45 protein-coding genes, 1 tRNA gene and 1 riboswitch (2 of these 47 only partly in view) are annotated in these 45,187 nt (G+C 62.6%); of the genes, 23 read left to right on the forward strand and 23 right to left on the reverse strand.

The window, feature by feature from the left end:
• The 4 genes from hcp to FEV16_RS04055 all read right to left on the reverse strand — a co-directional run.
• Positions 1 to 126, reverse strand: partial view of a hydroxylamine reductase gene (hcp, locus tag FEV16_RS04040; protein WP_138166275.1) — the beginning only. It extends 1,539 nt beyond the left edge of the window; 126 of the gene's 1,665 nt are visible here — the first part of the coding sequence; its start codon is at positions 124 to 126; the stop codon falls past the left edge of the window.
• A gap of 91 nt (positions 127 to 217) precedes the next feature.
• Positions 218 to 649, reverse strand: coding sequence for an Rrf2 family transcriptional regulator (locus FEV16_RS04045; protein WP_138166276.1), 432 nt, complete (start codon positions 647 to 649; stop codon positions 218 to 220).
• A gap of 443 nt (positions 650 to 1,092) precedes the next feature.
• Positions 1,093 to 2,223, reverse strand: coding sequence for a glutamate 5-kinase (gene proB, locus FEV16_RS04050; protein ID WP_138166277.1), 1,131 nt, complete (start codon positions 2,221 to 2,223; stop codon positions 1,093 to 1,095).
• 85 nt (positions 2,224 to 2,308) lie between these two features.
• Entirely contained in the window at positions 2,309 to 2,584 is a 276-nt protein-coding gene (locus FEV16_RS04055) for a phasin family protein (RefSeq protein WP_138166278.1), read from the reverse strand.
• 307 nt (positions 2,585 to 2,891) lie between these two features.
• Between FEV16_RS04055 and FEV16_RS04060 the strand changes: the two genes are divergently transcribed.
• The 3 genes from FEV16_RS04060 to FEV16_RS04070 all read left to right on the forward strand — a co-directional run bounded on the left by FEV16_RS04060 (position 2,892) and on the right by FEV16_RS04070 (position 4,385).
• Complete coding sequence (locus FEV16_RS04060) at positions 2,892 to 3,296, forward strand: BLUF domain-containing protein (protein ID WP_138166279.1); 405 nt, start codon at positions 2,892 to 2,894, stop codon at positions 3,294 to 3,296.
• Positions 3,297 to 3,373: 77 nt separating this feature from the next.
• The gene (locus FEV16_RS04065) at positions 3,374 to 3,607 is read left to right on the forward strand and encodes a hypothetical protein (protein ID WP_246657158.1); all 234 of its coding nucleotides are present in this window, start codon (positions 3,374 to 3,376) and stop codon (positions 3,605 to 3,607) included.
• A 172-nt stretch (positions 3,608 to 3,779) separates the two neighbouring features.
• Entirely contained in the window at positions 3,780 to 4,385 is a 606-nt protein-coding gene (locus FEV16_RS04070; protein ID WP_138166281.1) for a hypothetical protein, read from the forward strand.
• Between the two features lie 16 nt (positions 4,386 to 4,401).
• Here FEV16_RS04070 and FEV16_RS04075 read toward each other — a convergent pair whose 3' ends face one another.
• From FEV16_RS04075 to FEV16_RS04100, 6 genes are all read right to left on the reverse strand, one after another.
• Positions 4,402 to 5,727 (reverse strand): nicotinate phosphoribosyltransferase, encoded by a 1,326-nt coding sequence (locus FEV16_RS04075; protein WP_138166283.1) that lies wholly within the window; start codon positions 5,725 to 5,727, stop codon positions 4,402 to 4,404.
• Positions 5,728 to 5,836: 109 nt separating this feature from the next.
• Positions 5,837 to 6,412, reverse strand: coding sequence for an isochorismatase family protein (locus FEV16_RS04080; RefSeq protein WP_246657159.1), 576 nt, complete (start codon positions 6,410 to 6,412; stop codon positions 5,837 to 5,839).
• Between the two features lie 304 nt (positions 6,413 to 6,716).
• Entirely contained in the window at positions 6,717 to 9,170 is a 2,454-nt protein-coding gene (gene gyrB, locus FEV16_RS04085) for a DNA topoisomerase (ATP-hydrolyzing) subunit B (protein WP_138166284.1), read from the reverse strand.
• Positions 9,171 to 9,325: 155 nt separating this feature from the next.
• On the reverse strand, positions 9,326 to 9,931 hold the full coding sequence (locus FEV16_RS04090; protein ID WP_138166285.1) for a glutathione S-transferase N-terminal domain-containing protein: 606 nt from the start codon (positions 9,929 to 9,931) through the stop codon (positions 9,326 to 9,328).
• Positions 9,932 to 10,009: 78 nt separating this feature from the next.
• Complete coding sequence (recF, locus tag FEV16_RS04095; protein WP_246657160.1) at positions 10,010 to 11,146, reverse strand: DNA replication/repair protein RecF; 1,137 nt, start codon at positions 11,144 to 11,146, stop codon at positions 10,010 to 10,012.
• A 46-nt stretch (positions 11,147 to 11,192) separates the two neighbouring features.
• Positions 11,193 to 11,741: a DUF3124 domain-containing protein gene (locus FEV16_RS04100; RefSeq protein WP_210234860.1), complete on the reverse strand. Its 549-nt coding sequence runs from the start codon at positions 11,739 to 11,741 to the stop codon at positions 11,193 to 11,195.
• Positions 11,742 to 11,997: 256 nt separating this feature from the next.
• Here FEV16_RS04100 and coaBC point away from each other — a divergent pair, with 256 nt between their 5' ends.
• From coaBC to dnaA, 6 genes are all read left to right on the forward strand, one after another.
• Positions 11,998 to 13,266: a bifunctional phosphopantothenoylcysteine decarboxylase/phosphopantothenate--cysteine ligase CoaBC gene (coaBC, locus tag FEV16_RS04105; RefSeq protein ID WP_138166287.1), complete on the forward strand. Its 1,269-nt coding sequence runs from the start codon at positions 11,998 to 12,000 to the stop codon at positions 13,264 to 13,266.
• The gene (gene dut / locus FEV16_RS04110; RefSeq protein ID WP_138166289.1) at positions 13,263 to 13,727 is read left to right on the forward strand and encodes a dUTP diphosphatase; all 465 of its coding nucleotides are present in this window, start codon (positions 13,263 to 13,265) and stop codon (positions 13,725 to 13,727) included. The genes coaBC and dut overlap by 4 nt, the downstream gene beginning before the upstream one ends.
• Positions 13,724 to 14,167, forward strand: a complete 444-nt coding sequence (locus tag FEV16_RS04115) for an Rrf2 family transcriptional regulator (RefSeq protein ID WP_138166290.1) — start codon at positions 13,724 to 13,726, stop codon at positions 14,165 to 14,167. Before dut ends, FEV16_RS04115 begins: the two co-directional genes overlap by 4 nt.
• Before the next feature lie 38 nt (positions 14,168 to 14,205).
• Positions 14,206 to 14,979 carry an enoyl-CoA hydratase gene (locus FEV16_RS04120; RefSeq protein WP_138166291.1) on the forward strand — a complete coding sequence of 258 codons (774 nt, stop codon included), beginning with the start codon at positions 14,206 to 14,208 and terminating at the stop codon, positions 14,977 to 14,979.
• Positions 14,980 to 15,095: 116 nt separating this feature from the next.
• Positions 15,096 to 15,368 carry a 30S ribosomal protein S20 gene (rpsT, locus tag FEV16_RS04125; protein WP_138166293.1) on the forward strand — a complete coding sequence of 91 codons (273 nt, stop codon included), beginning with the start codon at positions 15,096 to 15,098 and terminating at the stop codon, positions 15,366 to 15,368.
• A 936-nt stretch (positions 15,369 to 16,304) separates the two neighbouring features.
• On the forward strand, positions 16,305 to 17,807 hold the full coding sequence (gene dnaA, locus FEV16_RS04130) for a chromosomal replication initiator protein DnaA (protein ID WP_138166294.1): 1,503 nt from the start codon (positions 16,305 to 16,307) through the stop codon (positions 17,805 to 17,807).
• A 40-nt stretch (positions 17,808 to 17,847) separates the two neighbouring features.
• Here dnaA and FEV16_RS04135 read toward each other — a convergent pair whose 3' ends face one another.
• Positions 17,848 to 18,933, reverse strand: a complete 1,086-nt coding sequence (locus FEV16_RS04135) for a polyamine ABC transporter substrate-binding protein (protein ID WP_138166295.1) — start codon at positions 18,931 to 18,933, stop codon at positions 17,848 to 17,850.
• Positions 18,934 to 19,034: 101 nt separating this feature from the next.
• On the opposite strand from FEV16_RS04135, the gene FEV16_RS04140 reads away from it, so the two are divergent.
• Entirely contained in the window at positions 19,035 to 19,508 is a 474-nt protein-coding gene (locus FEV16_RS04140; protein ID WP_138166296.1) for an MmcB family DNA repair protein, read from the forward strand.
• An 8-nt stretch (positions 19,509 to 19,516) separates the two neighbouring features.
• On the opposite strand, the gene FEV16_RS04145 is transcribed toward FEV16_RS04140, so the two are convergent.
• The 9 genes from FEV16_RS04145 to apaG form a co-directional block, all read right to left on the reverse strand.
• Entirely contained in the window at positions 19,517 to 20,110 is a 594-nt protein-coding gene (locus FEV16_RS04145) for an ActR/PrrA/RegA family redox response regulator transcription factor (protein WP_138166297.1), read from the reverse strand.
• A 58-nt stretch (positions 20,111 to 20,168) separates the two neighbouring features.
• The gene (locus FEV16_RS04150; RefSeq protein WP_138166298.1) at positions 20,169 to 21,503 is read right to left on the reverse strand and encodes an ActS/PrrB/RegB family redox-sensitive histidine kinase; all 1,335 of its coding nucleotides are present in this window, start codon (positions 21,501 to 21,503) and stop codon (positions 20,169 to 20,171) included.
• A 36-nt stretch (positions 21,504 to 21,539) separates the two neighbouring features.
• Complete coding sequence (locus tag FEV16_RS04155) at positions 21,540 to 22,379, reverse strand: phytoene/squalene synthase family protein (protein WP_138166299.1); 840 nt, start codon at positions 22,377 to 22,379, stop codon at positions 21,540 to 21,542.
• 1 nt (position 22,380) lies between these two features.
• The gene (locus tag FEV16_RS04160; protein ID WP_138166300.1) at positions 22,381 to 22,758 is read right to left on the reverse strand and encodes an Mth938-like domain-containing protein; all 378 of its coding nucleotides are present in this window, start codon (positions 22,756 to 22,758) and stop codon (positions 22,381 to 22,383) included.
• Positions 22,755 to 23,822: a protein translocase subunit SecF gene (gene secF, locus FEV16_RS04165; RefSeq protein WP_138166301.1), complete on the reverse strand. Its 1,068-nt coding sequence runs from the start codon at positions 23,820 to 23,822 to the stop codon at positions 22,755 to 22,757. The genes FEV16_RS04160 and secF overlap by 4 nt, the downstream gene beginning before the upstream one ends.
• Positions 23,823 to 23,835: 13 nt before the next feature.
• Positions 23,836 to 25,428, reverse strand: coding sequence for a protein translocase subunit SecD (gene secD, locus FEV16_RS04170; RefSeq protein WP_138166302.1), 1,593 nt, complete (start codon positions 25,426 to 25,428; stop codon positions 23,836 to 23,838).
• A 36-nt stretch (positions 25,429 to 25,464) separates the two neighbouring features.
• Positions 25,465 to 26,097, reverse strand: a complete 633-nt coding sequence (gene yajC / locus FEV16_RS04175) for a preprotein translocase subunit YajC (RefSeq protein ID WP_246657161.1) — start codon at positions 26,095 to 26,097, stop codon at positions 25,465 to 25,467.
• A 205-nt stretch (positions 26,098 to 26,302) separates the two neighbouring features.
• Positions 26,303 to 27,460 carry an acetylornithine deacetylase gene (argE, locus tag FEV16_RS04180; RefSeq protein WP_138166303.1) on the reverse strand — a complete coding sequence of 386 codons (1,158 nt, stop codon included), beginning with the start codon at positions 27,458 to 27,460 and terminating at the stop codon, positions 26,303 to 26,305.
• An 8-nt stretch (positions 27,461 to 27,468) separates the two neighbouring features.
• The gene (apaG, locus tag FEV16_RS04185) at positions 27,469 to 27,861 is read right to left on the reverse strand and encodes a Co2+/Mg2+ efflux protein ApaG (RefSeq protein WP_138166304.1); all 393 of its coding nucleotides are present in this window, start codon (positions 27,859 to 27,861) and stop codon (positions 27,469 to 27,471) included.
• 719 nt (positions 27,862 to 28,580) lie between these two features.
• On the opposite strand from apaG, the gene FEV16_RS04190 reads away from it, so the two are divergent.
• From FEV16_RS04190 to FEV16_RS17410, 5 genes are all read left to right on the forward strand, one after another.
• Positions 28,581 to 31,160 (forward strand): TonB-dependent receptor, encoded by a 2,580-nt coding sequence (locus FEV16_RS04190; RefSeq protein ID WP_138166305.1) that lies wholly within the window; start codon positions 28,581 to 28,583, stop codon positions 31,158 to 31,160.
• A gap of 172 nt (positions 31,161 to 31,332) precedes the next feature.
• On the forward strand, positions 31,333 to 31,698 hold the full coding sequence (locus FEV16_RS04195; protein ID WP_138166306.1) for a DUF2946 family protein: 366 nt from the start codon (positions 31,333 to 31,335) through the stop codon (positions 31,696 to 31,698).
• 116 nt (positions 31,699 to 31,814) lie between these two features.
• Complete coding sequence (locus FEV16_RS04200) at positions 31,815 to 32,045, forward strand: hypothetical protein (protein WP_138166307.1); 231 nt, start codon at positions 31,815 to 31,817, stop codon at positions 32,043 to 32,045.
• Between the two features lie 25 nt (positions 32,046 to 32,070).
• Positions 32,071 to 32,457 (forward strand): hypothetical protein, encoded by a 387-nt coding sequence (locus tag FEV16_RS04205; RefSeq protein WP_246657162.1) that lies wholly within the window; start codon positions 32,071 to 32,073, stop codon positions 32,455 to 32,457.
• A 114-nt stretch (positions 32,458 to 32,571) separates the two neighbouring features.
• Positions 32,572 to 32,706: a hypothetical protein gene (locus FEV16_RS17410; RefSeq protein ID WP_281404838.1), complete on the forward strand. Its 135-nt coding sequence runs from the start codon at positions 32,572 to 32,574 to the stop codon at positions 32,704 to 32,706.
• Positions 32,707 to 32,708: 2 nt separating this feature from the next.
• On the opposite strand, the gene FEV16_RS04210 is transcribed toward FEV16_RS17410, so the two are convergent.
• Positions 32,709 to 33,914, reverse strand: a complete 1,206-nt coding sequence (locus tag FEV16_RS04210; RefSeq protein WP_138166309.1) for an O-succinylhomoserine sulfhydrylase — start codon at positions 33,912 to 33,914, stop codon at positions 32,709 to 32,711.
• Positions 33,915 to 33,989: 75 nt separating this feature from the next.
• Positions 33,990 to 34,068: riboswitch (SAM riboswitch) on the reverse strand.
• A gap of 99 nt (positions 34,069 to 34,167) precedes the next feature.
• Here FEV16_RS04210 and FEV16_RS04215 point away from each other — a divergent pair.
• From FEV16_RS04215 to cmk, 6 genes are all read left to right on the forward strand, one after another.
• Positions 34,168 to 35,268, forward strand: a complete 1,101-nt coding sequence (locus tag FEV16_RS04215) for a 2'-deoxycytidine 5'-triphosphate deaminase (protein ID WP_138166310.1) — start codon at positions 34,168 to 34,170, stop codon at positions 35,266 to 35,268.
• Between the two features lie 4 nt (positions 35,269 to 35,272).
• Complete coding sequence (locus FEV16_RS04220; protein WP_138166311.1) at positions 35,273 to 36,271, forward strand: c-type cytochrome; 999 nt, start codon at positions 35,273 to 35,275, stop codon at positions 36,269 to 36,271.
• A 139-nt stretch (positions 36,272 to 36,410) separates the two neighbouring features.
• Complete coding sequence (locus tag FEV16_RS04225) at positions 36,411 to 38,891, forward strand: TonB-dependent receptor (protein ID WP_138166312.1); 2,481 nt, start codon at positions 36,411 to 36,413, stop codon at positions 38,889 to 38,891.
• A 279-nt stretch (positions 38,892 to 39,170) separates the two neighbouring features.
• A tRNA-Gly gene (locus FEV16_RS04230) sits at positions 39,171 to 39,245 on the forward strand.
• A gap of 115 nt (positions 39,246 to 39,360) precedes the next feature.
• Positions 39,361 to 40,707 carry a 3-phosphoshikimate 1-carboxyvinyltransferase gene (aroA, locus tag FEV16_RS04235; RefSeq protein ID WP_138166313.1) on the forward strand — a complete coding sequence of 449 codons (1,347 nt, stop codon included), beginning with the start codon at positions 39,361 to 39,363 and terminating at the stop codon, positions 40,705 to 40,707.
• A complete protein-coding gene (gene cmk / locus FEV16_RS04240; RefSeq protein ID WP_138166314.1) occupies positions 40,704 to 41,330 on the forward strand; it encodes a (d)CMP kinase in 627 nt (208 codons plus the stop codon). Before aroA ends, cmk begins: the two co-directional genes overlap by 4 nt.
• Positions 41,331 to 41,364: 34 nt before the next feature.
• Here the strand turns inward: cmk and FEV16_RS04245 are convergent, their stop codons facing one another.
• Positions 41,365 to 42,489: a helix-turn-helix transcriptional regulator gene (locus FEV16_RS04245; RefSeq protein ID WP_138166315.1), complete on the reverse strand. Its 1,125-nt coding sequence runs from the start codon at positions 42,487 to 42,489 to the stop codon at positions 41,365 to 41,367.
• A 126-nt stretch (positions 42,490 to 42,615) separates the two neighbouring features.
• Here FEV16_RS04245 and gluQRS point away from each other — a divergent pair, with 126 nt between their 5' ends.
• Together gluQRS and FEV16_RS04255 are read left to right on the forward strand one after the other, a co-directional pair.
• A complete protein-coding gene (gluQRS, locus tag FEV16_RS04250; RefSeq protein ID WP_138166316.1) occupies positions 42,616 to 43,566 on the forward strand; it encodes a tRNA glutamyl-Q(34) synthetase GluQRS in 951 nt (316 codons plus the stop codon).
• A gap of 98 nt (positions 43,567 to 43,664) precedes the next feature.
• Positions 43,665 to 43,931, forward strand: coding sequence for a phosphopantetheine-binding protein (locus FEV16_RS04255; RefSeq protein WP_138166317.1), 267 nt, complete (start codon positions 43,665 to 43,667; stop codon positions 43,929 to 43,931).
• A gap of 43 nt (positions 43,932 to 43,974) precedes the next feature.
• On the opposite strand, the gene FEV16_RS04260 is transcribed toward FEV16_RS04255, so the two are convergent.
• On the reverse strand, positions 43,975 to 45,187 hold the 3' portion of the coding sequence (locus tag FEV16_RS04260; RefSeq protein ID WP_138166318.1) for a M23 family metallopeptidase. 806 nt of this gene lie beyond the right edge of the window; the window shows 1,213 of its 2,019 coding nt (coding positions 807–2,019); its start codon lies beyond the right edge, outside the window — the gene reads right to left on this strand; it ends in the stop codon at positions 43,975 to 43,977.

A 45,187-nucleotide genomic window follows, 5' to 3' on the forward strand; every position in this document is an offset into this window, starting at 1 on the left:
GCAGACATAGAGCAGAGTGTCTTGCAGATCGGCGGTCGCGGCGTCCTTGCCGCACATGCCTTTCGCGCCCGCGCAGCCCGCGCCCTCGTCCGACCGGTAAGTCTGCTCGCATTGATAACAGAACATGTCGCTCCCTCCTGGCTTAATTCGGTATTTAGAATGTTTATTAAAAAGGATGGAAGTCAAGCCGTGAGGCGCGGCATTTCGCGGCGATTGTTCAGGCGGAGAGATCGGCGAGCGGGAAGGCGGCAGTTTTTTCGAGACAATCATTCAGGGTGTAACGATCGAGCTCGCGCAAAAATCCCTGTTCGGCGCGCGCCAGCATGCCCTTCAGTCGGCAGCGCGGCAAAAACGCGCAGTTGCTGCCTTGCGGGCTGAAACATTCGACCAGCGGCTGATCGTCAAGCGTGCGGACGACCTCGCCGATTCGGATGTCGCGCGGATCGCGCGCCAGCCGAACGCCGCCTTGCGCGCCGCGGATGCCCTCGACATATCCGGCGGCGGCGAGTTCCTGGAGCACTTTCGCCATATGGTGGCGGGAAACGCCGAAATGATCGGCGATCGCCGCCGCGCTCATCACTTCCGGGTTACGATCAGCGAGGAGGATGAGCGCGCGCAGGCCAAAGTCGGTGAAGGTCGTTAGCCGCATGGAGTCAATTTAACACGGTATTTGAAATTCTGAAATACATTCAGTCGTCATGCCTGGCCTTCACGCAGATCAACGCCGCCTCTCTCGGCGTCATGCCCGCGCTTGTCGCGGGCATCCACGTGGCTCCGTCGCGCGCATCTGGCAAGCATTTATGCATCGTCTCGGCGCGGATGGCCGGGACATAGGCGAGCGAAGCGACGCCGTCTTTGACGGCTTTGCCCGGCCATGACGGCTGTGGGATTCGTAGGCGCTAATGAAAGCGGTCCCTCGTCCTTCGAGACGCCCGCTGCGCAGGCTCCTCAGGATGAGGGGCCTTGGATTGATGCGCGATTGCGCGCGACTGCATTCTTTGCAGCAGCCAAAAGCAGTCCTCATCCTGAGGGGCGGCCGAAGGACGCGTCTCGAAGGACGAGGACTGCTATGCGGACGCCTCTATATCCTTCTCACTCCCCGCTGAGCGCCATGTCGTCGCGGTGGATGATTTCGTCGGGGCCCTTGAAGCCGAGCAGCGACTCTATTTCCTTCGTCGAGCGGCCGATGATTTTCACCGCGTCCGACGCGTCATAGGTCACGAGCCCACGGCCGATCTCGCCGCCCTTGGCGTTGCGGATCACGATGCAGTCGCCGCGCGCGAAGCCGCCTTCGATCCGCGCCACGCCCGCCGGCAGCAAGCTCCTTCCTGAGCGCAGCGCCTTCGCCGCGCCGTCGTCGATATGCACGGCTCCCTTCGGCTCCAGCGAGCCGGCGATCCATTTCTTGCGCGCCGTCACCGGATTGGACGGCGTCAGAAACCAAGTGCAGCGCCCGCCCGCGGCAATACGCGCGATCGGCGCCTCTTCGCGACCGTCGGCGATCACCAAATGCGCGCCGCCGGTGGTGGCGATCTTCGCCGCCTCGATCTTGGTGCGCATGCCGCCGCGCGAATATTGCGAGGCGGCGCCGCCGGCCATGGCTTCGATCTCGGCGGTGACGCGCGGCACGACGGCGATGTGTTTGGCGTCGGGGTTTGAATCGGGCGGGGCGCTGTAGAGCCCGTCGACGTCGGACAGCAAGATCAAAAGATCGGCGCTCGCCATGGTTGCGACGCGCGCGGCGAGACGGTCATTGTCGCCATAGCGGATTTCCGCCGTCGCCACCGTGTCGTTTTCATTGATCACCGGCACGGCGCGCAGCGACAAGAGCCGCGTCAAACATTCGCGCGCATAGAGGTAGCGGCGGCGCTCCTCAGTGTCGCCGAGCGTGACGAGCACTTGCCCGGCGACGAGGCCGCGGTCATGCAGCGTTTCGGCCCACAGCCTAGCGAGCGCAATCTGGCCGACGGCGGCGGCCGCCTGACTGTCTTCGAGTTTCAGCGCGCCGCGCGAAAAGCCCAGCACGCTTCGCCCCAGCGCAACGGCGCCGGAGGATACAACCAGCACGTCGGCGCCGGCACGATGCAGATCGGCGACGTCGTCGGCGAGGCGCTTCAGCCAGGCGCGCTTCGCCGACGCCCTGTTCGGGTCGACGATGAGCGAGGAGCCGACCTTGACGACGATGCGTTTGAAGGCGGCGAGGTCAGGGGCGCGCTTGGTCATGCGGCGGGGAGAGTTAGCCCGCAGCCGCTGGAACTGCAAATTGATGTGTTGGAGCCGTCGCTCGTTAGCGATGCGCCTAGGCGCATCAATCGCCGAGTCCGGCGACCTCGGCGTCTTTATCCTCCTCTATGCCGGCGGCAGACGAGAACTCTTCCAGCTCTTCGCTCCAGCACTCAAATTGCCGGCGGCCATAGTCGACCATGGCTTCCGCGAGATCGCTCGGCGACCTCGCCGTCCAAATATCTTGCGCGAATTGCAACGCCGACCGCATGTTGATCAGCCCGAAATCCAACAGTCTCGCTGCGTAATCCTGATAGTTCTTCATTGAAACCGAAAGGAGGGAGGCGTCGGTCGCGATCATCGTAACCCCCTGAAGTTGCCGGATATGTATCTTGCCGTGACTAAAAATATAGAGGGAGACGCGGCTGCGCCAGCGCCTCCCTCGGGACTGAAAAGGGCTGCAATATGCTGCGAAGATTGCCTTGGCTCTACTACGAACACGTGACAGAACGCAGCCTCGGCGCTGCGCCTTGAGTTAGGTCAACTATATGAAAGAATTGCATAATTTTCGTTTTTGTAATATCAGTTTTTTTTGCCTGTCGCGATTGAGGGGGCCAACATCGAGTGAAATTGTGGAACTCCCGTAGCGGCGGGTTTGGGAGGCCGTGATGCATCGAGTTGTGTATTTCAGTAACGCGAGTCTTGAACTGACCTTCCCGGCGATCGAAGCGATTGTCGAGAAGGCCGCAGAGCGAAATCGGCCGCTGCAAATCAGCGGGGCGCTCCATTACAATGGTCTCAACTTTTTGCAAATTCTCGAAGGCCCGCAACAGGCGCTGATGCCTCTTTATTTGCAGATCCGCAAGGATCCGCGCCATTCCGGCGTGGTAAAGCTGGTCCATGAGCGCATCTTGACGCGCAGCTATCCCGACTGGGGCATGAGACTCTTTTGCGGCGCGCCGAAGTGCGTTGGCGCACCCACCGGAATGTCGCCGGGCGATACAGACCTTCCCGCGATGATCAACGCCTTTTTCGGATTGGGCCACACGATGGCGTTCGCCGAGCTTCGGTGAGCGCAATTCTTGCTTAGGTCGATTTGCCGGATTTGGCCGCGTCGCGCCCGTCGGAGCTGCTAATGTTAGGAAATGCTATGAAAATCGGCTCGCCCAAGGGCGGAGGAAAGACGGAGGCCGGGGCGCGTCATGGCCGGCTCCTGTCCGGCTATTTAGTCAATCTGCATCGCGGGGCGGCGCCGGTGAGGGAACTGATGCTCGCCGATATCGAGAGGTTTCAGTCGCTCGGAGCGACGGGTTATGCCGACGATCTAAAGCTCGCGCTCAAACGGTTCACGTCTGAATTTATCGAGAGAAAGGATCGGCGCTAAACTTTCGCGCGAAAGCGACTTGCCGCGCATCGCGCGGTCTATATAGAGCCGGATGATGGGTTTGCGCCGAGCTCTTGCTTGTACGTCTCTGCTTGCCGCCGCTGTGCTCTCAGCGCCCGCGTATGCGGCTTCTGACTGTGGTTCTTTCGACTCAAGCAAGAAGCTTACGCTTATGCGTATCGAGTCGAAGGCCCCGAAGGTCAACTTCGTCTCCGGCCCGAGCAAAAAGGCGCTGAACTGTCCTTCGAGCGAGCCCGCCTGCAGGCTGAAAGCTTTCCTCACGCCAGGCGACGAGGCGCTGATTGAGGCGTCCGATGCGCCTTTCGTCTGCGCTACCTATGTCTCGGCGCGCGGGACGGAAACCACCGGGCTTTTGCCGCGCGAGGCTATTCAGCCCGTGGCGCCGGAAGCTGTCGCGCGCGCGAAATGGGAGGGCGAGTGGCGGCGCGCCGAGGCGAAGATCGTTCTCAAATCGCGCGGCGATGTCGTGAAGGTTTCCGGCAGCGCGACCTACGGCGCCGAAGACCCCGAGCGGGTCAAACGCGGCGCTGTGAATCTCGGAGAACTCGACGGCGAGGCCAAGCCGCGCGGAAATACGCTTGCGATTGGCTATGATCCTGATCGATCGGCGGATCTGCCGACCCCGGAAGCGGCGAAGGACAGCTGCGCCGCGCGGCTTTCTCTTTTTGGCCGCTATCTCGTCGTCGAAGACAATTTGGGCTGCGGCGGCATGAATGTGAGCTTTTCCGGCGTCTATGTGCGTGGCGCGGGGAAATAACGCGCGTCGGACGCCGTCAGTCGATCAACCGCGCGCGAGTCTCTCGCTCAAATTTCGCGAGTTCATCGCTGATCGCGACTTCATAGCGCTGATGTGAGCTGAGTGAGAGCAATTTCGGCGGAAGCACGGCGATCTGCTCTTTTGCGTAAGCGCGAATTTTCTGAAGGTCGGGTGATGCCGCGACGCGGCGACCGGAAAGCATGACGGGCTGCAGCAAGGGAACGCCCGCTAGTGTTTCACTATGCCGGGCGATGACGTCCCCGACCGCGACGCCGTCTCGAAACTCTCGGAAAACCTGCTTGCGGCCCGGCAGCGATCGCTTGCCGGCCGAGAGTTTCATCCGTCCTTCGCCGGCGTATTCGGTGAGCTTATAGGCGATGTCGAGGGCAGGGGCGTCGCTCGAGACCGCCATATCCGTGCCGACGCCGAAAATATCGATCGGCGCGGCGCGCGACGTCAGCTCGTGGATCTTTGTTTCATCGAGACCGCCGCTTGCGACGATCTGCACGTGGCTCAAGCCGGCGTCATCAAGAATGCGGCGCGCCTCTCGCGAAAGCGCGTCGAGATCGCCGGAGTCGAGACGCACAGCGCGAATTTTGAAGTTTGCGCCGCGCTCTCTCGCGAGCGCGACGACCTTCTTGACGCCTTCGATCGTATCGTAAGTGTCGACGAGCAGCGTCGTATCGGGAAAGACATCGCTGAAGGAGCGAAATGCTTCCATCTCCGACGCGCAGGCCTGGACAAAACTATGCGCCATCGTTCCGGCGACAGGCAGTCCATAGGCCTGTCCGGCGGCGACATTAGAGGTCGATTCAACGCCGCCGATGTAGAACGCGCGCGCGCCTTTATTGGCCGCATCGATTCCTTGCGCCCGTCTTGCGCCGAAATCGACGACGCTGCGGCCGCGCGCAGCAGCGACAATGCGCGCCGCTTTGGAGGCGAGGATCGTTTGCAGCCCAATCTGATTGAGAACGAGCGTTTCAATGAGTTGCGCTTCGGCGATCGGCGCGACCACCTCCATGATCGGTTCGTTTTCAAAGAACGGCGCACCCTCGCGCATCGCATAAATGTCACCTGAGAAGCGAAAATTGGCGAGCCAATCGAGGAAAGGCTTTGAGGAAAATTCGAGCGAAGCGAGATAGTCGATCTGCGGCGCCTCAAAACGCAAATTCTCGATCTCGTCGAGAAGATCGTTCAAGCCGGCGGCGATCAGGAAATTGCGTTGCGGCGGCAACTTGCGCACGAAGAGGCTGAAGGTCGCCTGCGCGTCCATGCCTAATTCGAAATAGGCGCGCAGCATCGTGAATTCATAGAGATCCGCGAAGAGCGCGCTGCTGGACACGGATGCTCCTTCTTAGGCCGAGATTGCCCTCGCGCCGGTCGGGACCATAGCCATGGCGTCGAGGCCGGGCAAATCTTCGCCGGCTTGTGCTGCAATCGGCCTCTGGATTTCAGCGCTCTTCGATGATAACGCCGGCCTTGCACATCTTTTCGACGGCGTCTCTTCCGCCTTCCGCTGTGATGGGGCGGGAGCCGGACAGACGCACATGCGTCTCAAACCCTTCCGCAATGGCGTCGAGCGCGGAGTCGCGCACGCAAACGTCGAGCGCCAATCCGACGATCAGCAGACGACGCACGTTGAGATCGCGCAGACGATCCGCCAGTCCCGTCGCGTTGAATGCGGAAAGCTGGTCGCGCTCTGGCGCTGCTCCTTTGGCGATGATGATCGCGCGCTCGGGCAGGCGCAGATCGGAATGGAACTCAGCGCCCGCGCTGCCCTGAACGCAGTGCGCTGGCCATGGTCCGCCAGACTCTCGAAAGCTCGCATGGCCTGGGGGATGCCAGTCGCGCGAGGCAAACACAGGAACGCCGGCAACGACCGCCTCCTCGATCAGCCCGTTCACTACAGGGACAATCTTGTCGGCGTCGACGACTTCCAGCGCGCCGCCAGCGCAGAAATCGCGCTGCACGTCCAAGACGATGAGCGCGTCGCCGGCCTTCAGCCGCATCGCTTCGCTGGGCATCATGCTGCTCCGGATAACGGGCTTGGGTCAGACCGATCTCCAGATTTATGTCTTTAGCTCATGGGAACAAGACAAGTTTTCTTTTTCGTATGACGATGAGAGCGCCTGTAGGCCAGAGAAATTCCTGCAGGACAGGGGGCTTCAACAAGCAGTCCTCATGCTGAGGAGGCGCCTGAAAGGCACCGTCTCGAAGCACGAGGGCTGCGATGCTGACAGGGCGCTTCGTGGAGATGGGCCCTCGTCCTTCGAGACGCGCGCTTTGCGCGCTCCTCAGGATGAGGGCCTTAGTACGAGAGCCCGGCGCCGCTCACACATCCAAATTGGCGACGCTCAGCGCATTCTCCTGAATGAATTCGCGCCGAGGCTCCACGACGTCGCCCATCAGCTTGACGAAAATATCATCGGCTTCGGCGGCTTCCTTCACCTTCACCTGCAACAGCGAACGCGCGTCGCGATCGAGAGTCGTCTCCCAGAGCTGCTCGGCGTTCATTTCGCCGAGCCCTTTGTAGCGCTGGATCGTCAGGCCCTTGCGGCCGACGGCGTTCATCGCGTCGTAAAGCGCGAGCGGTCCTGAGAGCGAGGCCTCGTCGCCCCGCCGGATCAGAGTCGCCGGCCCGGCGAAAATTTCACGCAGGCTTTCGGCGCGCTCATGGAGCTTGCGCGCCTCGCTCGAATTCAAAAGCGAAGCGTCGAGCGTCACGGCGTGCGTCACGCCGCGCAACGTTCGCTTGAAGACATATTCGAGACTTTGGCCGCCATCGCGAACCTCGCCCGACCAGCCGCGCTCGGTCTCCTCTGAAATGGCGTCGAGACGGCGCGCGACTTCGTCGGCGAAGCGCTTCGCCGTCGCTTCGTCGGTCTGCGGCGTCAGATCGCCGGCCATCGCCGCCTGTTCGACGACGGCGCGGTCATAGCGCGAATGCAGGCTCAGCATCACATTGCGGAAACCGCGCGCGTCTTCGAGAACCTTGCGCAGATCGGCGCCGGCGCGATCTTCCGAACCCGCGCGCAGCACGGCGCCGTCGAGCAGGCTTTCGATCAGGTAATCCTCAAGCGCGCGTTCGTCTTTGAGATATTGCGTCGACTTGCCGCGCGTCACCTTGTAGAGCGGCGCCTGTGCGATGAAGACATGTCCGCGTTCGATGAGCTCCGGCATCTGCCGGTAGAAGAAGGTCAAGATCAGCGTGCGAATATGGGCGCCGTCGACGTCGGCGTCGGTCATGATGATGATCTTGTGATAGCGCAGCTTGTCGGCGTTGAATTCGTCACGGCCGACGCCTGTGCCAAGCGCGGTGATCAGCGTGCCGATCTGCTCCGACGACAGCATCTTGTCGAAACGCGCGCGCTCGACATTGAGGATTTTGCCGCGCAGCGGCAGCACCGCCTGGAATTCGCGATTGCGACCCTGTTTCGCCGTGCCGCCGGCCGAGTCGCCCTCGACGATGAAGAGTTCGGACTTTGCCGGATCGCGCTCCTGACAGTCGGCGAGCTTGCCTGGAAGATTGGCGACGTCGAGCGCGCCCTTGCGGCGCGTCAATTCGCGCGCCTTGCGCGCCGCCTCGCGCGCCGCCGCCGCTTCGACGACCTTGGAGACGACGTTCTTGGCTTCGGCGGGATGTTCCTCCAGCCATTGGCCGAGCATTTCATTGACGACGTTCTCGACCGCCGGCCGCACTTCCGAAGAGACGAGCTTGTCCTTCGTCTGCGAGGAGAATTTCGGGTCCGGCACTTTCACCGACAGGACGCAGGTTAAGCCCTCGCGGCAGTCGTCGCCGGTGAGATCGACCTTCTCGCGCTTGGCGAGGCCTGAGGATTCGGCATAGCCGGTGATCTGGCGCGTCAGCGCGCCGCGGAAACCCGCGAGATGCGTACCGCCGTCGCGTTGCGGAATGTTGTTGGTGAAGGCCAGCACATTCTCGTGATAGCTGTCGTTCCACCATAGCGCGACTTCGACGCTGATATGGTCGCGCTGGCCGTCGATGAGGATCGGCGCGGAGACGAGCGGCGTCTTGGCGCGGTCGAGCCAGCGCACGAAAGCTTCGAGTCCGCCTTCGTAAAAAAGCTCTTCGCGTTTAACCTCGGCATGGCGCGCGTCAGTAAGAACGATGCGCACGCCGGAATTGAGGAAGGCGAGTTCGCGCAGACGATGCTCGATCGTCGCATAATCGAACTCGGTCATCGTGAAGGTCACGGGCGAGGGCAGGAAGGTCACTTCGGTGCCGCGCTTGGCCTTGCCGTTCTCGACCGGCGCGTCGCCGACGACGGCGAGTGGCGCGACCGCGTCGCCGTTGGAGAACTCCATGAAATGCTCGCGCCCATCCTGCCAGATGCGCAGCTTCAGCCAGACGGAGAGCGCGTTGACGACCGAGACGCCGACGCCGTGCAGGCCGCCGGAGACCTTATAGGAATTCTGGTCGAACTTACCGCCGGCGTGGAGCTGGGTCATGATGACCTCGGCGGCCGAGACGCCTTCCTCCTTGTGGATGCCGGTCGGAACGCCGCGGCCGTTGTCCGTCACCGTGCAGGAGCCGTCGGCGTTGAGCGTCACGGCGACATCGGTCGCATGGCCGGCAAGCGCCTCGTCGATGGCGTTGTCAACGACCTCATAGACCATGTGATGGAGGCCGGTGCCGTCGTCGGTGTCGCCGATATACATGCCGGGGCGCTTGCGCACGGCGTCGAGGCCGCGCAGCACACGAATGGAGTCGGCGCCATAGGCGTTGGGATCGCCGGCCGGGATTTCGGCGTCGTCGTTGCTCATAATTTCCGTGGTTTCGAGGGGGCGAAAAATCGCATGATTCGTAGCTAGAACAATATACTGCGAACGGCGGCTCGATGCACGAAAAAAGGCGGCGCCATGCGCCTTTTTCTACCCTTTCGAATCAATCGGATAGGTCCAATTCGACGATTCGCGCGTCAGTGGTATCCTTCCTCGGCGAGCACTTGGCGGACCGCGGCGCGCGACTTCATGCGCTGGTAGTGCGCAGCGCAGTTCGGCGGCAGCGTCATGCCCGTCTTGTCGGCCCAGAATTCGACATAGAACAGGGCCGCGTCGGCGATGGAGAAGTCGCCCGCCACATAGTCGCGGCCGGCGAGTTCGGCGTTCACTGTTTGAAAGGCCGCTTCGGCGATGGCGCGCCCTTCGGCGATGATTTGCTCCCGCTCGTCGCCATAGCGCTCTGGCGTGAAGACGCGGCGAAAACCGTCGCCGTGGATGTGGCCGGTACAGAAAACGAGCATCGCGAACGCTTCTTGCGCCCGTGTGGGCTCGGAGGGCAGAAGCTTCCGCCGCGGGTAGGTCTGCGCCAGCCACGTCGCAATGCTGACGAAATCTGTCAGCGCCGTACCATCGTCGCGCACGAGCGTCGGGATCGTGCCGTGGGGATTGATCGCCAGATATTCCGGCTTCAAATGGTCGCCGCGCGGCAGATTGAGCACATAGGCTTCGAAAACAAGGCCGATCTCTTCGAGAAGGATGTGAATGCCGGTCGAACAGGAGCCCGGCGTCATGTAGAATTTCATTGATGCCTCTGGAGGGTTGCGCAGCCGTTGCAACCTCGGCGCCACCGCGCGACGCCATCATCAAGGTCCGAGCGGTTTCTACGCTGAGGTTATTCGTCCGGGAGTCACGAGCAGAAGTTCGGCGCGACCCCACAAGGGCTCAAACAGCGCGGGGTCGGCGCCGGTCATCCAGACCTGTCCGCCAAGCGCCTGCAGTTCGTCGTAGAGCGCCTCGCGGCGCTTCACATCGAAATGCGCCGCGACCTCATCGAGCAGGAGGATCGGCGCCTGGCCAGTCATCGCATCGACCAGCTTGGCGTGCGCCAGCGTGAGCCCCATCAGCAGCGCTTTCTGCTCGCCGGTCGAACAGGCGCGCGCCGCTTCATTCTTGGGGCCATGCCGCACAGCCAGGTCGCTCGCCTGCGGACCGATTAAGGTGCGTCCGGCGGCGGCGTCGCGGCGGCGCAACGCCGCGAGTTCGCCGCGATACCATTCTTCGACGACGAGCGCAGGCTCAAGCCCGAGACGCTGCTCCAGCTCGCCTTCGATCGTCACGTCCGCCCAGGGAAACGACGAAGCGTCGTTGCGGCCAGCGGCGATCAGCGTAGCAAGCCGCGAGACGGTCTCGCGTCTGGCGGCGGCTACCGCAACGCCAAGCGCAGCGATTTCTTGTTCTGCGGCGTCGAGCCAGCGCCGGTCCGAAACGCCTTCTTCGAGAAGCCGGTTTCGATTGCGCAGCGCACGCTCCAGCCTATTGGCCCGCGCGCCGTGCTCGGCGTCGACGCCGAGCGCCAGCCGGTCCAAAAAGCGTCGGCGCTCGCCCGCTGGCCCCGAAAACAGCCCATCCATCGCTGGGGTGAGCCAGAGCACGCGTACGTAATCGGCAAAGGCGCGCGCTGACGTCGCAGGCTCGCGATCGATACGGAAAAGTCGCTCGCCCGACGCTGTCAGCCCGTGCCCGAGCTGCGTCGTCGCGCCGTCGATCTCGACTTCGATCGAGCCGGCGAAACCGCCGGAACCGCCGCGTCTTGCGCATTCGGCAAGCTCCGCGCGACGTAGGCCGCGGCCGGGCGAGAACAACGACAGGGCTTCGAGCAAATTGGTTTTGCCGGCTCCATTCTCGCCAAAAAGCGCAATCATCGGCGACTCGAACCGGCAATCGAGCGCCGCATAAGATCGGAAATCACTGAGCGTCAGACGGCGCACGCGCGGCGCGTTCTTGATCGCGACCGTCATCACGACACTGTCCCGCCGAAGCGATGCGGCGCACGCGCGCTGACGATCATTGTGGCCTGGAAACGCGGCGGCCCGGCGAGAGGATGGCGTAGCTGTGAGGCCCGGTGTAGGACGTCATGACGGCTTCGATCAAAGGTTCGTCCGAACCTTCAACGTTCGACCAATCGACTGTGAAACTCGCGCCCGTTCCGCCGCGAACGTCATCTTGGGCAATGATCACCTGCAGAGAGGCATAGGGCTTCAGATAAAGCGGCTCGTTCAAGTAGCTTTCAATCAATTGCCCCGAGCCGCTGCGATATTCGATCTTGTCGATCGCCAGAATGTTCGTAGCCGAGGCGTTATGAATAGAGAGCGCGCCGGAGAAGTTCAGCCGCGTCACGCCGCCTTGCCCAATGAGCGTCGAATGCAGCGGAATGAGCGTGCGTCCACGAATGGCGAGTCTTTCCGCCGGGGCGGATGTCGTGGCGTCGGGGCTGACGATAACGGGCTGAGCCGAAGATAAGGGCCGGGCTGCGCATTCGGTTGCGAAGGCGATCAAGACGAGAGCGAGCGCAAGAACACGCGGGCAAAGGCTAAGCGGCGCTGCGCGCATCATTTCTTTCCGTATGACATAGGCTGGGCGCCGGGCGACCCGGCGCACACTACCATTGCGCCGCGAAAGGTCTAATCGAAGGAGTGCGCCGCCTAGGCGGACTGCGGGCCTGCGCGACGACGCGCCGCATGCCGGCAAGTCGTCACAGCGGCGCAAAGCGCCTCCCACGCGACAAAATTCTCGTTTTTTGGACGAGCGAAGCCGTTTGGCCTTGCCGGTAAAATCTGTATTCTCCGGCTGCGGCGATCGGAGTTTTTCAGTGGCGGGCGTGGGTCATGCGCAAAGCCTTGCGGCTAAGCGCGTCTTGCTGATTGTCGGCGGGGGGATCGCCGCATACAAGTCGCTCGATCTCGTTCGGCGTCTGCGCGAACGAGGCGCGCGGGTGCGCGTCGTCATGACCGCAGCGGCCAAGGAGTTCGTGACTCCGCTCGCCTTCGTCAGCGTCGCCAATGAGAAAGTCTATGACGATCTCTTCTCCGCGATCGACGAGCAGGAGGTGGGGCATATCCAGCTCTCGCGCGACGCGGACCTTATCGTCGTTGCGCCGGCGACGGCGCATATAATGGCGCGTGCGGCGCGAGGTCTATGCGACGATCTCGCGACCACCTTGCTGCTTGCGACCGACAAGCGCGTTCTTTATGCGCCGGCGATGAATGTGCGCATGTGGCTTCATCCTGCGACGCAGCGCAATGTCTCGACCCTCCATGGCGACGGCGCCTGGTTTGTCGGACCGAATGTCGGCGACATGGCTTGCGGCGAATATGGGCCCGGGCGCATGAGCGAGCCTCTCGAGATTGTCGAAGCGATCGAGACTGCGCTGAAGCAGGATACTCGATTGCCGGCGCCCGAAGGACTTTTGGCGCGCGGCGGCGCGCTTGAAGGCCTGCATGTCGTCGTGACGTCCGGTCCCACTCATGAGCCGATCGATCCGGTGCGCTATATCGCCAACCGATCGTCAGGTCGGCAAGGCCACGCCATCGCGGTGGCGGCGGCGCGCGCCGGCGCGCGTGTGACGCTGGTTTCAGGGCCCGTCGCGCTGTCCGATCCGCCCGGTTGCGAGGTTATACATATAAAGAGTGCGCGAGACATGCTCACCGCCGTGGAGGCTACGCTTCCTGCGGATATATTCATCGCCGCGGCGGCCGTCGCCGACTGGCGTATCGAGCCGGCGCGCGACAAGATCAAGAAGGGCGAGTGCGGCGCTCCTTCTCTGTCACTCGTTGAAAATCCCGACATTCTCGCGACCGTCTCACAGGGACTGCGGCGTCCGCGCCTCGTCGTCGGCTTTGCAGCCGAAACCAGCGACCTTATCCGCCATGCGCAAGAGAAGCTCGCGCGAAAGGGATGCGATCTCATCGTCGCCAATGACGTCAGCGAGGGAACGGACGTTTTCGGCGGCGCGACCAACGAAGCCCATCTCGTTACGCGCTCTGGCGTCGAGGATTGGCCGCGGCTTCGCAAGGAGGATCTCGCAGAACGGCTTGTGGCGCGCCTCGCGCAGATGATCCGCGCCGGGGCGACGCCATGAAAGTCGCGATCCGCCGACTGCCGAACGCCGAGAATCTGCCGTCGCCGGCTTACGCCAGCGAGGGAGCGGCGGGCATCGATCTCTATGCCGCGCTCGCGCCGGGTCAAAAGCTGGTGCTGGAGCCCGGCGCGCGCGATCTCGTTCCTACGGGACTCTCGATTGCGTTGCCGCGAGGCTATGAGGGGCAGGTTCGCCCGCGCTCGGGCTTGGCCGTCGAGCGCGGCGTCACCATTCTCAACGCCCCAGGCACCATCGACAGCGACTATCGCGGCGAGATCAAAACGCTTCTGATCAATCTCGGGGCGCAACCCTTTGAGATTGTGCGCGGCATGCGCATCGCGCAGCTCGTTATTGCGCCGGTCACGCATGTGACGCTTGTTGAGGTCGACGATCTTGACGCAACGTCGCGCGGCGCCGGCGGCTTCGGGTCGACGGGACTGGGCGGAGAAGGCGCGCCATGAAGCTTCTGCCGCGCGCCGCCCGCTTCGCGCTCATGGCGACGCTCGACGTCGCGCTTCATGCGCGTGGTCGGCCGGTGTCGTCAAAGCAGCTCGCCGCGCGTCATGATCTCCCGCCGCGACGATTGGAGACGATTTTGCAGGCTCTGGTGCGGGCCGGGATTCTTAAAAGCGTCAGAGGGCCTGCGGGCGGCTATGCGCTGGCGCGCGAGAGGCGCCGTTTGTCGGTCGGCGAAATCGTTCGCGTCGCATTGCGCGCGGAGGAGGAGGCGCCAGACGTCGCGCCGCCGCTGCTCTCGGCGGTGCTCGAGCCGGTCATCGCCGATGCTGAGGAGAGCGCGTTACGGCGGCTCGACGATGTGACGCTCGACAATCTGCACGCCCGCGCGGTCGCGCATGGTTTTGGAGAAAGGCCGGACGCGAGCGGCGATTTTGAGATATGAAGCGCGCAAGCCGGCGAAGCCGCCGGAAGGAGGCGCGTATGTCCTATGAAACCATTCAAGTCGAGACGCAGGGTCGAGTTGGACTGATCCGGCTCAACCGGCCAGAAGCGCTCAATGCGCTGAACGCCCGACTGATCGCCGAGCTCGACGACGCGCTTTCGGCGTTTGAGTCCAATGATGGCGTTGGCTGCATGGTCCTGACGGGGTCCGAGAAGGCCTTTGCCGCAGGCGCCGACATCAAGGAAATGCGCGACAAGAAATTCATCGACGCCTTTCTCGACGATTTCATCGGCCGGTGGGACGTCGTGGCGCGCGCGCGCAAGCCGATCATCGCCGCCGTCGCCGGGTTCGCGCTGGGAGGCGGCTGCGAAATCGCGATGATGTGCGACTTCATTCTCGCAGCGGACACGGCGGTCTTTGGACAGCCGGAAATCAAGCTTGGCGTTATACCAGGCGCTGGCGGCACGCAGCGCTTAACTCGCGCCGTCGGCAAGGCGAAGGCGATGGACCTCATTCTTACCGGCCGGATGATGGGAGCGGAGGAGGCGGAGCGGGCCGGCCTGGTCGCGCGGATCGTCCCGGCCGCGGATCTGCTCGCCGAGGCGATCAAGACCGCCGCGACCATCGCGTCCCTGTCGCTTCCCGCGGTTCTCATGGCCAAGGAGGCGGTCAACCGCGCTTTCGAGGCGACGCTCGCCGAAGGAATTCGGCACGAGCGGGGGCTCTTCTATTCGCTTTTCGCCACGGATGACCAAAAAGAAGGCATGAGCGCCTTCGTCGAGAAGCGGAAGCCGGCCTTCGCCAATCGCTAGGCGGCCATTGACGCGGGGCCCGCGCCGCGCTTATAAACCCGCCACTTGGCCGCGATTTCGCGGCCCTTTGGTTTTTGGGCGGCGGAATCGCCGTCTTTTTCAAGGACACGCAAAGCATGGCCAATACGAGTTCGGCCAAGAAAGCCGTTCGCAAGATCGCGCGCCGCACCTCGATCAATCGGGCGCGTCGCAGCCGCATGCGCACTTTCGTGCGCAAGGTCGAAGAGGCGATCGCCTCGGGAGATGCGGCGGTGGCGGCCGACGCGCTGCAAAACGCCGTTCCGATTGTGATGCGCGCCGCGCAGACGGGCGTCATTCATAAGAACACGGCCTCGCGGAAGGTTTCGCGATTGACGGCGCGGGTGAAAGCGCTGGCCGCGCAGGCGTAAAGACGCTTCGCCGCCTCGGCGACGCAACAATCTCCAAGCCCGGCAGAGCCGGGCTTTTTTTTGCGCCTAACGTAGCGGCCAAATCGTCGCATGACGGGCTGATGACACGATAAAAAAAATTTTTTGTAGTGATAATACGTGAACATTCAAAATTCTCCCGATTCAATCCCTTGCAATTAAGCTGTCACGAAAGGGAAAAAGAGGGGCTCTTGACAGTTTTTTTGACCTGCTATGAACGCGGGCGGCTGCTTATCGCGCAGCCGGAATGCACATTTGGCCAGTGGATTTTTAAGGGCCATGAATCATCAGCTTATAGCGAAGCATGACAAAAGCTTTGTGGCGCCATGCTACAAAATCCAAATTAATGTGACAGATTTAATCACAAGCGTCGTTGCGTGTGATGGCGCTCGCGTGTAGCCTTGAATGGTCGAACGAAAGGCGGTCGGCGTCGGTTTTCACAAAGCGCGCAACAGCAAGGGGAACGACCAGCGTTCTCCGGCGCGGATGAGCCGAGGGCGAGACGCATTGCCGCTTTCCAGCCGTTCGATTTGAAAACTCAGTGATCAGTTCGCAAGGGCGTAGCGTAGAGTTCGTTAATTGCGACGCGCGTTTAATTCCGGGATTTTGTCGATCCCGGACGAGGGAGATTTTGTCATGGCGAAAGGGCGGTTGGCCGGGACAGTCCAGGGAGTGCGCAGCATCAGCGATCGTTTTATTCCGCGATCGTTCGCTGCGCATGGCAGAGTCTGTTTAACGCGGCAGGCCAACGTCAGTAGTTGTGCGCGGCTCGCGATTGGGCCGCCTTCACGACTTCTCATCTAGCGCCGTCCGCCGCGGCGATTACTCGATTCAGTTAGGTTCCTTTCGATCAGCGCCTGCGGCGTTCCTCGCCGAGGGGTTCGCTTCTTGGCGCGCGTTTCGGAAAAAAGGTCTGATATGTCTGATCATAGAGAGCAATTGGCAAGCGATGGCGTTTCTCCAGAGGATCGTTCGAAATGGGATCGAGTTCGTCACAGACTGAGGACTGATCTCGGCGACGCCGTTTACAATTCCTGGTTCACGAGATTGGAGCTCGAGCGTATCGATGGCGGGGCCGTACATCTGACGGTGCCCACCAAATTCCTGAAGAGCTGGGTGCAGTCGCATTATGCGCCGCGCATCAAGGCGCGCGTGGCGGGCGAATTCTCCAAAGTGGAGCGCGTCGTTATCGACGTGCGCTCGCCCGTCCGCAAGCCCCGCGCGCGCGAGGACGGCGCGGAGCCATGCGAGTCCAACGGACAGCATAATGCCGAGCGCGCTGTCGCATCGCTGGCGCCTGCCTTTGAGGCGGCTAGCGAAACGAACAGGAGGCGCGCCGTTCGCCCGATTGCTTCGCGTCACGACGCCGATGCATTCGTTGGCTCGCCGCTCGATCGCCGCTTATCTTTCTCGACCTTCCTTGTCGGCCCGTCGAACCAGCTCGCCTACGCCGCCGCCTGCCGTGTCGCCGAGTCGCGCCCCGGCGACCTTCCGATGTTCAACCCGCTTTATGCCCACGCGGCGGTCGGCCTCGGGAAAACACACCTCCTGCAGGCGCTGGCGCATGCGTCGAACGACAATCGCCGCAACGCGATCTATCTGACAGCCGAGCGGTTCATGAGCGGCTTCGTCTCTTCGCTTACCGCTCAGACGTCGTTGGCCTTCAAGGAAAAATTGCGCGGCATCGACATGCTGATCATCGACGACGTTCAGTTCTTGCAAGGCAAATCGATCCAGCAGGAATTCTGTCACACGCTCAATGCGCTGATCGACGCCGGCCGTCAGGTGGTCGTCGCCGCCGATCGGCCGCCATCGGAGCTCGATACGCTCGACGAACGCGTATTGTCGCGATTCAAGGGCGGGCTCTGTGTGGACATCGGGCCTCTCGATGAGGCCTTGCGCGTAAAGATCCTCTCCGCGCGAATTTCGTCGGCAAAGGAGTCGCACTCCGATTTCCACGTGCCGCCGGAGGTCATTTCCTATGTCGCGCGCACCATTGTCACGAACGGTCGCGATCTTGAGGGCGCGATCAACCGGCTTCTTGCGCACGCCACTCTGACCGGGGCGCCGCTGACTGTCGAGACCGCAGAGACCGCTATCCGCGACCTCGTTCGCACGCAGGACCCAAAGCGCGTCAAAATCGACGACATCCAAAAGCTCGTCGCGAGCCACTACAATATCTCGCGCGCCGACATTTTATCGTCCCGGCGCACCGCTAATGTGGTGCGCCCGAGACAAATCGCGATGTATCTCTCGAAAGTGCTGACGCTGCGCTCGCTGCCTGAGATCGGCCGCCGCTTCGGCGGGCGCGATCACACCACGGTGCTGCACGCGGTGCGCAAGATCGAAGAACTCGCCGCCAAGGACAAGGGGCTCGCAGAAGTCATCGAGTTGCTGAAGCGGATATTGAACGAGCAGTAGAATTTGAAGCGCGCGCCGGCTCTGGAGGCGCGCCCCCGTCTTATCGTCCGGTTTTCACCATCGTCCACATTCGGGTGATAAGTTTCTGAGTCGCCTGATCGGGTGCGACAACAGTGAACAGGCGCCGCATCGTCAGATCGCTCGGATATACCGACGGATCGTTCGCCACGGCCTTGTCGATCAGCGGCCGCGACGGCGCGACGCCGTTGGCGAAATTGGTGGCGATCGAATTGCGCGCGGCGACGTCCGGACGAAGCAGATAATCGATGAAGAGATAGGCTTCATTGAGGTGCCGCGCGTCCTGCGGAATCGCGAGATTGTCGAGCGAGAGAAGCGAACCTTCGTTCGGTATCACATAGGCAAGATCGGCGTCGGTTCCGGCCTCGCGGGCGCGGTTGCGCGCTTGCAGACTGTCGCCTGACCAGCCAATGGCCAAGCAGATGTCACCGTTCGCCAGCGCATTGATATATTCGGAGGAATGAAACTTCTTCACATAGCGGCGAAGGCTTCCCAGGAGGTCGGCGGCGCGCTTGAGGTCCTGGGGATTTTTAGAATTCGGATCGAGCTTCAGGTATTTGAGCGCAATCGCCAACATGTCCTCGGGACTATCGAGCATGTAGACGCCGCAGTCGGCGAGCTTCTTTAAGGATTCCGGCCGAAGGACTTGCTCCCAGCTCGTTATCGGCTTGCCAAGCCGTTCCTGGATTTTGGCGACATCATAGGCGACGCCGGTCGTGTACCACATGTAGTTGATAGCGTAACGGTTCCCCGGATCGAAACGCGCAAGTCTGCTGTCGATCTCGGGCCATATGTTGCGGGCGTTGACGAGCTTGCTTCTGTCGATCGGCTGCAGCACGCCCGCCGCAATTTCGCGCTGCAGGAACGTTGCCGAAGGCACGACGACGTCGTAACCCGTGTCGCCGGCGAGAAGCCGCGCTTCGAGCATTTCGTTCGAGTCATAGGTGTCGTAAATGACTTTGATCCCCGTCTCTCGGGTAAAGTCTTCGAGCACGCTTGGATCGATGTAATCGCTCCAGTTGAAAATATTGACGACGCGCTCGGCGCCCAGAACAGGCGTCGCTGCGGCGACAAGCGCGAGGAAGCAGGCGAGGAGAAACCGTTTCATACGACAATCCATGTGGCGGACCAGTCGGGCGAATCTATCATGGTTGCGCGCGCTTTGGCGACGCGCCAAGCTGAGCTGATGAAACCGCGCAGGACATAAATATGACCGTTTTTCACACAGAAGGCGCGGCGGCGCTCCAGGGGCGCGTCGACGCCACGAGACGCGTGGCGCGCGGGGCCCGGCGCTATTTGCGGGCCTGCGGCTTCTCCGTCGTTTGCGAGGCGCCTTTGCCGAACGGGCGGCGCGCTGATCTCATCGGACTCGCGCCCGACGGCATCTTGCGTATCGTCGAGGTCAAGTCGAGTGACGCCGATTATCGCGCCGATCTTAAATGGCCGCAGTATCGCGGCTTTTGCGATCGGTTCTATTTCGCGATTCCCTCGTCGCTCGATCCGGCGATCTTTCCCGAAGACGCGGGCCTGATCGTCGCCGATGCGCATGGCGCCCTGCTTATGCGGGAAGCTCCAGCGTTTCCGCTCGCCCCAGCTCGGCGACGTTCGATGCTGTTACGCTTTGCGGCGATGGCCGCGGACCGTTACTGCATGCTGGCCTTCGGCGACGAACTGGCGAATTGAAGCCGGCGTCAGCGGGGCGCGCGCTTGGCGAGAATGCGTTGCAGCGTACGGCGATGCATGTTGAGCCGCCGCGCCGTCTCCGAAACATTGCGGTCGCAGGATTCGAAGACCCGTTGGATATGCTCCCAGCGCACCCGGTCGGCCGACATTGGATTCTCTTGCGCGTCCGGTTTGTCGAGCTGAGTCGCCATCAACGCGTGATAGATTTCGTCGGCGTCGGCGGGCTTCGCTAAATAGTCGAAGGCGCCGAGCTTAACCGCGGTCACCGCAGTGGCGATGTTGCCGTAGCCGGTAAGGATGATTCCGCGCGCATCGGGGCGCGACGCCTTCAGCTTGGAGATGACGTCGAGGCCATTGCCGTCGTTGAGCCGCATGTCGATGATGGCGAAGGCCGGCGGGTGCGACTCGAGCGCCGCCAGACCCTCGGCGACCGTTTCGCACGGCGTCACGACGAAGCCTCGCGCCTCCATGGCGCGAGTCAGCCTTCCAAGAAACGGCTTGTCGTCGTCCAGGATCATCAACGAGCGATCCTGCGGCAAGGATGCAATTTGCTCAGGCTCCGAGACGTCTTCTCGATCCGACTTCAATTCTTCGGCCGACATCGCGTGTTTCCACCCGTGATTTTTGTCAAATCTAGCTTATCGGCCGCCTTGCGTCGATCTATTTGTCCTGCTGTGGGATCCTTGGCTTGGCGGCCGCGGGTTCGAGCGCTGCGCGCGGCCAGGTGATTTTGACGATGGCGCCGGTTCGCGGCGGCGAAACATTGCCTATTTCAACGATGGCGCCCGATCGCTCCAGAAGCGTCTTGGCGATGAAAAGACCAAGTCCAAGCCCCGATTCTGCATCATTCTTGGTGCGCCGTTCCGTCGGCCGGCCCCTCAAATAAGGATCGCCCAGACGATCGAGAATGTCGGGAGGGAAGCCCGGTCCATCGTCCTGGATCGCTATCGTCACATAGCTTGGACTCCACCAGGCGTCGATTTTTACGCGCGAAGCGGCGAAGTCCATGGCGTTTTCAACGAGATTGCCAAGGCCGTAAAGAATGGCCGGATTGCGCGTCAGCACCGGTCCGTCTGGAGGACCGCTTTTCGAGATCTCGACTTCGACCCCGATTTCGCGTTGGGGTTCGACTACTTCCTGGATCAGCGTGTCAATCGACAGCAGGTTCATGACGCTGCTTTGATCCGTCGCGCCGAGCGAGGCGAGCTTGCCCAATATCTCGCGGCAGCGCGCCGTCTCTTGCGCCAGGAGCTTAAGATCGTCGCGCAGCGCCGGCGCATTTTCCGGCGCGGACTTCAGCAGCTCTCTGATGATGAGCGTGATGGTCGCGAGCGGAGTGCCAAGTTCATGCGCGGCCGCCGCGGCGAGGCCGTCGAGTTGCGACAGGTGCTGCTCGCGCTCGAGCACCAGTTCCGTTGCGGCGAGCGCGTCGGCCAAGAGCCGCGCTTCGTCCGACACGCGCGCGGCGTAAATGCCGATGAACGCCGCGCTGAGCGCGAGCGCCGCCCAGATGCCGGCGCGGTAGAGGAGCGGGAATGTGAGCTTTTCGTCGGGATGCCAGGGCAGAGGGTAATATTCGACCGCAAGCACCGTCGCGACCGCAATCATGACGATGCCGAGCAGCAGCGTCAGATTGCTCGGCAGCGATACCGAAGAGATGATCACCGGCGTCAGGAACAGCATCGCGAAACTGTTGGTCAGTCCGCCGGTGAGATAGAGCAGAAAGCCGAGCTGGATGATGTCGTAGCCGAGCAGCACGGCGGCTTCGACGTCGCCGAGGCGGAAACTGCGCGGCGTGCCAAAGCGCATCCCGATATTGAGCGTCGCCGACGCGGTGATGAAGACGAAGCAGAGGCCGACGGGAAAATCGAATCCAAGAATGAAATAAACGCCGAGACATGCGGCGGCCTGGCCGGCGATCGCCACCCAGCGCAGCATGAGCAGCGTCTCCATGCGCAAACGCCGGGCGTCGTATTCATATTCGAGCGTTGTCATCTCAGTCAGTCCATAGGGCGCCGCTTCCGGCGCGTATCACAATCCGACGCCGCGCGACGCGCGCCAAATGCGCCACTGTCGACGCAGCGGCGAGAGTTCGCCGGCCGGGCGATAGGGATCGTAATCGTTTCGCGCGAGCCGCTCCAGATGAAGCGGAATGGTCGCGGCAGGGAGCAGCGCGGCGCGGGCGGGGCCGAGACTCTCCGCCAGACGTCGCGCCTCGTCATAGTGAGACTGCGCCAGCGCCCCCGTCTCCCTCAGAGCGAGGCGGAGCTCTTCCCGGCGAGCCTTGGGGTCGCCGTCTTGCGCGAACGCTTCGTCGGGCAGAAATTTCTCTTGGTTGGGGCGCTCGGCGAAGGCGCACAATGTTCGCGTCAAGCCAAGCGCGACGCCCCCCTCATCGAACGCCCGCGTGGATGACGCTTGAAGATCGGCGCCGAGAATACGGGCCGCCCAGCGCATCGGGGCCGATGTCGTGGCGCGGCAATAATCTTCGAGCGCGGCCCAAGTCGGCATCGCATCATCGTAGAGATCGAAGATGTGCGCCTCCGCCAGCGCGATGAATTCGTCGCGGGGCAGGGCGAAACGCTCAATCGTGTCGATAAGCGCATCGGCTACGGGATTGGCGCGCGCGCCTTCGCCTTGCGCGGCGTCGCCCTGCAGCGCGTCAATCCACCACTGCAGCCGCATCTCGCCTAGCAGCGGTTGCGTGACCTTGCCGCCGACATCGGCGGCCTCCTGGGCGAAGGCATAGAGCGCGTGGATGTGTCTGCGCGCCTCTTGCGGCGCGAAGAGACAGGCGAGCCAGAGGTCGCGATCGCGCGACCGCAGAAGCTCCTCGCACTGCGCATAATGCTCCTGCGAGGCGGCAGGCATGTCACACCGCGATCAGTAGAGCGCCGACTCGGCGATCCTCGTCGACGAGCATATTGTACGTGCGCACAGCGGCGCCCGTCGCCATGGTTTCGCAGCCGACGCCCGATGCGCGCAGCTTGGCGCGCAAGACGCTTGCAAGCGGCAGCAGGTCCTGTCCGGTTCCGACGACGAACACGTCGAGACCGCCGCTTTCAGATAGCGCGCGATCGATCATCGCTTCGTCGATCTCCGCGGCGTTGCTTAGAGGCACGGCGCGCACGCCGGAGGGCAGGGCGAGAATAGAGCCTTTGTGGGACATATCGGCGAAGCGAAAGCCGCCGCCGCCGTAGTCGTCGATCTTGTGACGGCCGGGCACATAGCCGCCGTCGCGAGCGGTCAAGCCGGCCTCGTCTTAGTGGCCCGTTTGGTGGTCGCCTTCCGAGAGGGCGCGGGCGTCTTTTCTGCGGCAGTGGGAGGATTCGCCGGCGCGGCGGCGGCCTCGTCACGCGCGGAAACGGCCGTCTCCGCCTTGTGCTCGGTCTCGTGCTTCTGCGCCGCCTTGTCAGCGTCTTCGTTGCGCAGGCCGAGATAGATCAGCATCGGCGAGCAGATGAAAATCGACGAATAGGTCGCGACGAAAATGCCCCAGATCATCGCGACCGAGAACGAGCGGATCACCTGGCCGCCGAAGGCGACCAGCGCAAAGAGCGCGAGCATCACGGTCGTCGCCGTCATGATCGTGCGCGGCAGGACGGCGTTGATCGACATGTCGACCATCTGCGCCGTCGCCATTTTCTTGTATTTGCGCATGTTCTCGCGGATACGGTCGAGCACCACCACGGTCTCGTTTAGCGAGTAGCCGACGATGGTCAAAATCGCCGCGATCGACGTGGTGTTGAACTCAAGCTGCGTGATCGAGAAGAAGCCCACCGTGAGCAGCAGATCATGCATCGTCGCGATCACCGCGCCGATCGCGAACTGCCATTCGAAGCGGAACCAAAGATAGGTCAGCACCGCGATGATGGAGAGCACGACGCCAAGCGTGCCGGATTGCACTAATTCATTCGAGACGCGCGGGCCGACGACTTCGACGCGACGCAGATCGTAATAGGCGTCCACGGCGCCGCGCACGCGCTCAACCGCCGCCTGTTGCGCGACGTCGCCGCCGGGCTGCAGGCCGAAGCGAAGGGTCGCGTCGGCCGGATTGCCGAAGGCTTGCACTTCGATGTCGCCGAGATGCAGCCCTTCGCCGATGGTGCGGAGCGTGCCGACTTCCGCGGCCCCGGATTTGGCGCGCAGCTCGATCACCGTGCCGCCGGCGAAGTCGATGCCGAAATTCATGCCCCTAAAGACGAAGAGGGCGACGGCGATCAGCGACATCAGGGCCGAGAACGGATAGCTCACGCGGCGGAACCGCATGAACGGGAATTTGGTGTTCTCCGGGGCGAGGCGCAGAAGTTTCATAAATGTCGCCCCTTCAGATCGGCAGCTTGGTCGGCCGCGCGTAATGATACCAGACGGCGATCATGATGCGCGTCATGGTCACCGCGGTGACGATGGTCGTCAGAATGCCGAGCGCAAGCGACACGGCGAAGCCGCGCACTGGTCCCGTGCCAAGAAAATAGAGGATGGCCGCGGCGACGAACATGGTGACGTTCGAGTCGACGATCGTCGCGAAGGCGCGCGTGAAGCCGGCGTCGAGCGACGCGAGGATCGAGCGTCCCGCGTGATTTTCCTCGCGTATCCGTTCGTAAATCAGCACGTTCGAATCGACCGCCATGCCGATCGTCAGCACGATGCCGGCGATGCCCGGCAGCGTCAGGGTCGAACCGAGCAGCACGAGGCCGGCGAAAATGAAAGCGATGTGCACGAAGAGCGCGAGATTGGCGAAGACGCCGAAGACGCCGTAGGTGATGAGCATGTAAATGACGACGAGGCCCGCGCCGACATAGGCGGCGCGCTTGCCCGCGTCGATCGAATCCTGGCCGAGGCCGGGGCCGACGGTGCGCTCCTCGACGATGTTGAGCTTTGCGGGCAGGGCGCCGGCGCGCAGCAGGATCGCGAGGTTGTTTGCCTGTTCGACCGTGAAACGCCCGGAAATTTGTCCTGAACCGCCAGTGATCGGGGTCAGGATGCGCGGCGCGGAAATAACCTTGTTGTCGAGGACGATCGCGAAGAGACGCCCGACGTTCTTCGAGGTGACTTCGCCGAAGGCCTGTGCGCCGCGAATGTTGAAGCGGAAATTGACGACAGGCTCGCCGCTTCTTTGCTGGTCGAAGCCGGGCTGCGCGTCGGTGAGATCTTCGCCCTTGACCATCACCGTCTTTTCGACGGCGATCTTGCCTTCCTGATCGACCTGATCGAGTTCCTCGGTTTCGGACGGATTCTGGCCGGGTTCGGCGACGAGGCGGAATTCGAGTTTGGCCGTCTTCCCCAGAATTTCTTTCAGGGTTTCCGGGTCCTGAAGACCCGGCACCTGCACCAGCACGCGGTCGTCGCCCTGACGCTGGATGCTCGGCTCGCGCGTGCCAAGCGCATCGACGCGTCGGCGAATGACTTCGATCGACTGCTCAACGGCCTTGCGCGATTTGTCCGTGAGGCCGGCGTCGGTGACGGTCACGCGGATAAGGCCGTCCGGCGAGGCCTCGACGTCGAGCGGCGAAGGACCGCCCAGAAGAGCGTTGCTGAAGCCGTTACGCAGCTGCCGTAGCTTCGGAAGCACCTTCTCGCGGTCCTCCGGATCTGCGACGCGCACTTGCACGCCGCGGGCCGTCGCGCCGATGCCGCCGGTGATGGCGACCTTCTCCTCGCGCAGGATGCGGCGCACGTCGTCGCGCAAGTTCTTCACCTGCGTGCTGATCAGATCAGCCTGGTCGACTTCGAGCATCACATGCGAGCCGCCCTGCAGGTCGAGGCCGAGCACGATAGTCGGCGGAACGAGCCAGGAAGGCAGGCGCGATTTCAGCTCTTCATAATGAGACGCCGACAACATGCTGGGCGCGACGATAAGCACCGCGGCGAGGGTCATCGCCACAATGGCAAAGAGTTTCCAGGTCGAAAATCGCAGCATCGTCCTGCTATCGGCTAGGTGATCGTAAGGGCGGCGTTAGCTCTGGGAGCCGGATTCGGCTTCGCCCGCCGTGCCATCGCCGGGCTTGGCGTTGCCCGACTTAGCGTCGCTGGATTTTGCGCCGCTCGGCTTGGTCTCGCCGGACTTCGCCGATTTTGCGCCGCTCCTTGCGCCGCCAGTCTTGGCCGGCGGCGGCTCCTCCCTCGCCGGTTCGCCCTTAGCGCGCACTTCGGCGATGGCGCTGCGCAGCATTCTCACCCGCACATTGGGCGCGATCTCGACCTCGACTTCAGCGTCGTCGATCGATTTCGTCACCTTGCCGACCAAGCCGCTGGTGGTGACGAGCGTGTCGCCGCGACGGACGTTGCGAAGCTGCGCAAGCGCCTCTTTCTCGCGGCGGGAGCGCGGGCGGATGACCAGAATATACACGATGCCCATCACCACGAAGATGGGAATGAGCTGCCCGAGCATCTCCGGCATGGTCGGAGGCTGCGCTTCGGGCTTGGAGTCCGCCAGCTGTCCCGTTTGGGTAGCGCTCGGCGGGAGCGGCGGCGTTGGAGCGGGCGGCGCGGCGGGGGCGCTGGGCTCGGCCGGCGGGGTCGCAGGCGCTTGGGCGGCGGGCGGTGACGGCGTCTGGTCTTGCGCCAAAGCGTCCGGGATTAGCTTCATTGCGAAATCTCTTAAGGGCTCGAGCCCGGCGCCGATTTTCTTGTCAAAAGCGCCGGAAGGCGGGCGGACTATAGCCGCTCACTTCACGAAAGCAATCTGCGTCGCACGCCCGTCCTGTGCGTCGTCAGAAAAGCAACGTCTCCGGCACTCTGCGCGCTAGAGAGACTCGACCGTAAGCTACTGGATTGCGCGACCCGCCGGGGCTTCAGGATTGAAGTTCGCGTGCAAGGCCGCGCAGAAACTCCAAACAGGCGGCCAGTTCGGAGATGTCGATATATTCGTCCGGCTGATGCGCCTGGTCGATCCGGCCAGGACCGCAGACGACGGCGGCCATTCCTGCGCGCTGGAACTGGCCTGCTTCCGTCGCATAGGGCACCGCGATCGTGGCGTTGCGCTTTGCGAGCCGCAGCGCCAGCGTCTCAGCGTCGGAGCCGGGCTCTGGCGCAAGTCCCGGCACCTGATTCTCCGTCGTGGTCTCGATGCCTGCTTCGGGGAAGCCGGCAAAAATCGACCGTCTCAACTCATCGCAATACGCCTCCAGCCGATCGCGGACAAAGTTCGGCGGCGCACCGGGCAATCCGCGAACCTCCCAAAGGAACTCGCAGTCTTTGGCGACGATATTGCGCGCCGTTCCCCCTCGAATGACGCCGACGTGAATAGAAGAGAAGGGCGGCTCGAAACGGCCGCTCGGATCGCCCTTCGCGCGCAGCTCTTCGCCGATGCGGTCGAGTTCACAGACGAGCTTGCAGGCGACATGCACCGCGCTGACGCCGCGATGCAAATTGGCCGAATGAATTTCGAAGCCCCGCACGCGCGTCAGATAAGTGGTCACGCTCTTATGCGCATCGGCGATTTCCATAGACGTCGGCTCGCCGACGACGACGGCTGACGGACGCGGCAGGTCGGCGCCGAACTTCGCGATGACATCGAGCGGACCAAGACAAGTGGTCTCCTCGTCATAACTCAGCAGAATGTGGATCGGTCGGGACAGCCGCGCCGCTTTGAACTCCGGAATCATCGCCAGACATGCGGCGTCGAAGCCCTTCATGTCCACGGCGCCGCGGCCGTATAGCCGCTTGTCGTCACGTCGCAATGTGAACGGATCGGCGCTCCATTCTTGCCCTTCGACCGGCACGACGTCGGTATGGCCGGAGAGCAGGACGCCGCCGTCGGAGTCGGGCCCGATCGTGATGAAAAGGGCGGCCTTGTCGCCGGCCGCGTTCGGGACGCGTTGGAAGCGCACGTCCTGCTCGCGCAAATAGGATTCGACGAAGCCGATCAGCGGCAGATTCGACTTGGAGCTTACCGTGTCGAAAGCGACCAATCGGGAAAGCAGCTCGATCGCATTTTCAAGGCGATCCATTTGCCCGCCTAATTCAACGTCGGACGCGACAAGGGGCTGTCGAGCGAGAACGCAGGCACTTCCACGTCGAAGGTTTCACCGGAGTCGGTGACGACGCGGTAGCTGCCCTGCATCATGCCCGAAGGCGTGCTGAGCGGACATCCCGATGCGTAACGAAACGTCTCGCCGGGCTCCAGCACCGGCTGCTCGCCGACGACGCCAGGACCGCGGACCTCCTCGCGACGTCCGTTGGCGTCGATAATGATCCAGTGACGCGACAAAAGCTGCACGCGAATGCGCCCAAGATTGGCGATCTCGATCGTATAGGACCAGAAGTAGCGATCCTGGTCGGGGTCTGAGCGATCCGGCAGAAAGTCGGGAAGCGCCGTTACCTGTATGTCTTTAGTGATGGCGATGTACATGGGCGCAAGATTAGTGCGGGCGCCAACAAAGGGAAACGTTTTTGATTAGGCGCCTGAGCGGCGGAGAAGTTACCCCGAGGCCCCCGACTGTTACCGAAGAGACACACCGATCGCTTTTTGGCCCTCAACGGCAGGCGAGATCTATTCACGTCGCAATTTACTGTAAATAGTGGATTTCAGCTTTGACTGGGATCAAAATGCGGCTCACGACGTTTCGAGCGCTACTGCTTGCCCTGGCGATGGTCGTCCAGACCGTCGCCGGCGGAGTTGGGCTGGCGCACGCAACTTCATCGTCCGCGACCGAGACGCTTTCAGCCCCGTGTCACTACTGGCGCGCTGGGGAACAGCCCGCGTCCAACGACAGGCTGGGCCACAGGCACAACTGCCAATTCTGTCTCTTATGCGGCGAGCCGCCGCCGGCCTGGATTTCGTTAAACTCTCATTATCTCGTCGCGATCGGCGAATATGCGCTGGTCGACGCGCGCCTACGCCCCATGCGGCCGCTCTCCGAGCGACCGGCGCGGGCGCACTGCGCTCGGGCGCCGCCCCTTTCACGCGCCTAAGTCTGGCCGACACGAGCGCGAATAAGCGCATCGGTCTGGACCTCATCGGCTGCGCATAACAGCTTCCGAAAAACCTTAGTTCGCGCGCTCGTTGCATCCAACGCCGCAGCTCGCTTCCCGTATGCGTCGATCTCGTCGGCGCCGAGGAATATCGTCATGACTCGTCGTTCTCGCCTCCTCACAGGAGCATCTTTCGCCACGCTCAGCCTGTTCGTCGCCTCAGCCGCGGATGCGCAGCAGGCGCTGCCCACTATCAACGTCGGCGGGGCGCGCGGTCCAGTGCATAGAGGCCCTGCGGGCCAAAGCGCCGGCGGACCGGGACGCGTCACTACCGCGGAGCCCGGACCATCCGAGCCCGGGACGGATCGTTATTCGGAGCCAAAGCCCGCGCCGTTCAGCCGCACGTTGCCGGCGAATATTCCGGCGGTGGTCGAGAGCAGGACGCGCAAAGAGATTCAAAAAACGACGAATATTATGACCTCGGAAGACGCGTTCAGATACATGCCGTCGATTCTCATCCGCGAGCGCTTCATCGGCGATCGCAACGCAATCGTTTCGACGCGCACGACCGGCACGATTCAGAGCGCGTTGGTGCTTGTCTATGCCGACAACGTGCTGCTCTCGAATCTGCTCGGCAACAGCTTCAACTTCGCGCCGCGCTGGGGCATGGTTTCGCCCGCCGAAATTTCGCGCATCGATGTCATGTATGGGCCGTTTTCGGCGCTCTACCCCGGTAATTCGATCGGCGGCGTGTTGACCATGACGACGCGCATGCCGGACGAGTTCGAGGTTCACGCCATGGGCACCGCGGCGGTGCAGCCGTATAGTCTTTACGGCACAAAGGAACTCAATCTCGGCGGCGTGGCCAATGTGCTGATCGGCGATCGGATCAACGATTTCCGCTACTGGGTTGGCTATGAGCACCTCGACAATCAGGGTCAGGCGCAAACATTCCCGGGAAATTTCCTGACGCCTGGCACGGGTTCGGCTTTTTTCGGAGGGTACCAAGACTTCGACCAGCAGGGACGCTCACGGATCATCACCAATTCCGCCGGGGCCGATTACCTGCAAACTGATCTGGCAAAAGTAAAAGTCTCTTATGACATCGCGCCGCTTGTGCGCGCCAAATATCAGGTCGGCTTCTGGACGCTGAATGATACGACGAGCGTCGAAAGCTATATTCGCGACAGGAACGGGATGCCGATCTACAACACGCAGACCGGACGCGTGCAGCTCGGCCCGTTCTCCGTTACGCCAGGCGGCGTCAATCCTGGCCACGGCGCTGCCAATCACCTGATGCAGGCGCTGGAGCTGAGACGGGATACGGGCGGCGTCTTCGATTTTGATTTTTCGGCGACCTCGTTCAACTTCCTTCGTGATTTCACAAACAATGCGCAATCCTATGGTCCGCGTGTCAACGCGGCGGGAACCGCCTATAATATCGATCCACGCGGGTTGAACACCAATAATGGCGGAACCTTTTGGCGCACCGGCGACGCGCGATTCATCTGGCGCCTGCCTCAAGATTTGCTCGGCAAGCATGAAGTGTCGTTCGGCGCGCACGGCGACCTTTATTCGCTGGCCACGAAGCAGACCAGCACGGTTTCCTATCCCAATAACTATTACATGGGAATTCAGGCGCTTAACTTCGGCAAGACCGAAACGAAAGGCGTCTACGTTCAGGAAGTCTGGAGGCCGCTCCCGGACTGGAAATTCACCGCCGGCGCACGCGGCGAGTGGTGGCGCGCCTTTGGCGGCATGAACGCCACTGGCGGCTTCGGCAGTGTGTCGAACCCCGTTGGCCGGGCCTTCGTCGGCATTCCGCTGGCGGCCGCGAACATTACCTACTTCCAGAATTCCGATAAGGGCGCCTTCTCGCCGAAGGCGGCGCTGGAACACTATTTCACGCCGGAGCTTTCCGTGCGCGGGTCGATCGCGCGCGCCTATCGCTTTCCGACCGTCAACGAACTGTTCCAATCTCTCTCGAGCCCAAGTTCGTTGGTCATCAATAACCCGAATCTGCAGCCTGAAATCTGCACCTGCTACGATGTGACCACAGAATATCGGAAGGTCGACGCCTTCGGCGGCGCAATCGGTCTCTTCAACCCGCGCATCAGCTTCTTTCTCGACGACCGGTGGAACGCCATCGCCAGCCAGACGGCGCTCTCCGCCTTCGGCATACAGGTCTCGCAGAACGCCAATCTGGACAAGGTGCGGTTTCGCGGCATTGAGACGGCGGCGCACATGAAGGACATTTTCATTCCGGGACTGGATTTCGAAGGGGGCTTCACGCTCACCGACGCAAAAATCCAGACTAATCTTTCGAGCCGCAATCTCGACAGCATTCTCTTTGCCGGAAATCAGTTCCCGCGCGTTCCCAAATATCGCTTTCGCGGCGTCGCCAGCTACAGCCCAAATCCCGATATGTCCTTCGCCTTGGGCGCGCGCTATTCGTCTCCGGCGTTCGTCACCTTCGCGAACACGGACTTCAACCACAACAACTACGGCAATGTGGACAGTGAAATCCTGGTTTTCGATATGAAAGCGAGATACCGGCTTGAGCCGAATTGGTGGCTGTCCGTCGGCGTCAACAACATCGGCCGCTGGAAAGCCTATGTGAATCCGAACCCCTATCCGCAGCGCACCTTCTTCATCGCGCTCAATTATGACATCGGCGGCCCGGATGGCGCAGGCATAACGATCGATCGGGGAGGCTCCACGTCGACGTACAGATAAGCCTTCGTGACGATTCGCCTTTGGCGTCCAGCGTGCCGTCATCCGGGTGAGACGCTTTGCCGCTGCAAGGCGGCTGCGACAAGATTAACTTGTCGCGGCCTTCGCTTTTTGCTTACATCAGCGCACACATGTGAAATCCGCATGCGCGCCTGATCAAAGGCTGAAAGACTTTATGCGTCGCAACTGGTTGACAGTTCTGCTGTTCGCGCTCGCGCTGACCGTTCAGGCCTTCGCGCCTGCGGCGGCGAATGTCGCGTCGCGGATGGGCGCCGGCGACGTCGTCAATGAATTTTGCTTCACTGACATTGCCTCAAGCAACCAATCGCAGGACCCAGCTCATTTAAAGAGCCATCGGGACGCCTGCCTTTTCTGTCAGTCTTATTGCGATGGCGTCGCTCCTCTCGCAGCGCGAACCATTCATTTTGGCAAGGCGCCCGTCCAATGGACTGCGCTTAATTGGACGGTGGCGGACCGCGCCCTGCCGACCCACCCGCAGGATTTTTCCAGACAGGCGCGCGCGCCTCCAGCCAACTCCTGATCCTTCGCCACGCTGTCGCGTCGTTTTGCGCGTCTCGCCCGGAGTCCGGGCGGCGCATAGCGTCTAGCGCAGCAAAAGGACAACGCCGCGCAAAGCGGCGGACCGGGAGTGAGCCCATGTTTCGCAAACGTAAGCCGAGCGGGCGAGAAAGCGTCGTCGCCGGCGCAACGCTCGAATCTCTGATGAAGCGCGAAGACGCGCAGCCTAGTCACGCGCCCGGCATGGCGGCGCTCGTCGCGATCGTGCCGGGAACGGCGCTGTGGCGCGAGAACGACCAGCGCGTCATTCGCTTGATCGACCTCGAACGCCGCGCCCGCTTCTCGCGGCCTTTGACCGACGCGACCTGAACCGATGTCTGCTTTGGCGTCCAGAATGGCTATGCTGCGTCGCGTGCGTGCGCGACTTGGCGCGACGCTGCTCTTTGCAGCGGCGTCGCTCTGGGCCGTCGCGCCGCTTGCGCGCGGCGTGGCCGAAGCTGGCGTCGGCGGCCGTCTCATCGCTCAACTCTTTATCTGTTTCGCGTCGGGGACCTCCCAACCTGACGCGTTTCCCGGGCGGCTGGGCCCCAAAGACGATCGCTCCGCCTGTATCCTCTGCCAGGCGTTTTGCAGCGGTCTTGCGCCCCTTGCGGCGCGGCCCGGCCCGATTGGCGCGACGCCCGTCCAGAGCCTTACGCTCGCATGGACGGTGGCGGACCGCGTCGCGCCGACGCCCCGGCCCGACCCAGCCAACCGTCCGCGCGCGCCGCCGGCGGTCTGACGCTGTGTCGTAAACGGCCTGCGTCGGCGTCGATTCTCTTCTCACGCCGCCGCCGCGGGCCGCCGCTTTGGTTTTCCCGCATTCCGTAGCGAATGCTTTTGAAAGGGCCTGCCGATGAGCGAACTGATCACGGGCGTCGTGCTGGAGACGCTTTGCGCCATACTCGCCGCATCCTATTTCGTCGCCGAATGCGCGATGCAGGAGGCGAAAGTTTTGGCTCGCGCCGAGAGGCGGGAGAGCGCGCGATAGGACTAAGCGCGCGCGGCGGCCCAAAGCCCGCGCGCGAGATCGTCGATGAGATCGTCGGCGTCCTCGAGGCCAACCGAGAGCCGCAGCAGCCCTTCGCCAATGCCGAGCGAGGCGCGCGCTTCCGGCGTCAGCCGCTGATGGGTCGTCGTCGCCGGATGGGTGATGAGGCTCTTCGCGTCGCCGAGATTGTTTGAAATTTTGATCACTTCAAGCGCATTGGCGAGGCGGAAGGCGGCCGCCTTACCGCCCGCCATGTCGAAACTCACCAGCGTCCCGCCGCCAGACATTTGACGACGCGCTAGATCGACCTGTGGGTGATCCGCGCGGAAAGGATAGAGCACGCGACAGACGGCCTTCTCTTCAGCAAGGAAGTCCGCGATCTTGGCTGCGCTCGCAGTCTGCTGCGCGACGCGCAGCGGCAAGGTCTCCAGTCCTTTTAGCATCACCCAGGCGTTGAACGGCGACATCGCCGGGCCGGTCTGGCGCAGAAAATTATGAACGCTCTCTTCAATCAGCGCCTGTGACGCAAGGATGACGCCGCCGAGACATCGGCCCTGGCCGTCGATGTGCTTGGTCGCCGAATAGACGACGACGTCGGCGCCGAAGTCGAAGGGCTTCTGCAACAACGGCGTCGCGAAGACATTATCGACGACGAGCTTTGCGCCGGCCTCGTGCGCAATGTCGGCGATCGCCTTGAGGTCATAGACCTCGAGGCCCGGATTGGTCGGGCTTTCGAGGAAGAAGAGTTTCGTTTCAGGACGAACGGCCGCTTTCCATTGCTCGATATCGGCGCCGTCGACGAGAGTCGACGCGATTCCCAGTCGCGGCAGCAAATCCTCGACGACATAGAGGCAAGAGCCGAAAAGCGCCCGCGCCGAAACGACATGATCGCCGGCTTTCAACTGTGCGAGCATGCTCGCCGTCACCGCGGCCATCCCGCTTGCGGTGGCGCGGGCCGCCTCGGCGGCCTCGAGAAGGATCATGCGCTGCTCGAACATCGCCACAGTCGGGTTCGAGAAGCGCGAATAGATGAAGCCTGGATCGTCGCCTTTGAAGCGCGCCTCGGCCGCCTCCATCGTCGGATAGGCAAAGCTCTGCGTGAGATAGAGCGCCTCCGATAATTCTCCGAAGGAAGAGCGCTGCGTCCCGCCATGCACGAGTTGCGTGGCTGGTTTGAGCGGCCTGCGCGGCGGTGCGTCGGCGGACATTTGTTCTCCCTCGGCGCGACTCGCGCCAATTCTTGATGAGCGCCAAACGGCGCCGCTGCGCAAAAAGCAGGGTTTCCTTCGGGAGACCCGGCCTTTTAGCGCGTTGTTTTTCGTGGCGGCAAGCCGGCCGGCTCAAATAACCACGTGCGCCTATAGAGGCCAGAGCGGCCTGAGCTGTCAACAGCCCTGGCTTGAAAGGCGGCGCGATTTGGCGCTTATCCGCTTCAACAAAGGGAAACGGGACGAGATGCGAATGGGCGGCGTGCTTTCCAGCCGGCAGATTCAGGCGATCGCCGACGCTGGCCAAATCCGCCTCGCGGCGCCCCTTGCGCATGGGCAGATTCAGCCGGCCAGTCTTGATCTGCGGCTCGGCCCCAAGGCCTATCGCGTGCGGGCGAGTTTTCTGCCGGGCAAGCGCCGTAGCGTCGACGAGCTTCTTTCCGCGCTCAAATATGACGAGATGTCGCTTGAAGGCGACGGGGCCGTTCTGGAGCGTGGTTGCTTCTACGTCGTGCCGCTCCTGGAAAGTTTAGCGCTCGATGAGTCTGTCGTCGGCGCCGCCAATCCGAAAAGCTCGACGGGTCGTCTCGATATTTTCACCCGGCTGATTACGGATCGCGGCGACCGCTTCGATGAGGTCGCCGCTGGATATCGCGGGCCGCTCTATGCCGAAGTGTCGCCGCGCAGCTTTTCAGTGCGCGCGCGCCTGGGCACGCGATTGAACCAGCTGCGGTTTCGCGCGCACCTGCCCGGTAGATCGGCGGGCGGAGCGCTCGGCGACGCAGACCTCGCCGAACTGCATCGCAAATCGCCGCTCGTCGACGGCCCGCTCAATTTGCGGGACGGCGTCGTGCTGCGCGTTGCGCTCGACGCTGGAGCCTTCGGCGGCATCATCGGCTATCGCGCGCAGAAGCATACCGATGTGATCGATGTCGATCGGATCGGCGCCTATCGCATCGACGATTATTGGGACCGCTTGCCGTCCAGAGACGGCAGGCTGATCCTCGATCCGGGCGATTTCTACATTCTCGCCTCGCGTGAACGCCTTGCGATTCCGCCCGACTTCGCCGCCGAAATGGCGCCGATGGACGCCGCGATTGGCGAGTTTCGCGTGCATTACGCCGGCTTCTTCGATCCGGGCTTCGGGGCTGGCGCCGACGGGCGACCGGGCGCCCGCGCCGTTCTCGAAGTGCGCTCGCGTGAAGTGCCATTCATTTTGGAAGACGGCCAGTTCATCGGTCGCCTTGTCTATGAGCGCATGGCCGAAACTCCCGAGGCGCTTTACGGCCAAAGCGGCGTGTCGAATTATCAGGGGCAGGGGCTCAAGCTCTCAAAACATTTCCTGACGGAGTGATCTGATGCGCAACGCGCTTCTTGGCGGCGCGCTATTCGCGCTCTTATTCTCGGCATCTGTCGCCGCAGAAGAACTCGGCGCGCCGAGCGCGAAGTTCTGGTCGGCGCCGCAAGTCGACGCGTTGCCTTACGATGCGCATAGCGAGCTCATCCGCCATGGGCGCGATCTTATCACCGCGACCTATTCGCATATCGGTCCCGACATGCCGGACCGCGCGCAGCGCTTTGCGGGCGACAATCTCGCTTGCGGCAATTGCCATCTCGACGCCGGCGTAAAGAAATTCGGCCTGCCGCTCTTTGGCCTCGCGGAGGATTTCCCCGCCTATAGCGCGCGCGCCGGCGCAAAGATCAACCTTCAAGACCGCATCAATTCATGCATGACGCGCAGCATGAACGGACGTCCGCTGCCGGTCTCTTCGCCACAGATGCGCGCGATCGTCGCTTATATTCAGTTTCTGTCGACCGGCGTGCGCAAGGGCGAGAAGCTCTCGGGGCTTGGCGCAGGAACCATGCCGGAGCTCGACCGCGCCGCCGACCCCGCGAGGGGGCGCGACGTCTATCAGGCGCGTTGCATCGGCTGCCATAATGTCGATGGCGCCGGCGTGCAGAACAGCCTGCCGGGACTTGGCGCCGGCTACGCCTTTCCGCCGCTCTGGGGCTCGGACAGTTTCAACGACGGCGCCGGCATGGCGCGGCTCATCACTGCGGCGAATTTCGTCCATTCCAACATGCCGGACGGCGTCGACTATCTGCATCCGCGGCTCTCGCCTGAAGAGGCCTGGGACGTCGCGGCGCTGATGATCTCGAGGCCGAGGCCGCATCGCGCTGGGCTCGAAAGGGATTTTCCCGACCTCCTGCAAAAGCCGATCGACGCGCCTTACGGCCCCTATGCCGACGGCTTCTCCGAAGCGCAGCATAAATACGGTCCCTATGGGCCGATTAGAGAAAAGCTGAAGGAAATCGAGAAGCAGAGGGGCGAGGTGAGCAATCCCAATGTGAGATAGCGTCGAACGTGGGTGTGGCTCGTTTGCAACAGATTACTTGCAATCGCGAATCGCCTTTAAAAACACTCTTCAACTTTGGCGGCCGACCGCTGAGAATAAGCTGTCTTGATCTGATTATCATACACGAGCCGCCTCCTCCATGGACAGTCGTTATCCGACCGCCGTCTCCCTTTTCGCGCTCGCGGCCGGTCTGACGATTCTTTGTCTGGGCGAGGCCGCCGCTCAGACGGCATTGCCGACAATCAATGTTGGCGGACACGCGGCGAGGCGAACGACGCATAGGCAGGCGGCGCATCCGCAAGGCCCTGCGCGGCCAACCACGCTTGTCGAAGTCGCGCCGGGGCCCTCTGGACAGTCGTCCGAAAACGATACCGCGCTCGGGCCGAAAATCGACTATCCCGCCGGCCCAAAGGAAATGACGTCGTCGAGCGAGAGGTTTTTCACCGGCGGACAAGTCAACGCGATTCCCTTCTATCGTCCCGGCGAAGCGCTCGAAGTCGTGCCCGGTCTCGCGGTGACGCAGCACAGCGGCGAGGGCAAAGCCAACCAATATTATCTGCGCGGCTTCGATCTCGATCACGGCACTGATCTCGCGCTTTATCTCGACGGCATGCCGCTCAATATGCGCACCCATGGCCACGGCCAGGGGTATGCGGACGCCAATTTCGTCATGCCGGAATTGCTCGCGTCGGTGGATGCGCGAAAGGGTCCGTACAACGTCGAGGATGGCGACTTCTCGAACGCCGGCACCATCCGCATGCAGTATCTGAACCGCGTGCCCACGGGCGTGTTCACGACCAGCGCCGGCGAATTTGGATTCGCGCGCCAGTTCGGCATGAAGTCATGGGCGTTCATGGACGGCGACATTCTCGGCGCCGCGGAAGCGTCCGTTTATGACGGGCCGTGGCTTGTGCCGAACAGAGTGCGCAAGATCAACGCAGTGATGCGCTGGATTCGCGGCACGGAGCATGACGGCGTTGGCATCACCGGCATGGCGTACGCCAACCGCTGGAATTCGACGGACCAGATTCCGTTGCGCGCCGTCGAGCAGGGATTGATGTCACGCTGGGGGACGATGAACCCGACCGACGGCGGCGACACGACGCGATTCAGTATCTCCGGTCACTGGGCTCAGCTCAGCGAAACGAACTATTCTCGCATCGAAGGCTACGCCGTCCATTCGACCTTGGATTTGTTCAACGACTTTACCTATTTTCTGAATCATCCCGAGCTTGGCGACCAGTTTCGCCAGTTCGATCGTCGAACGATGATCGGTTCGAACGGCGTTCACGGCATCCGGTTCAACATGGCGGAAACGCCGTTTGAATTGCGCTTCGGTTATCAGACGCGTTACGACGACATTCGCGTTGGGTTGCAGGACACTTACGTGCGCAGGCCCTACGATGCGATACGCAACGATCATGTGGGCGAAGCGAGCCTTGGCCTATTCAGCGACGTCAAGACGAAATGGGCTCCCTGGCTGACGACCGTCGTCGGCGCGCGTTGGGACTATTATTGGGCAAGCGTTGGCGGACTTCAGAATTATTGGGCTTCGCCCATTGTCGGTTTCGTCGGCGACAATCCGGCTCAACCGGTCCATCTATGGACCGCCCCGTTCAACAACGGAGCGAGCACGGGACAACTGCTTAGCCCCAAGGCGTCGGTGATCATCAATCCATTCGACGACAGAACCGATTTCTATCTCAACTTCGGGCGCGGATTCCACTCGACTGACGCGCGCGGCACGACGCAGACCTTCTCAACGACCGAAGCGTCGGACGATCTCGGCTATGTGTTCGCGCAACGTCGGCCGCTGCTTTCGCCATCAACCGGCGCCGAAGTCGGCATGAAGACCAGAGCGATCGACGGCCTGGAATCAGCGTTGACGCTCTTCTGGATCAAGCTCCAGTCGGAAAATGTTTTTGCCGGCGACGAAGGCAATACGGTGTTTGGCCCGCCGAGCCGCCGCATCGGAGTTGAATTCACCAATCATTATCGGCCGGTCTCGTGGTTGGGATTCGAAGGCGACCTGACCATGACCGATGCGCGGTTCCTTGGCTTCGATAGGGATCAGGCGGACCTCTACCTTCAGCTGCTTCAGCCTGACGCGCTGCCTTGGGGCACGTTCCTTGGCAACAAGCCAGGGAACTTCCTGATCAACGCCGCGCCGATCATCGCGACGGCGGTTCTGGAATTGGGCGAGCCGACAGGCTGGTTTGGCGCGCTCAAATATCGCTACATCGGCCCGCGCGCTTTGACCGAGGACGGCTTTTTCAAAAGCCCTGCGATCGGCACGGTGAATGCGCGCATAGGCTATCGCTGGAAAGAGGGTTGGAAGTTCCAGCTCGACGTCTTCAACATGCTGAACTCCCGTTCGCAGTTGATCGCCTATGGCTATGGCTCTCTGATCGGAACGGATTTGCTCTACCGGGCCTGCAACGGCGTCATCGCCGCGCCGGCGACGAACGCTAATTGCGCCGTCGGGAGGATGGATGTCCATGCGCATCCGATCGAGCCGCCGGCGTGGCGTCTGACTTTCGGCGGACCGATCGAATTTGATCCATCGGTCAAAGGCCCGGACCTCATGGAGCCGTTCAATCTCGTAAGATTTTGGGAGTGAGGGGGGTTGCGGAAAGGCTTCCTCATCCTGAGGAGCGCCCGCAAGTCGCGGGTTTACCCGACTTGCGGATGTAATGTCGATCTCGGGCAGGCCCGAGATCGAAGGCGCGTCTCGAAGGACGAGGAAGTCTTTTTCCGCGCAAGTTTTCCTCACCCTCGTGCTTCGAGACGGCTCCTGGGGAGCCTCCTCAGCATGAGGTGAGGAAAACGGGCGACACCAGGCTGGACCGGATCGCTGTTCCGTTGAAACTCACCGCCCGCCGCGTTACACAAGGAGGGCGCGGGCGTAGTTCAGGGGTAGAACGTCAGCTTCCCAAGCTGAATGTCGTGGGTTCGATTCCCATCGCCCGCTCCAACTTCCCCAGCAAGGCGCGAGAAACACCGCCCTGAGCGCCGGCCGCCGCTGTTGAGCATCCCCTCCAAAAGTGCGAAGCGGATAGCGACTGAATCGCGTCCGATCGAAAGCGACTATGCCGCAAGCCGCCCATGCTCACGCTCCCGCCGCTGCCCTCAGCGCCCATAAGTCCGGGTCGCTTAAAGGCCGCGTGCGTCCGCCGGGCGATAAATCCGTCTCGCATCGCGCGCTGATCTTCGGCCTGCTCGCGATCGGCGAGACGAAGATCGAAGGACTGCTCGAGGGGGAAGACGTGCTGCGCACCGCGCAGGCCTGCCGCCAGCTCGGCGCGAAGATCGTGCGCCACGCCGATGGAAGCTGGAGCGTCTGGGGCGCGGGGCTCGGTTCGCTGCTGCAGCCCACCGAGACGCTCGATTTCGGCAACGCCGGCACCGGCTCGCGCCTGATGATGGGCGTCGTCGCCGGCCATCCGATCGTCGCGCGTTTCGACGGCGACGCGTCGTTACGCAAACGGCCGATGAAACGCATCCTTGATCCCCTTGCGCTGCAGGGCGCGCAGGTTCTGGAGCAGGCAGAGGGCGGCCGTCTGCCGCTTGTGCTGCAAGGAGCGAGCGAGCCTCTGCCGATCGAATATAAGACGCCCGTCGCCTCAGCGCAGATCAAATCCGCGGTGCTGCTCTGCGGGCTGAATTCGCCCGGCCAAACGACCGTGATCGAGGCCGAGGCCTCGCGCGATCACACCGAAAAAATGCTCGCGCATTTCGGCGCGAAGGTCATGAGCGAGCCTTACGGCGCGCACGGCCGCAAGATCGCGCTTGAAGGGCGCCCGGAACTTTTAGCGCGCGAGGTACGGGTTCCCGCCGATCCTTCATCGGCCGCATTTCCGCTTGTCGCCGCGCTGATCGTCGAGGGCTCCGATATTGTGATCGAACGCGTCATGACCAATCCGCTGCGCAGCGGGCTCTTAACGACGCTGCAGGAGATGGGCGCGGATATCATTTTGGAGAACAGGCGCGAGGAGGGCGGCGAAGAGGTCGCCGACATTCGCGCGCGCTACTCGCATCTCACCGGCGTCGATGTGCCGGCGGCGCGCGCGCCTTCGATGATCGATGAATATCCGATCCTCGCGGTCGCGGCTTCCTTCGCCAAGGGCGAGACGCGGATGCGCGGGCTTTCCGAATTGCGGGTGAAGGAATCGGATCGCCTTGAGGCGGTCGCCGCCGGGCTTAAAGCCAATGGCGTCGATTGCGAGATCATCGGCGACGATCTCATCGTGCGCGGCAGAAGGGTCGCCGGCGGCGGCATGGTCGAGACGCATCTCGATCATCGCATCGCCATGAGCTTTCTCGTCATGGGGCTCGCCGCGGAGAAGCAGGTCACGGTCGACGATGAGACGATGATCGCGACGAGCTTTCCAGCGTTTCGCGCGCTGATGGAGCGGCTCGGAGCGCGATTCTCGTGAGCTTCGTCATCGCGATCGACGGCCCCGCGGCGTCGGGGAAGGGCACGCTGGCGCGGCGGCTCGCGGCGCATTACGGCCTGCCGCATCTTGACACCGGATTGCTTTATCGCGCCACGGCCTGCGCGCTGCTCGACGAAGGCCTGCGCCTCGACGATATCGAGGCGGCGGTCGCTGCTGCGCGCAGCCTGTCGCTCACTGATTTCGACGAGACGCGGCTGCGCGCGCGCGACATGGGCGAGGCGGCCTCCGTCGTCGCCGCCATGCCGGCAGTGCGAGAAGCGCTCATCGACATGCAGCGGGTTTTCGCGGCGCGGCCTGAGGGCGCCGTCCTCGACGGGCGCGACATCGGCACGGTCATCTGTCCCGATGCGAAGGTGAAGATTTTCGTCACCGCCGCGCCGGAGACTCGCGCGACGCGCCGCGCTCTGGAGCTTGCGCGCGCTGGCGAAGAGGCCGACTACGCCGCCATTCTCGAAGACGTCAGGAAGCGCGACGAACGCGATAGCGCGCGCAGCGCAGCGCCGTTGAAGGCGGCCCCTGACGCCGTGACGCTCGACACAACCGACCTCGATATCGAGGAAGCATTCGCCGCGGCTCTCGCGATCGCCGAGTCGCGGCGCTGAAGGCCGGTCCTTCTCACGGCGCTTGATCGCTCCGTCACACTGGAGCCTCTTCAACCAGCTGCAGCGTAAAATTCTGCGTCGCTGCGAGAAGCGCGACAATCTGGGATTGCCTGTTCGAGCCTGTTTTCGCGAAGACCGACTTCACCTGGCTGCGGACGGTGCTCAACTTCACCTTGTGACGCTCTGCGATCTGATCGAGCGTCAGTCCCTCGGCGAGACTTCCCGCGACGCGCGCTTCGGTCGGCGTCAAATCGAAGAGGCTTTGCACCAATGCGGCGTCCAGCGCGGATGGCCGCGAAAGGGGTGTCACAGCAAGCACGCCGAGGCCGCCGCCGAAAAGATCGCGCGCATTGCCGGTGACGGGGATCAGATGCATCACCACCGGACGATCGCCGGCGCCTTTTGAAGGAAAGGAGCGTACCGACGCCGCCGCAGGATCGCCGAGATCGGCAATAGCGCGTCGCAGCAGTTTGTCCGCCGCGGGCTCGATGAGCGCAATGCGGTCGCGCGGCATCCAGACATGATGAGAGGCGAGTTCCTCGATCAACCCATTGGCGGCGAGCACGCGGCCTTCGACATCCAGTATCGCCGCCGGGACGCCGAGCGTTGCGAGCGCTTCAGTGGCCGATCGCAGTCGCTCAAGTCGCCAACGCGCGGCGAGCAGACCGGCGCGCGCGAGATGCGGCCGCAGCGCGTCGAGGCGCGCGAGTTCGGCGGGCCCGAACGGCGGCTCTCCCTTTCGCCGCTTGATCTGAAACACGACGAGATCGCCATTGGGAATCGGCACGGCGGTCGCGGTGCAATGATGAATGCCGTTGGGCGCGCACCACTCCTTTATGACCGGCTCCTCGGCATATTCCTCTTCGGTAAAGCCTTCCTGAAAGCCTTCCTGATCGGTGACGAAACCGGCGCGATTGAATGCGAGGAGCCGGCTCAGAACCTGGCTTCGCTCAAGACCGCCGCTGCTGAAGAACGCGTCCGCGCCTTTTTCCAGAGCGCTTGAACAGCGCCAGCCGAGCCAAGCGTCAGCGCGACGGGCGATGAGCGCGCCGCCGGCGGCTTCCACAACCTTGGCGATGTCATGCATGATCCGTGGCCAGCAATCGGGCTCGGCGGCGGCTTCGTAGATGTCGTCGACGATCGATTCGAAATCTGGCATGTGTAAGTCCAACAGCTTAAAGGGCTAATTGGCTACTTTGGAGCAAGCGTCGGCATTCGTCCACTTGCGCCGAATGCGTCCCGGCTGATCCGCCGGCCGGAGAGCTGGCCCTGCTAAGCGAAGTTGATGACATCCAAAAAACAACGCGTTTTCCGTTTTGCGCCATCGCCGAACGGCTACCTGCATCTTGGCCATGCCTACTCGGCGCTTTTGAATTTCGATCTCGCGCGTGACTGCGGCGGGCGCTTTCTGTTGCGCATCGAGGATATCGATAGGGGCCGCGCGCGACCCGAGTTTGAGGCTGCGATCTATGAGGATCTCGCCTGGCTTGGACTCGACTGGGAGCGCCCGGTCCGCCGACAGTGCGAGCATTTCGGCGCCTACGCGCGCGCGCTCGAGCGTCTTGACGAGATGGGCCTCATTTACGCTTGCGACTGCAAGCGCTCCGACATCGCGCGTGCGACGGCGGCACAGGCGCACTGGCCGCGCGATCCGGACGGATCGCCGCTCTACCCCGGGACATGCCGCACGAAGCCCCGTCGTCCGGCGCGCGAGGTCCTCGCAAAGGGCGGCGTCGCGTTGCGGCTCGACATGCGTCTGGCGTCGACTCTCGCGGGGCGGGGGCTGACGTGGCGGGAATTCGGCGACGTTTCGCCGTCATTGCGAGGAGGCGTAGTCGACGAAGCAATCCAGGCGAGGACTCATAGCTCTGGATTGCTTCGCTGCGCTCGCAATGACGGGGAGGGGACGGCGATCGCCGCCGATCCCGCGCAATGGGGCGACGTGGTTCTCGCGCGCAAGGACACGCCGGCGAGCTACCACATCGCCGTCGTCGTCGACGATGCGCTGCAGGGCGTGACGGACGTCGTGCGCGGCAAGGATTTGTTTGAGGCGACAAGCTTGCATCGCCTGCTGCAACATCTGCTCGGCCTGTCGGCGCCGAACTATCTGCACCATGATCTCATTATGGACGAGAAGGGCGAGAAGCTTGCGAAGAGCGTGGCGTCGACCGCGCTGCGCGCCTTGCGGACGCGTGGCTGGACGCCGGCAGACGTGCGCCGGCGGATAGGACTATAGAACCTGACGGCGTCCCCATGTGCGTCGCCGCACGAACATTCTCTCCGGCTTCCCATAGCTTTGGATCATCGAATTCTGATGCGCCAGGGGAGACCAAAATGTTTGAGATCATCCAGAGACTGATTGATCAGGAAGTCCAGATCAGCGTTCCGGCGTCAAATCTGACCCCGCGCGCCAATCTCTATGAGCTGGGAATGACGCCCTACACCGCGATCCGTTTGCTGCTCGCGATCGAGCGTGAATTTCGGGTCGAATTCGCCCGCGACTCGCTCACCCGTGAGACGATGGCGACGATGGAGAACATCGTCCGCGGCGTGCGCGCGGCCCAGTTTGCTCCGGCCTACGAATGGCGTGACGCCGCTTGAAGAGATCGCGGCGCGTCGCATGCGCGCCGGTAGTCGCAAAACATTATTTCGACTGGCGCGTCGCGACCTTGGCGTCGTTATTGGGCGCTCTGGCCATAAGACCATCGATGCGATCGCGCTCTTTCTTGAATTCGGCGAGAAGCCGGCCCTCGATCTCACGCGTTCGCGCGAGCTTCACGCGCATCGGATCGACGAAATGGCCGTTGACCATGACCTCGTAGTGGAGATGCGGTCCGGTCGATAAGCCGGTAGATCCCAGGAAGCCAATGACCTGGCCCTGTTTGACGCGCATCCCTTCCTTCACGCTGCGCGCAAAGCCTGACATGTGGTTATAGGTCGTGATGTAGCCATTGGCGTGCTGGATCTCCACGCGCCGCCCATAGCCTGAATCCCATTGCGCCTTGATCACCGTCCCGTTGCCGGCCGCAAGAATCGGCGTGCCGATCGGCGCCGCCCAGTCGACGCCCGTGTGCATCTTGTAGTAGCCGAGGATCGGATGACGGCGCATGCCAAAGCCTGATCGCGTCTCGCCGAGAGCGATTGGCTTGCGCACGAGGAATTTGCGGCTCGAACGGCCGTTATCGTCGTAATAGTCGAGTAGGCCGTCGTCCGGGGTATAGAAGCGATAGTAGCGATATGTCTCGTTGCGAGTCGTTAGCGATGCATAGAGCAGCGCGTCTCTGCCGGCGGTCGAGCCTTCCTCCGCTTCGTCGTAGAAGACGTCGAGCGCATCGCCGCCAGCGACCGCGCGCTGAAGATCGACGTCGTTTGCGAAGACTCGCACGATCTCATTGATGATCGGCTTCGGAATCTGCTGCTTGAGAGCGGTTTCATAGAGGGAATCGTAAAGGCGCATCGCGCCTTCGTCCTCGTCGATCTCATTTTGCGACTTTGACCCGGCATCTTTGGCGAAAGACGTCGGCCCGGTCGGCGTCTGCACGAACGTGCCCTTGTCTGTCGCCGCAACGATCGATTCGATAGTTTCGTCGTTGTAGACCGACACGCGGGCGAGTTGCATATTTTTGCCGGAGCCATCGAAGTCTGCAAAGAGCAGCTTGACGCGCTGGCCTTCGCGCACGGGTTCGCCGCGCTTGTTCTTGAAGGCGGCGGCCACCGCGGCGGCGCGGTCTTTGGGCGCGCCGCCGCTATCCAAAACGTCGGCGAGCGTCTGGCCGCGTTTTACGACGACAAGCTTCTCTTCCATCTGAGTCGGTTGCGGCGTGTCGCGCGGCGCCACGGTGACGTTTTCCGCCACC

The sequence above is a fragment of the Methylocystis sp. B8 genome (assembly GCF_005771425.1).
Taxonomy (GTDB): domain Bacteria; phylum Pseudomonadota; class Alphaproteobacteria; order Rhizobiales; family Beijerinckiaceae; genus Methylocystis.

What these genes read in the sequence shown, in the direction of transcription:
- FEV16_RS04045 (WP_138166276.1), bottom strand. Translation starts at nt 649, where the DNA reads ATGCGGCTAACGACCTTCACCGACTTTGGCCTGCGCGCGCTCATCCTC.
- proB (WP_138166277.1), bottom strand. Translation starts at nt 2,223, where the DNA reads ATGACCAAGCGCGCCCCTGACCTCGCCGCCTTCAAACGCATCGTCGTC.
- FEV16_RS04055 (WP_138166278.1), bottom strand. Translation starts at nt 2,584, where the DNA reads ATGATCGCGACCGACGCCTCCCTCCTTTCGGTTTCAATGAAGAACTAT.
- FEV16_RS04060 (WP_138166279.1), top strand. Translation starts at nt 2,892, where the DNA reads ATGCATCGAGTTGTGTATTTCAGTAACGCGAGTCTTGAACTGACCTTC.
- FEV16_RS04065 (WP_246657158.1), top strand. Translation starts at nt 3,374, where the DNA reads ATGAAAATCGGCTCGCCCAAGGGCGGAGGAAAGACGGAGGCCGGGGCG.
- FEV16_RS04070 (WP_138166281.1), top strand. Translation starts at nt 3,780, where the DNA reads ATGCGTATCGAGTCGAAGGCCCCGAAGGTCAACTTCGTCTCCGGCCCG.
- FEV16_RS04080 (WP_246657159.1), bottom strand. Translation starts at nt 6,412, where the DNA reads ATGATGCCCAGCGAAGCGATGCGGCTGAAGGCCGGCGACGCGCTCATC.
- gyrB (WP_138166284.1), bottom strand. Translation starts at nt 9,170, where the DNA reads ATGAGCAACGACGACGCCGAAATCCCGGCCGGCGATCCCAACGCCTAT.
- FEV16_RS04090 (WP_138166285.1), bottom strand. Translation starts at nt 9,931, where the DNA reads ATGAAATTCTACATGACGCCGGGCTCCTGTTCGACCGGCATTCACATC.
- recF (WP_246657160.1), bottom strand. Translation starts at nt 11,146, where the DNA reads ATGACGGTCGCGATCAAGAACGCGCCGCGCGTGCGCCGTCTGACGCTC.
- FEV16_RS04100 (WP_210234860.1), bottom strand. Translation starts at nt 11,741, where the DNA reads ATGATGCGCGCAGCGCCGCTTAGCCTTTGCCCGCGTGTTCTTGCGCTC.
- dut (WP_138166289.1), top strand. Translation starts at nt 13,263, where the DNA reads ATGAAAGTCGCGATCCGCCGACTGCCGAACGCCGAGAATCTGCCGTCG.
- FEV16_RS04115 (WP_138166290.1), top strand. Translation starts at nt 13,724, where the DNA reads ATGAAGCTTCTGCCGCGCGCCGCCCGCTTCGCGCTCATGGCGACGCTC.
- FEV16_RS04120 (WP_138166291.1), top strand. Translation starts at nt 14,206, where the DNA reads ATGTCCTATGAAACCATTCAAGTCGAGACGCAGGGTCGAGTTGGACTG.
- rpsT (WP_138166293.1), top strand. Translation starts at nt 15,096, where the DNA reads ATGGCCAATACGAGTTCGGCCAAGAAAGCCGTTCGCAAGATCGCGCGC.
- dnaA (WP_138166294.1), top strand. Translation starts at nt 16,305, where the DNA reads ATGTCTGATCATAGAGAGCAATTGGCAAGCGATGGCGTTTCTCCAGAG.
- FEV16_RS04135 (WP_138166295.1), bottom strand. Translation starts at nt 18,933, where the DNA reads ATGAAACGGTTTCTCCTCGCCTGCTTCCTCGCGCTTGTCGCCGCAGCG.
- FEV16_RS04140 (WP_138166296.1), top strand. Translation starts at nt 19,035, where the DNA reads ATGACCGTTTTTCACACAGAAGGCGCGGCGGCGCTCCAGGGGCGCGTC.
- FEV16_RS04145 (WP_138166297.1), bottom strand. Translation starts at nt 20,110, where the DNA reads ATGTCGGCCGAAGAATTGAAGTCGGATCGAGAAGACGTCTCGGAGCCT.
- FEV16_RS04150 (WP_138166298.1), bottom strand. Translation starts at nt 21,503, where the DNA reads ATGACAACGCTCGAATATGAATACGACGCCCGGCGTTTGCGCATGGAG.
- FEV16_RS04155 (WP_138166299.1), bottom strand. Translation starts at nt 22,379, where the DNA reads ATGCCTGCCGCCTCGCAGGAGCATTATGCGCAGTGCGAGGAGCTTCTG.
- secF (WP_138166301.1), bottom strand. Translation starts at nt 23,822, where the DNA reads ATGAAACTTCTGCGCCTCGCCCCGGAGAACACCAAATTCCCGTTCATG.
- secD (WP_138166302.1), bottom strand. Translation starts at nt 25,428, where the DNA reads ATGCTGCGATTTTCGACCTGGAAACTCTTTGCCATTGTGGCGATGACC.
- yajC (WP_246657161.1), bottom strand. Translation starts at nt 26,097, where the DNA reads ATGAAGCTAATCCCGGACGCTTTGGCGCAAGACCAGACGCCGTCACCG.
- argE (WP_138166303.1), bottom strand. Translation starts at nt 27,460, where the DNA reads ATGGATCGCCTTGAAAATGCGATCGAGCTGCTTTCCCGATTGGTCGCT.
- apaG (WP_138166304.1), bottom strand. Translation starts at nt 27,861, where the DNA reads ATGTACATCGCCATCACTAAAGACATACAGGTAACGGCGCTTCCCGAC.
- FEV16_RS04190 (WP_138166305.1), top strand. Translation starts at nt 28,581, where the DNA reads ATGACTCGTCGTTCTCGCCTCCTCACAGGAGCATCTTTCGCCACGCTC.
- FEV16_RS04195 (WP_138166306.1), top strand. Translation starts at nt 31,333, where the DNA reads ATGCGTCGCAACTGGTTGACAGTTCTGCTGTTCGCGCTCGCGCTGACC.
- FEV16_RS04200 (WP_138166307.1), top strand. Translation starts at nt 31,815, where the DNA reads ATGTTTCGCAAACGTAAGCCGAGCGGGCGAGAAAGCGTCGTCGCCGGC.
- FEV16_RS04205 (WP_246657162.1), top strand. Translation starts at nt 32,071, where the DNA reads ATGGCTATGCTGCGTCGCGTGCGTGCGCGACTTGGCGCGACGCTGCTC.
- FEV16_RS17410 (WP_281404838.1), top strand. Translation starts at nt 32,572, where the DNA reads ATGAGCGAACTGATCACGGGCGTCGTGCTGGAGACGCTTTGCGCCATA.
- FEV16_RS04210 (WP_138166309.1), bottom strand. Translation starts at nt 33,914, where the DNA reads ATGTCCGCCGACGCACCGCCGCGCAGGCCGCTCAAACCAGCCACGCAA.
- FEV16_RS04215 (WP_138166310.1), top strand. Translation starts at nt 34,168, where the DNA reads ATGGGCGGCGTGCTTTCCAGCCGGCAGATTCAGGCGATCGCCGACGCT.
- FEV16_RS04220 (WP_138166311.1), top strand. Translation starts at nt 35,273, where the DNA reads ATGCGCAACGCGCTTCTTGGCGGCGCGCTATTCGCGCTCTTATTCTCG.
- FEV16_RS04225 (WP_138166312.1), top strand. Translation starts at nt 36,411, where the DNA reads ATGGACAGTCGTTATCCGACCGCCGTCTCCCTTTTCGCGCTCGCGGCC.
- aroA (WP_138166313.1), top strand. Translation starts at nt 39,361, where the DNA reads ATGCCGCAAGCCGCCCATGCTCACGCTCCCGCCGCTGCCCTCAGCGCC.
- FEV16_RS04245 (WP_138166315.1), bottom strand. Translation starts at nt 42,489, where the DNA reads ATGCCAGATTTCGAATCGATCGTCGACGACATCTACGAAGCCGCCGCC.
- gluQRS (WP_138166316.1), top strand. Translation starts at nt 42,616, where the DNA reads ATGACATCCAAAAAACAACGCGTTTTCCGTTTTGCGCCATCGCCGAAC.
- FEV16_RS04255 (WP_138166317.1), top strand. Translation starts at nt 43,665, where the DNA reads ATGTTTGAGATCATCCAGAGACTGATTGATCAGGAAGTCCAGATCAGC.